Origin of the sequence: Pseudomonas sp. JH-2 (assembly GCF_036231725.1) — a bacterium.
GTDB lineage: Bacteria > Pseudomonadota > Gammaproteobacteria > Pseudomonadales > Pseudomonadaceae > Pseudomonas > Pseudomonas delhiensis.
On sequence record NZ_JAZAQP010000016.1, the window covers coordinates 1 to 57671 of the forward strand.

Annotated in this window: 44 protein-coding genes (1 of these 44 running past the window's edge); 26 read left to right on the top strand and 18 right to left on the bottom strand. The window is 67.2% G+C overall.

What is annotated here, in order from left to right; translation table 11 throughout:
• The 3 genes from VV867_RS13455 to VV867_RS13465 form a co-directional block, all read right to left on the bottom strand.
• On the bottom strand, positions 1–137 hold a 137-nt coding region (locus VV867_RS13455; protein ID WP_328566697.1), incomplete at its 3' end, for an OprD family outer membrane porin.
• A 481-nt stretch (positions 138–618) separates the two neighbouring features.
• Positions 619–1800: an alkane 1-monooxygenase gene (locus VV867_RS13460; RefSeq protein WP_328566644.1), complete on the bottom strand. Its 1182-nt coding sequence runs from the start codon at positions 1798–1800 to the stop codon at positions 619–621.
• Positions 1801–1831: 31 nt separating this feature from the next.
• A complete protein-coding gene (locus VV867_RS13465) occupies positions 1832–2875 on the bottom strand; it encodes a 2Fe-2S iron-sulfur cluster binding domain-containing protein (RefSeq protein WP_328566645.1) in 1044 nt (347 codons plus the stop codon).
• Between the two features lie 161 nt (positions 2876–3036).
• Here VV867_RS13465 and VV867_RS13470 point away from each other — a divergent pair, with 161 nt between their 5' ends.
• Entirely contained in the window at positions 3037–4035 is a 999-nt protein-coding gene (locus VV867_RS13470) for an AraC family transcriptional regulator (protein ID WP_109936647.1), read from the top strand.
• Here VV867_RS13470 and VV867_RS13475 read toward each other — a convergent pair.
• Both VV867_RS13475 and moaA read right to left on the bottom strand, forming a co-directional pair.
• Complete coding sequence (locus VV867_RS13475) at positions 4028–4927, bottom strand: bestrophin family protein (RefSeq protein ID WP_109936648.1); 900 nt, start codon at positions 4925–4927, stop codon at positions 4028–4030. The two genes, VV867_RS13470 and VV867_RS13475, sit on opposite strands and share 8 nt — an antisense overlap.
• A gap of 20 nt (positions 4928–4947) precedes the next feature.
• Positions 4948–5952, bottom strand: coding sequence for a GTP 3',8-cyclase MoaA (gene moaA / locus VV867_RS13480; RefSeq protein WP_109936649.1), 1005 nt, complete (start codon positions 5950–5952; stop codon positions 4948–4950).
• Positions 5953–6425: 473 nt separating this feature from the next.
• On the opposite strand from moaA, the gene VV867_RS13485 reads away from it, so the two are divergent.
• The 4 genes from VV867_RS13485 to VV867_RS13500 all read left to right on the top strand — a co-directional run bounded on the left by VV867_RS13485 (position 6426) and on the right by VV867_RS13500 (position 11715).
• Entirely contained in the window at positions 6426–8750 is a 2325-nt protein-coding gene (locus VV867_RS13485; protein ID WP_109936650.1) for an FdhF/YdeP family oxidoreductase, read from the top strand.
• Between the two features lie 69 nt (positions 8751–8819).
• The gene (locus VV867_RS13490; RefSeq protein ID WP_109936651.1) at positions 8820–10214 is read left to right on the top strand and encodes a cytochrome ubiquinol oxidase subunit I; all 1395 of its coding nucleotides are present in this window, start codon (positions 8820–8822) and stop codon (positions 10212–10214) included.
• A gap of 14 nt (positions 10215–10228) precedes the next feature.
• A complete protein-coding gene (cydB, locus tag VV867_RS13495) occupies positions 10229–11245 on the top strand; it encodes a cytochrome d ubiquinol oxidase subunit II (RefSeq protein WP_109936652.1) in 1017 nt (338 codons plus the stop codon).
• Positions 11246–11379: 134 nt separating this feature from the next.
• Positions 11380–11715, top strand: coding sequence for a histone-like nucleoid-structuring protein, MvaT/MvaU family (locus VV867_RS13500; RefSeq protein ID WP_109936653.1), 336 nt, complete (start codon positions 11380–11382; stop codon positions 11713–11715).
• A gap of 331 nt (positions 11716–12046) precedes the next feature.
• Here VV867_RS13500 and VV867_RS13505 read toward each other — a convergent pair whose 3' ends face one another.
• From VV867_RS13505 to VV867_RS13515, 3 genes are read right to left on the bottom strand one after another with little or no spacing between them, the layout of a single operon-like run.
• Positions 12047–12853, bottom strand: a complete 807-nt coding sequence (locus tag VV867_RS13505; protein ID WP_328566646.1) for a family 1 encapsulin nanocompartment shell protein — start codon at positions 12851–12853, stop codon at positions 12047–12049.
• Positions 12846–13907, bottom strand: a complete 1062-nt coding sequence (locus VV867_RS13510; RefSeq protein ID WP_328566647.1) for a Dyp-type peroxidase — start codon at positions 13905–13907, stop codon at positions 12846–12848. The genes VV867_RS13505 and VV867_RS13510 overlap by 8 nt, the downstream gene beginning before the upstream one ends.
• Entirely contained in the window at positions 13904–15064 is a 1161-nt protein-coding gene (locus tag VV867_RS13515; RefSeq protein ID WP_328566648.1) for an NAD-dependent formate dehydrogenase, read from the bottom strand. The genes VV867_RS13510 and VV867_RS13515 overlap by 4 nt, the downstream gene beginning before the upstream one ends.
• Positions 15065–15551: 487 nt before the next feature.
• On the opposite strand from VV867_RS13515, the gene VV867_RS13520 reads away from it, so the two are divergent.
• Positions 15552–15998: a MerR family transcriptional regulator gene (locus VV867_RS13520; RefSeq protein ID WP_328566649.1), complete on the top strand. Its 447-nt coding sequence runs from the start codon at positions 15552–15554 to the stop codon at positions 15996–15998.
• 30 nt (positions 15999–16028) lie between these two features.
• Here the strand turns inward: VV867_RS13520 and VV867_RS13525 are convergent, their stop codons facing one another.
• Entirely contained in the window at positions 16029–16928 is a 900-nt protein-coding gene (locus VV867_RS13525) for an acetoacetate decarboxylase (ADC) (RefSeq protein ID WP_328566698.1), read from the bottom strand.
• A gap of 326 nt (positions 16929–17254) precedes the next feature.
• Between VV867_RS13525 and VV867_RS13530 the strand changes: the two genes are divergently transcribed.
• Positions 17255–18487: an NADH:flavin oxidoreductase/NADH oxidase family protein gene (locus VV867_RS13530; protein ID WP_328566650.1), complete on the top strand. Its 1233-nt coding sequence runs from the start codon at positions 17255–17257 to the stop codon at positions 18485–18487.
• Between the two features lie 43 nt (positions 18488–18530).
• Here VV867_RS13530 and VV867_RS13535 read toward each other — a convergent pair whose 3' ends face one another.
• Positions 18531–19748: an MFS transporter gene (locus VV867_RS13535; RefSeq protein ID WP_442965023.1), complete on the bottom strand. Its 1218-nt coding sequence runs from the start codon at positions 19746–19748 to the stop codon at positions 18531–18533.
• Between the two features lie 175 nt (positions 19749–19923).
• A complete protein-coding gene (locus tag VV867_RS13540; RefSeq protein ID WP_109935483.1) occupies positions 19924–20829 on the bottom strand; it encodes a LysR family transcriptional regulator in 906 nt (301 codons plus the stop codon).
• 215 nt (positions 20830–21044) lie between these two features.
• Here VV867_RS13540 and VV867_RS13545 point away from each other — a divergent pair, with 215 nt between their 5' ends.
• The 3 genes from VV867_RS13545 (at position 21045) to VV867_RS13555 (ending at position 24250) form a co-directional block, all read left to right on the top strand.
• Positions 21045–22022 carry an alpha/beta hydrolase gene (locus VV867_RS13545; RefSeq protein ID WP_442965025.1) on the top strand — a complete coding sequence of 326 codons (978 nt, stop codon included), beginning with the start codon at positions 21045–21047 and terminating at the stop codon, positions 22020–22022.
• 111 nt (positions 22023–22133) lie between these two features.
• Positions 22134–23183, top strand: a complete 1050-nt coding sequence (locus VV867_RS13550; protein ID WP_328566652.1) for an NAD(P)-dependent alcohol dehydrogenase — start codon at positions 22134–22136, stop codon at positions 23181–23183.
• Between the two features lie 17 nt (positions 23184–23200).
• Complete coding sequence (locus tag VV867_RS13555) at positions 23201–24250, top strand: XdhC family protein (RefSeq protein WP_328566653.1); 1050 nt, start codon at positions 23201–23203, stop codon at positions 24248–24250.
• A gap of 702 nt (positions 24251–24952) precedes the next feature.
• On the opposite strand, the gene VV867_RS13560 is transcribed toward VV867_RS13555, so the two are convergent.
• A complete protein-coding gene (locus VV867_RS13560; RefSeq protein ID WP_089393151.1) occupies positions 24953–25363 on the bottom strand; it encodes a (R)-mandelonitrile lyase in 411 nt (136 codons plus the stop codon).
• 126 nt (positions 25364–25489) lie between these two features.
• On the opposite strand from VV867_RS13560, the gene VV867_RS13565 reads away from it, so the two are divergent.
• The 7 genes from VV867_RS13565 to VV867_RS13595 all read left to right on the top strand — a co-directional run bounded on the left by VV867_RS13565 (position 25490) and on the right by VV867_RS13595 (position 34986).
• The gene (locus VV867_RS13565; protein ID WP_328566654.1) at positions 25490–26380 is read left to right on the top strand and encodes a LysR family transcriptional regulator; all 891 of its coding nucleotides are present in this window, start codon (positions 25490–25492) and stop codon (positions 26378–26380) included.
• Between the two features lie 278 nt (positions 26381–26658).
• The gene (locus VV867_RS13570; protein ID WP_109931985.1) at positions 26659–26955 is read left to right on the top strand and encodes a helix-turn-helix domain-containing protein; all 297 of its coding nucleotides are present in this window, start codon (positions 26659–26661) and stop codon (positions 26953–26955) included.
• Entirely contained in the window at positions 26952–28193 is a 1242-nt protein-coding gene (locus VV867_RS13575; RefSeq protein ID WP_328566655.1) for a type II toxin-antitoxin system HipA family toxin, read from the top strand. Before VV867_RS13570 ends, VV867_RS13575 begins: the two co-directional genes overlap by 4 nt.
• A gap of 1333 nt (positions 28194–29526) precedes the next feature.
• The gene (locus tag VV867_RS13580; protein WP_177412009.1) at positions 29527–30819 is read left to right on the top strand and encodes a tyrosine-type recombinase/integrase; all 1293 of its coding nucleotides are present in this window, start codon (positions 29527–29529) and stop codon (positions 30817–30819) included.
• 155 nt (positions 30820–30974) lie between these two features.
• Positions 30975–31463: a sigma-70 family RNA polymerase sigma factor gene (locus tag VV867_RS13585; RefSeq protein WP_328566656.1), complete on the top strand. Its 489-nt coding sequence runs from the start codon at positions 30975–30977 to the stop codon at positions 31461–31463.
• Positions 31464–31466: 3 nt separating this feature from the next.
• A complete protein-coding gene (locus VV867_RS13590; RefSeq protein ID WP_328566657.1) occupies positions 31467–32408 on the top strand; it encodes a FecR domain-containing protein in 942 nt (313 codons plus the stop codon).
• 118 nt (positions 32409–32526) lie between these two features.
• Positions 32527–34986 (top strand): TonB-dependent siderophore receptor, encoded by a 2460-nt coding sequence (locus VV867_RS13595; protein ID WP_328566658.1) that lies wholly within the window; start codon positions 32527–32529, stop codon positions 34984–34986.
• Between the two features lie 114 nt (positions 34987–35100).
• On the opposite strand, the gene VV867_RS13600 is transcribed toward VV867_RS13595, so the two are convergent.
• The 3 genes from VV867_RS13600 to pvdQ form a co-directional block, all read right to left on the bottom strand.
• Positions 35101–36432, bottom strand: coding sequence for a lysine N(6)-hydroxylase/L-ornithine N(5)-oxygenase family protein (locus VV867_RS13600; protein WP_328566659.1), 1332 nt, complete (start codon positions 36430–36432; stop codon positions 35101–35103).
• Between the two features lie 200 nt (positions 36433–36632).
• Entirely contained in the window at positions 36633–36935 is a 303-nt protein-coding gene (locus tag VV867_RS13605; RefSeq protein WP_328566660.1) for a transcriptional repressor, read from the bottom strand.
• 132 nt (positions 36936–37067) lie between these two features.
• Positions 37068–39350: a bifunctional acylase PvdQ gene (gene pvdQ / locus VV867_RS13610; RefSeq protein ID WP_328566661.1), complete on the bottom strand. Its 2283-nt coding sequence runs from the start codon at positions 39348–39350 to the stop codon at positions 37068–37070.
• Between the two features lie 298 nt (positions 39351–39648).
• Here pvdQ and VV867_RS13615 point away from each other — a divergent pair, with 298 nt between their 5' ends.
• The 4 genes from VV867_RS13615 to VV867_RS13630 all read left to right on the top strand — a co-directional run bounded on the left by VV867_RS13615 (position 39649) and on the right by VV867_RS13630 (position 45370).
• Entirely contained in the window at positions 39649–40662 is a 1014-nt protein-coding gene (locus tag VV867_RS13615; protein WP_328566662.1) for a FecR family protein, read from the top strand.
• A 131-nt stretch (positions 40663–40793) separates the two neighbouring features.
• Complete coding sequence (locus VV867_RS13620) at positions 40794–41963, top strand: efflux RND transporter periplasmic adaptor subunit (protein ID WP_328566663.1); 1170 nt, start codon at positions 40794–40796, stop codon at positions 41961–41963.
• Complete coding sequence (locus tag VV867_RS13625) at positions 41964–43943, top strand: MacB family efflux pump subunit (protein WP_275630237.1); 1980 nt, start codon at positions 41964–41966, stop codon at positions 43941–43943.
• Between the two features lie 11 nt (positions 43944–43954).
• Positions 43955–45370, top strand: a complete 1416-nt coding sequence (locus VV867_RS13630) for an efflux transporter outer membrane subunit (protein WP_328566664.1) — start codon at positions 43955–43957, stop codon at positions 45368–45370.
• A gap of 306 nt (positions 45371–45676) precedes the next feature.
• On the opposite strand, the gene pvdP is transcribed toward VV867_RS13630, so the two are convergent.
• Positions 45677–47305, bottom strand: a complete 1629-nt coding sequence (gene pvdP / locus VV867_RS13635; RefSeq protein WP_328566665.1) for a pyoverdine maturation tyrosinase PvdP — start codon at positions 47303–47305, stop codon at positions 45677–45679.
• 173 nt (positions 47306–47478) lie between these two features.
• Here pvdP and pvdM point away from each other — a divergent pair, with 173 nt between their 5' ends.
• The 3 genes from pvdM to pvdO are packed head-to-tail and all read left to right on the top strand — an operon-like array spanning position 47479 to position 51008.
• On the top strand, positions 47479–48825 hold the full coding sequence (gene pvdM, locus VV867_RS13640) for a pyoverdine-tailoring dipeptidase-like protein PvdM (RefSeq protein ID WP_328566666.1): 1347 nt from the start codon (positions 47479–47481) through the stop codon (positions 48823–48825).
• A 19-nt stretch (positions 48826–48844) separates the two neighbouring features.
• On the top strand, positions 48845–50125 hold the full coding sequence (gene pvdN / locus VV867_RS13645; protein WP_328566667.1) for a pyoverdine-tailoring periplasmic protein PvdN: 1281 nt from the start codon (positions 48845–48847) through the stop codon (positions 50123–50125).
• Between the two features lie 28 nt (positions 50126–50153).
• Entirely contained in the window at positions 50154–51008 is an 855-nt protein-coding gene (pvdO, locus tag VV867_RS13650; protein WP_275630241.1) for a dihydropyoverdine dehydrogenase, read from the top strand.
• A 53-nt stretch (positions 51009–51061) separates the two neighbouring features.
• On the opposite strand, the gene VV867_RS13655 is transcribed toward pvdO, so the two are convergent.
• The gene (locus VV867_RS13655; RefSeq protein ID WP_275630242.1) at positions 51062–51895 is read right to left on the bottom strand and encodes a N(5)-hydroxyornithine transformylase PvdF; all 834 of its coding nucleotides are present in this window, start codon (positions 51893–51895) and stop codon (positions 51062–51064) included.
• A 307-nt stretch (positions 51896–52202) separates the two neighbouring features.
• On the opposite strand from VV867_RS13655, the gene VV867_RS13660 reads away from it, so the two are divergent.
• Both VV867_RS13660 and fhuE read left to right on the top strand, forming a co-directional pair.
• Entirely contained in the window at positions 52203–53861 is a 1659-nt protein-coding gene (locus tag VV867_RS13660; protein WP_275630243.1) for a cyclic peptide export ABC transporter, read from the top strand.
• A 129-nt stretch (positions 53862–53990) separates the two neighbouring features.
• Complete coding sequence (gene fhuE, locus VV867_RS13665; protein ID WP_275630244.1) at positions 53991–56408, top strand: ferric-rhodotorulic acid/ferric-coprogen receptor FhuE; 2418 nt, start codon at positions 53991–53993, stop codon at positions 56406–56408.
• A gap of 385 nt (positions 56409–56793) precedes the next feature.
• Here fhuE and VV867_RS13670 read toward each other — a convergent pair whose 3' ends face one another.
• On the bottom strand, positions 56794–57671 hold the final stretch of the coding sequence (locus VV867_RS13670) for a non-ribosomal peptide synthetase (RefSeq protein WP_328566668.1). Its footprint extends 9586 nt past the window's final position; only the last 878 of its 10464 coding nucleotides appear in the window; its start codon lies off the right edge, out of view — the gene reads right to left on this strand; it ends in the stop codon at positions 56794–56796.

Here is a 57671-nt window from a genome sequence, read left to right on the forward strand (position 1 = left end):
CCGTTGCGGTTGTCGGTGTTGATGTAGAAGTTGCGCAGGCCGAGGCTGGCCTTGCTGTCCTCGATGAATCCGCCGGCGCTGGCCTGCTGGGCGAGGGCCGCCGTGGCGATGGCCAGGGCGAGGGTGGATCGCTTCATGTGAATGCTCCTAATAACGGCTTGAGTGTTGTGCCTGACTCCGAGCAGAAAGTGTTTTATTCCGTTATTTACTTTTTTATATAGCGACACTTGTAAAAAAACGCCATGAATATGGCGTGTATGGAAACAGGTGCGCTTCTTCTTGCTACGTAAGGCGGATGACATGACGCCAAACTGCAGCAAAAGTGTCAAGCGATATTTCACTTTTGTGAGGAGCAAAACGCGAAGTGCATTAGCGGATACTCGAAACTGATCTTGCCAGGTATGAATTTTCCTGGTTGAACAAGCGAAAGGTTATTGCTTTTCGAAAAGAGCCGAAGTCAATGGAAGTTTCAAATATGCATTTCAGAAATGCCCGAACGCCGAGGGGCGGGCGTCAACCGCCCCTCGGCGAAGAGTGGAATGCAAGTTACAGACGAATATTCCGGGAGTGTTCTCTTTCATTTCCAGGCGGAACATCCGAACTTGCCCGTAACTGCCATCAGGAACGGGATGGATAGCTCGAATACTTCACCAGCTCCGCAATACCACTGCGGGCATTGGCGGCGGCGGCCAACTGGCGCTCCTCGGCACTGGCATGTTCGCGGTCCCAGGCCAGCACCTTGGGCGTCATCAGCTTGTGCCAGAGCGGCGGCAGCATGGCGACGATGATGGTCGTCAGGTAGCCGCCGATCATCATGGGCGCGTCGGGGAAGGGTTTCAGGTCCTGGTAGGGGACTTCGCCCTGGGCGTGGTGATGGGAGTGGCGGGTCAGGTTGAACATGGTCCAGGAGCTGATGCGCCTGTTGGTGTTCCAGGAATGCCGCGGCTGCACGGGGGTGGCCGAGTTGCGCACCATGCCGTAGTGCTCCATGTAGTTGACGATCTCCAGCAGGGCCTTGCCCCACAGCCCGCAGGCGATGAAGAAGAGCGCGGCGGGCCACTGGCCGATGGCGTAGGCGGCGGCCACCAGCAGCAGGCTCATCCCGTGGCCGCGCAGGACCGCGTTGCGCCAGCCGAGCAGCCAGTAGCCCTTGCGCGCCAGGCGCTGCTTCTCGATGTGCCAGGCGCTGAGGTTGCCCCTGAGGGTCGAGATCAGCACGTGGGCGTAGACGTTGCGGCCGCGGGGCGCGGTGGCGGGGTCCTCGGTGGTGGAGACGTAGCGGTGGTGGCCGTAGACGTGCTCGATGGCGAAGAGGGTGTCGAAGCTGAACGCCAGCAGCCAGCGGCCGATGAGCATGGAGACCGGGTCCCAGGTGCGGTGCGTCAGCTCGTGGGCGGTGATGGTGCCGATGGTGCCGATCATCAGGCCGGTGAGGATCCACGCCGCGACGTGCTGGCCGATGCCGGTGGCGGCCCGGGCACCGAGCAGGTCGTAGCCCGTCGCCTGGCCCAGGGCGGCGCCGAAGCCGAGGAAGTCGCCGTCGCTGACGCCCCAGAGCGCCGCGAAGACGATGAAGCACAGCAGCGGCAATGCCAGCCACAGCTGGAAGGTGAGGATGCCCGGGTGCCTGAACTCGGGCGTGGTGGTGTCGTCACCGCAGACCAGGTCGCCGATCACGTAGAGAGTCAGCACGGCGACCAGGCCGTAAGTGATCCAGGGGCCGCCGGCGAGCAGGGCGGCGGCCGAGAACAGGCCGACGGCGTGGAAGAGGAAGTACTTGAGGTAGTGCAGCGCGTTCATGGGCGTCTCTCTTGTTATGGGATGGCACTTTTTACTGGATGGCACTTTCCGTGGTTGCGCACGGAGCCTGTTGCAGCGTGAAGCGGTCGGCATGGATGTTCTCGCGGGCGACGCCGTGCCGTTCCAGCAGGGCGCTGGCGCTGTCGATCATCCCCGGCGGCCCGCACAGGTAGGCGTGGCTGCCGGCCTGCAGCAGCACCGGGATCTGCTCGGTGACCAGGCCCCGCGCGCCGTCCCAGGGGGCCTGATGGTCCACTTCGGACAGCACCGGGACGAAATGGAAGGGGCCGGGCCACTGGCGGGCCAGGGCATGGATGTCCTCCAGGGCGTAGAGGTCGTGCGCCTGCCGGGCGCCGAACAGCAGGGTGACCGGGCGCCGCACGCCGCTGGCGAGCGCGTCCTGCAGGATGGCCAGCAGTGGCGCCAGGCCGCTGCCGCCGGCCACCAGCAGCAGCGGGGCCTCGGCCGGGCGCAGCTGGAACTGGCCCAGCGGGCCCTTGAGGCTCGCGCCCTGGCCGAGCAGCGGGCGGCTGTCGACCAGCCCGGTGAGCTGGCCGCCGGGCACCTTGCGGATGAAGAAGCTGACCTTGGCGTCGGCCCGGGGCGGGGAGGCGAAGGAGAAGCTCCGGGCGTGGCCGGGCAGGCAGTCCAGGCTGAGCTCGGCGTACTGCCCGGCCTTGTAGGGCAGGCTCGCTTCGAGCTGGAGGGTCAGGCGGGTTATGTCGTGGGTCAGCCTGTCCTGCGCCACCACCTTGCCGCGGACCTGGCGGGTATCCTGCTGCGCGCCGTCGAACTCGATGCTCACGTCGCCGCGCGGCACGCTCTGGCAGGCCAGGATGTAGCCCTGGTCGAGTTCCTGCGCGGAGAGGATGTAGCCGGTCTCGGTCAGTTCCCTGACCTTGCCCCGTACCAGCCGGCACTTGCAGGTGGCGCAACCGCCGACGCGGCAGCTGTGGGGGAAATCGATGCCCTGGCGCAAGGCGGCCTGCAGCAGGGTCTCGCCAGGCTCGACGCGTATGCTGGCGCCGTTGATCGAGGCGTTCGCCGCACGGTTTCGGCTCAGAAAGGCAAACATGCGTCCTCCGTTCTAATCGTTGTGGGTTGGGACGCTTCGATGCTAGGGGCGGCGGCGGACGGCGGAGAGGTTCCCGATTGACATTCCAGGGGTCATTTGTTGACATCTTCGCGCCCCTGGAACCCTGTGAGGTCGAGCCCTTGTCGGACTTCGTGTTGCCAATGCCCTACCTGCGGCAGATCGCCGAGCAGCTGCGGGCCATGCAGAAGGACCCGCAGGCGTGGTTCGCCCGCAGCGGCCTGAGCGAGCGCCAGCTCGACGAGGCGGGCTTCCAGCTCGGCTTCCCGCAGTTCCAGCAGCTGCTGCGCGACGCCATCGCGCTGACGGCCGAACCGGCGCTGGGGCTGCTGATCGGCGAGCGCCTGGTGGCCAACACCCACGGCATACTGGGCTACGCGGCGATGCAGAGCGGCACGCTGCGCCAGGCCCTGGAGCTGCTGCAGCGCTACCTGGCCCTGCGCACCACGCTGGTCAGCCTGAGCTACGAGTGCGATGAACAGGCCGGGCAGGTGCATGTCCGCTTCCTGCCCGGCTACGCCCTCGGCGACATCGAGCGCACGGTGCTGGAGGCGGTGATGCTGGCGGTCAGCAACATCTTCGAGGCGATGACCCTGGGCAGTTGCCCGCTACGCCAGGTCCGGCTGCCTTTCGCGGTGCAGCCCTACGCCGCGCTGGCCGAGGAGCTGTTCCGCTGCCCGGTGGCCTATGGGCAGCGCTGGGCGGGCTTCAGCCTGGACCTGGCGGCCATCGACCAGCCGCTGAAGCTGGCCGACCCCGCGGCCTTCCGCGAGGCCGAGGCGATATGCCGGCGGGAGCTGGCGAGGCTGGGCGAGACCGCGACCATGGGCGCCCGGGTACGGCGGACGATGCTGGAGAAGCAGAACGGCTTCCCCAGCCTGAAGGTCACCGCGCGCCTGTTCCACATGACCCCGCGCACCCTGCACCGGCACCTGCTGGAAGAGGGCACTTCGTTCAGGCTGATCCTCGAGGACGTGCGCCGCACCCTGGCCATCGAGCACCTGAAGGCCGGCCACCTGAGCATCGAGGAGATCGCCTACACCCTGGGCTACACCGACCTGGCCAACTTCCGCCGCGCCTTCAAGCGCTGGGAGGGCATGCCGCCCTCGGCGTACCGCGCCCGGCTCGGCGCGCTCAACTGAGGACGTAGTCGACCGGCTGCAGGGGCGGCGGCAGGTCCCGGTAGCCCAGGGCGCCGAGGACGTCGCGCTCGATGATGCGGACCATGGCGTCGGTGGGCAGGTCGTTCTCCTCGCGGCCGAAGGGGTCTTCCAGCTCGTTGCTGATGGCGTCCAGGCCGAAGAAGGTGTAGCTGACGATGGTGGTGAAGATGGGCGCCATCCAGCCCAGCGGCTCGGCCATGGCGAAGGGCAGCAGGATGCAGAAGATGTAGATGGTGCGGTGCAGCAGCAGCGTGTAGGGGAAGGGGATCGGCGTCGCCTTGATGCGCTCGCAGATGCCCTGGGCATCGGTGAAGGCGCCCAGGCGCTGCTCCAGGGTCAGGTAGCGCCATTCGCTGATGCGCTTCTCCTCGGCCAGCTGCGAGCAGACGCTGCCGACGTGCTGCAGGATGCCGTCGGTGACGTTGTGCGCGGTGATGGGCGTGTCGCTGGCGAGCCAGGGGCGGGCGGCCTTCAGCTCGTCCTCGTTGCGCAGCCGTGCATTGAGCGCGTGGGCGTAGCCGCAGAGCGCGCGCAGCAGCTTCTCGCGCAGCGCCTGGTCCGTGATGACGACGCTCTCGCGGATGAACGAGCGCATCTCGATGACGATCGAGCCCCAGGTCTTGCGGCCCTCCCACCAGCGGTCGTAGCAGGCGTTGTTGCGGAAGCTCATGAAGATCGACAGCGACAGCCCCAGCAGGGTGAAGGGCGTGGCGTTGACCCGGGCGAAGAACGCCGGGTGGTGTTCCTCCACCAGCACGATCAGCGCCGCCAGGAGGGTGACCATCAGGCTGCGGAAGGCGATGCGCTTGGCGATGGAGCCCTTGAGCGTGAACAGCACGCGCAGCATGTCGGGTTGCGGTTGGACGATCATGGGGGTTCCCGCGGGGGCGGCTAGCCGCCGGTCATGTTCATGAAGCGGAGGATCTGCACCTCGCCGCCGACCTCGAAGTGGTGGCGCTGGGGCTTCAGGCGCATGGCCTGGCGGATCGCCCGGTCCAGCCGCTCGGCGTCGCCGGGGTGGCCGCGCAGCACCTGCTTGAGGTCGGCCGAATGTTCGTTGCCCAGGCACAGCAGCAGGCGGCCCTCGACGGTCAGGCGCACGCGGTTGCAGCTGCCGCAGAAGTTGTGGCTGTGCGGCGAGATGAAGCCGATGCGGATGTCCGGCGCCTCGGCCAGGCGGCAGTAGCGGGACGGGCCCTGGGTGGACTCGGCGGATTCGATGAGGCTGAACTTCTCGCCGATGCGTTCGCGCACCTCGTCGCTGGAGCAATAGGACTCGCCGCGCTGGTGCTCGCTGATGACGCCCAGGGGCATTTCCTCGATGAAGGAAATGTCCAGCTGGCGGTCGATGGCGAAACGCACCAGGTCGACCACCTCGTGGTCGTTGCGGCCCTTGAGCACCACGCAGTTGAGCTTGGTGTGGCGAAAGCCCGCGCGGCGCGCGGCGTCGATGCCGGCGATCACCTGGTCGAGGTCGCCGGTGCGGGTGAGCGCCTTGAAGCGCTGCGCATCCAGGCTGTCGAGGCTGATGTTCAGCCGTGCAAGGCCGGCGTCGTGCAGCGGTTGCGCCAGGCGCTGCAGCTGCGAGCCGTTGCTGGTCATACACAGCTCGCGCAGGCCGGGGAGGGCAGCGATGCGCGCGCACAGCTCGACGATGCCCTGGCGCACCAGGGGCTCGCCGCCGGTGAGGCGGATCTTGCGCGTGCCCAGGGCGACGAAGCGCTCCGCCACGCGGTACAGCTCGTCGAGGGTGAGGATGCGCTGGCGGGGCAGGAACTGCATGTTCTCGGCCATGCAGTACACGCAGCGGAAGTCGCAGCGGTCGGTCACCGACATGCGCAAGTAATCGATCTTGCGATTGAAACCGTCGATGAGTTCGCCAGTGGTGTTGTTCAATTCAGAGTTGCCTCTCGAGTTGATCGCTCATTGCTCTTTGCACGCATGCATTGATGTTTCAATCAATAACCTGGCGATCTTCGGAATGAGGCTAGCCAGCCACTATTGGAGCGTCAAATTGCTTTTGATTACCGGTTGATAAGAACGCTCTATCAAGTGGCTCCATTATTCTGGAAAGCGCTCTGGATCGGGAGCGGGAGGACTGATAGACGGTTCTGATCAGGGCGTAATTTATTTCGATTGGACGCAATGCTTGGTTCTCAATAGCCTGAGATCACAAGGCGAGCCAATGTCTCTCCGGTTTCCAGGCCAAGGCTTTGGAAGATGAACCCGAATGCAACTTCAATTCGCGGCGAAGAAGAAGTTTCGCCCGCAGTAGTTGCTCGTCCGGAGTTCGATATCGGTACGCCCGTAGTGTCGCCTTTTTCTGCCTGAGAACTTTCATTCTCTGCGTGTAATCGAGGAATGCCTGAATGAGCCAAGACGAACACATAAGGAGCTATACCGCGCCGGCCGCCGGCTGGGGCGCGCTCAAGAGCGTGACCAAGAGTTGGCTGGGCAGCGAGAACGCCGTCAAGAACCTGCGGGCGATGCTCAAGACCAACCAGAACAGCGGCTTCGACTGCCCCGGTTGCGCCTGGGGCGAGTCCCCCGAGAACGGCCTGGTGAAGTTCTGCGAGAACGGCGCCAAGGCGGTCAACTGGGAGTCCACCGGGCGCTCCGTCGACCCCGACTTCTTCGCCAAGTACAGCGTCAGCGCGCTGGCCGGGCAGAGCGACTACTGGCTCGAATACCAGGGCCGGCTCACCCACCCCATGCGCTACGACGCGGCCACCGACCACTACGTGGAAACCACCTGGGAGGAGGCCTTCGCCCTGGTCGCCAGGCACCTGAAGGCGCTGAAGTCGCCGGACGAAGCGGAGTTCTACACCTCCGGCCGGGCCAGCAACGAGGCGGCCTTCCTCTACCAGCTGTTCGTCCGCGCCTTCGGCACCAACAACTTCCCCGACTGCTCGAACATGTGCCACGAGGCCAGCGGCCTGGGCATGGCGGAAACCCTCGGGGTGGGCAAGGGCACCGTGGTCTTCGACGACCTGGAGAAGGCCGATGCCATCTTCGTCATCGGCCAGAACCCCGGCACCAACCACCCGCGCATGCTCGAACCGCTGCGCGAGGCCGTGCACCGCGGCGCCCAGGTGATCTGCATCAACCCGCTGAAGGAGCGCGGCCTGGAACGCTTCCAGCACCCGCAGCACCCCCTGGAGATGCTGAGCAACGGCTCGGAGCCGACCAACACCGCCTACTTCCGCCCGGCCCTGGGCGGCGATATGGCGATGTTCCGCGGCATGGCCAAGTTCCTCCTGCAGTGGGAACGCGAGGCCCAAGCCAACGGCGAGCCGCCGGTGTTCGACCATGCCTTCATCCGCGAGCACACCAGCGGCCTGGACGCCTACCTGGCGGCGGTGGACGCCACCCCCTGGGAGCACATCGTCGGCCAATCCGGCCTGAGCATGGCCGAGCTGGAGCTGGCGGCGCGCATGTACCGCCGCGCCGAGCGGGTGATCATGTGCTGGGCCATGGGCCTGACGCAGCACCGCCACTCGGTGCCGACCATCCAGGAGGTGGTCAACCTGCAACTGCTGCGCGGCAACGTCGGCAAGCCCGGCGCCGGCCTGTCGCCGGTGCGTGGCCACAGCAACGTGCAGGGCGACCGCACCATGGGCATCGACGAGAAGCCGCCGACCTGGCTGCTGGACGCCCTGGAGAAACGCTTCAAGTTCAAGGTGCCGCGTGGCCACGGCGACAACGCCGTGCTGGCCATCCAGGCCATGGAAGCCAGGCGCGCCAAGGTGTTCCTGGCCCTGGGCGGCAACTTCGCCCAGGCCACCCCGGACACCCCGCGCACCCACGCCGCGCTGCGCAACTGCGAGCTGACCGTGCACATCGCCACCAAGCTCAACCGTTCGCACCTGGTCACCGGCCGCGACGCGCTGATCCTGCCGTGCCTGGGCCGCACCGAGGTCGACCTGCAGGCCGACGGGCCCCAGGGCGTCACCGTGGAAGACACCTTCAGCATGGTGCACATCTCCCACGGCCAGCTGAAGCCGCGCTCGCCGCACCTGCGCTCGGAGCCGGCGATCATCGCCGGCATCGCCAAGGCCACCCTGGGCAACCAGCCGATCGACTGGGACTGGGCCATCGCCGACTACGGGCACATCCGCGACCTGATCGCCGACGTCATCCCCGGCTTCGCCGACTTCAACGCCCGGCTGCAGCACCCCGGCGGCTTCCACCTGGGCAACGACGCGGCCGAGCGGGTCTGGAAGACCACCAGCGGCAAGGCCCGCTTCACCCCCAGCGAACTGCCGCAGGAGCTGGTCAACCAGGCGGTGCTGGCGCGCGGCGAGCGGCCCGACCTGATCCTCCAGACGCTGCGTTCCCACGACCAGTACAACACCACCCTGTACGGCCTGGACGACCGCTACCGCGGGGTGTTCGGCCTGCGCGAGGTGGTCTTCGCCAACGAGCGGGACATCCGCCGCCTGGGCTTCGCCCCGGGCGACAAGGTCGACCTGGTATCGCTGTGGGAAGACGGCATCGAGCGTCGCGTCAGCGGCTTCCAGCTGGTGGCCTACGACCTGCCGGCGGGGCAGGCGGCGGCCTATTACCCGGAAACCAATCCGCTGGTACCGCTGGAAAGCTATGGCGACCGCACCTTCACGCCGACTTCCAAGTTCATCGCGATCAGGATCGAGAAAGCCCGGGAAGACAGCCTGATCCATTCGACTGTCGCCTGAGACGGACTCCCATACGGCAGGCGATTGGGGCCTGCCGTCACTCAATGAGCGATCAATAAGGGTTTCGCCATGTTGAACATACAGGCGTTGGACCTGGCGCGGATTCAATTCGCGTTCACGGTCTCTTTCCATATCATCTTCCCGGCCATCACCATTGGCCTGGCGAGTTTCCTGGCCGTGCTCGAAGGGCTCTGGCTGAAGTCCGGCAACCCGGTCTACAAGGACCTCTACAAGTTCTGGTCGAAGATATTCGCGGTGAACTTCGGCATGGGCGTGGTCTCCGGCCTGGTCATGGCCTACCAGTTCGGTACCAACTGGGCGCGCTTTTCCGACTACGCCGGCAGCATCACCGGGCCGCTGCTGACCTATGAGGTACTGACGGCGTTCTTCCTGGAGGCCGGCTTCCTCGGCGTGATGCTGTTCGGCTGGGATAGGGTGGGGCGCCGCCTGCACTTCTTCGCCACGGTGATGGTGGCCATCGGCACCATGATCTCGATGTTCTGGATCCTCTCGTCCAACAGCTGGATGCAGACGCCCCAGGGCATCGACATCGTCGACGGGCGCATCGTGCCGCTGGACTGGCTGAAGATCGTCTTCAACCCGTCCTTCCCCTACCGCCTGGTGCACATGGCGCTGGCCGCCTACCTGTCCACCGCCTTCTTCGTCGGCGCCTCGGCCGCCTGGCACCTGCTGCGCGGGCGCGACAACCCGGCCACGCGGACCATGCTGTCGATGGCCATGTGGATGGTCCTGGGCGTGGCGCCGCTGCAGGTGCTGGTGGGCGACGCCCACGGCCTGAACACCCTGGAGCACCAGCCGGCGAAGATCGCCGCCATCGAGGGGCACTGGGAGAACAGGCCGGGCGAGCCGACGCCGCTGATCCTCTTCGGCATCCCGGACATGCAGGCCGAGCGGACCCGCTACAGCCTGGAGGTGCCGTACCTGGGCAGCCTGATCCTGACCCACAGCCTGGACAAGCAGATCCCGGCGCTGAAGAGCTTCGCCCCGCAGGACCGGCCGAACTCCGCGGTGATCTTCTGGAGCTTCCGCCTGATGGCCGGGCTGGGGATGCTGATGATCCTCTGCGCCCTGGCCGCCCTGGTGCTGCGCCGCGGTGGCGCGCTGTACCGCAACCGCGCCTTCCTGAGCCTGGTGCTGGCGATGGGTCCCTCGGGGCTGATCGCGCTGCTGGCCGGCTGGTTCACCACCGAGATGGGCCGCCAGCCCTGGGTGGTCTACGGGATGCTGCGCACCAGCCAGGCGGTGTCCAACCACAACGTCGCGCAGATGAGCCTGACCCTGGCGCTGTTCGTGGTCATCTACTTCTCGGTGTTCACCGTCGGCCTGGGCTACATGATGCGCCTGGTGCGCAAGGGCCCGGGCCTGCACCACGACAACGATCCGCTGGTGAGCGAGCCCGCCGGGCACTCCAGCGTCCGCAGACCTATGTCGGTTGCCGGCTGAGGGGAGGTTGAAACATGGGTATTCAAGGCATCGACCTGTCGGTCATCTGGGGCGTGATCATCGCCTTCGGGCTGATGATGTACGTGATCATGGACGGCTTCGACCTGGGGCTGGGGATTCTCTTCCCGCTGGTGTCCGACTCCAGTGAACGCGACGTGATGATGAACACCGTCGCCCCGGTGTGGGACGGCAACGAGACCTGGGCCGTGCTGGGCGCCGCCGCGCTCTACGGCGCCTTCCCGCTGGCCTATTCGGTGATCCTGGAGGCGCTGTACCTGCCGCTGGTGCTGGTGCTGGCCGGGCTGATCTTCCGTGGCGTGGCCTTCGAGTTCCGCTTCAAGGCCAAGCCGCAGAAGCGCCACATCTGGGACAAGGCGTTCATCGCCGGCTCCTTCCTGGCGACCTTCTTCCAGGGCGTGGCCATCGGCACCTACATCGACGGCATCCCGGTGGTGGACCGGCAGTTCGCCGGCAGCCCGCTGGACTGGCTGTCGCCGTTCCCGCTGTTCTGCGGGGTGGGCCTGGTGCTGGCCTACGCGCTGCTGGGCAGCACCTGGCTGCTGGTGAAGACCGAGGGCATGCTGGAGTCGCGCATGCGCCACTACAGTCGGCCGCTGACCTACCTGCTGGCGGCGGTGATCGTGGTGATCTGCGCCTGGACCGCCTGGCTGCACCCGAACATCGCCCAGCTGTGGTTCTCCGGGCGCCACTGGGTGCTCTTCGCGGTGATCGCTGCCCTGGCGGTGGCGTCGATGTGCCTGATCCAGTCGAACCTGCGCAAGCGCCATTCGCACCTGCCGTTCATCAGCGTGCTGGTACTGATGTTCCTCGGCTACCTCGCCCTGGCGGTGAGCATCTGGCCGAAGATCATCCCGCCGGCCATCGATCTCTGGCAGGCCGCTTCGCCACCGTCCAGCCAGCTGTTCGCCCTGATCGGCGCGCTGTTCATCATCCCGATCATCCTCATGTACACCTTCTGGAGCTACCACGTGTTCCGCGGCAAGGTCACCGCCGCAGACGCCTACCACTAACTCCCTACGAGCCATACGACAGCTGGCGGTGGCCGCGCCCGAGCGCGGCCACCCCCGGCGCGGGGACGCTTTTTTCCGAATTCCAGCGGGCCGCCCATGCCGGCCCGGACAGATACCGATAACGGAGCCTTGCGATGAAAGACGACAAAGATGCCATCCGTGACGACGACGCCCACGAGCAGGATGCCGACCACGCCGACCAGGCGTTCGTGGAATCGCTCCGCGAGCTGATGGGCGAGTACGACAAGAGCCTGGAGGACGTCATCGAGATCCTCGAGACCGACGTCGACTGGATCGCCAACGGCCACCAGGCCAAGGGCGCGAAATACCAGAAGATCCGCGCCCGCAAGGTGTACCGCAACCCGCATACCGGCGAGACGGTGCGGACCAACAACCGCGACCACAAGACGCTGCTGGGCTGGAAGGACGCCTACGGCGAGGACGTGGTGGAGTCCTGGATCCTCAGCTAGCCGGGGAGGGCAACGGCGGATAACGCCGTAGGCGTTATGCGCCCTACGGGTCCCGGAAGGCACGTAGGGCGCATAACCGTTCGCGGTTATCCGCCGCCGGCCGGAACACCGACACCTGAGGATTCGCGCGGCTGGGGGCAATCGCGGACGGAGTCCGCTCCTACGGGTTGCCCAGGCGCCGTACCCTTGTAGGAGCGCGCCTTGCGCGCGAATCGCGGGCAGGGCCCGCTCCTACAGTTGAGGCCGGAGGTGGGCATGGGGTTGTCCATTGGGCTCCCGCGTTCGCGGGAACCCGCAGGAGGACTCCGTCCGCGATCAGCCATCGGCCGGATCATTTCTTGCCGGGCGTCAGCACCACGCTGGCCTCGGTGGTGAGCACGCGGAAGGTGAAGGTCTCCAGGAAGTACAGCTCCACGCTCGTCGCGGTGTGGCTGGCATAGCCGATGGAGATGTCCTGGCCGATATCCAGCTCGAAGTCCCCGCCGCGCGTGCTGAGCACGAACCCGCCTTCCAGGGCGGGGGCCCAGATGATGCCGCCGTCCAGCTGCTGCTCCACGTGGTGGAAGACCGGGTAGCCCTCGTCGCTGCCGCCGCTCGCCGCCGTATAGGCGTCCGCGCCCAGCACCAGGGCGTAGGGGCCGTTGACGCCGGCCAGGCGCAGCTGGCTCAGCGCCTGCGCCACGGCGCCGGGGTAGCCGCGCACGTTGGCCGGCAGCACCACGCCGGCGTTGCTGCTGGCCTCGCGGATGCCCTGGATGCCGGCCGCGGCGTAGCCATCGAAGACCGCGCGGTCCTCGGCGAAGGCGAGCTTGCGGGCGGCCGCCTTCAGCGGGTCCCAGTCCGAATCGTCCGAGCCGCGCTCCACGTCGTCGATGGCCTGGCGGCTCAGCTCGAAGGGCACGCGCAGCTCGACGATCGCCCGGGCATCGCGCTGGGCGGCCTGGATGCCGTCGCCGGGCGCCTGCAGCGAATGCAGGTGGCCGGTGCCCACCGCGGACAGGGCCAGGCCGCCCGGCGGCGGCACGTCGACCACGCGCCGGGCCGCGAGGTGGCGCTTGAGGGTGCGCGTGGCCTCTTCGTCGATCTGGGCCCAGGCCTTGTCGGAGATGGGGGCGAGTTCACGGTGGAGGTTATTCATTGCCTGCTTCCTTTAGTGAGCCAATGCCGAGGGAGCCATCGCGGGGGCCGTCCGGGGGCCCGCCATCCCGTGCGGGGAGGGCGGGGAGGGCAGGCGCGGCATCCGGGGTTACCTGTTCGAGAAAACTGGCCGAAGGCACGAAGAACAGGCTGCCGGTCACCGCGCGGCTGAAGTCCAGCAGCCGGTCGTAGTTGCCCGGGGGCTGGCCGATGAACATGTTCTCGAGCATCCGTTCGATGCGCCGGGGCGAGCGGGCGTAGCCGATGAAGTAGGTGCCGAACTCACCCTTGGCGATGTCGCCGAAGGGCATGTTGTCGCGCAGGATCTCCAGCTGCTCGCCGTCTTCGATGATGGTGGTCAGGGCGTTGTGGGCGTTGCTCGGCTTGACGGCGTCGTCCAGCTCGATGTCGGAGAGCTTGTGCCGGCCGATGATCCGTTCCTGCTCGGCCACCGGCAGCGCGTTCCACTGGGCCAGGTCGTGCAGGTACTTCTGCACGATGACGTAGCTGCCGGCGACGAAGGGCTCGTCCTCGCCGGCGACGAGGGTGGCGTCCGTCGCGGCCTGGCCGCTCGGGTTCTCCGTCCCGTCGACGAAGCCCAGCAGGTCGCGGGCATCGAAATAGCTGAAGCCGTGCACCTCGTCCGCGGTGCGGACGGCGTCGCCGAGCCGGGCCATGATCTGCGTCTCCAGCTCGAAGCACAGGTCCATGCGCTCGGCGCGGATGTGGAAGAGCAGGTCGCCCGGGGTGGACACCGCATGGTGCGCGCCCTGGATTTCGCGGAAGGGGTGCAGGTCGCGCGGCCTGGGCAGGCCGAACAGGCGGTCCCAGGCCGCCGAGCCGAAGCCCAGGTTGCAGGACAGCTGCCCCTGCGGGGCGCGGAAGCCGATGGCCCGCAGCAGGCCCGCCAGGTCGGCGCACAGGGCGCGCACCGCGGTTTCGCCGGCCTGGCCGGGGTCGATCGTCAGCACCAGGAAGATGGCGGCCCGGCTGAGCGGGGCGGTGACCGACTGGGGAACGGCTCTGGACACGCGTGGCTCCTCTTGCAGGCTCATTTCAACTGGTAGGACTGGGCGCCGGTGCCGGCGAGCGTGCCGCCGTCGACGATCAGGTATTCCTCGCGGATGGGCCTGCCGGCGAAGTGGCTCTGGAGGATTTCCAGGGTTCCCGCGGCATAGCGGGCCTGGGCGGAAAGCGAGGTGCCGGACATGTGCGGCGTCATGCCGTTGAACGGCATGCTGCGCCAGGGGTGGTCCGCCGGCGCGGGCTGGGGGAACCAGACGTCGCCGGCATAGCCGGCGAGCTGCCCGGAGGCCAGCGCCCGCACCACGGCGTCGCGCTCCACCAGCTTGCCGCGCGCGCAGTCGATCAGGTAGGAACCGCGCTTCATCCGGGCGAGCATGGCGTCGTCCAGCAACCCCTCGGTGGAAGGGTAGAGCGGCACCTGCAGGTTGACGATGTCGACCGCCGCCACCAGCGAGGCGACGTCGCCGTGGTAGGTCAGCCCCAGCTCCTGCTCGATGGCCGGGGCCAGCCGGTGGCGCTGGGTGTAGTGCAGGTGCAGGTCGAAGGGCTTCAGCCGGCGCAGCACGGCCAGGCCGATGCGCCCCGCGCCTATGGCGCCGAAATGCAGGCCCTCCACGTCGTAGCTGCGGGCCACGCAGTCGGCGATGTTCCAGCCGCCGTCATGGGCGACCTGGTGGGCGGGCAGGTAGTTGCGCACCAGGGACAGCACCATCATCACCACGTGCTCGGCGACGCTGACGCAGTTCGAGCCGGTGACCTCGGCGACGGTGACGTGGGCCGCCGCCGCGGCAGCCAGGTCCACGTGGTCGGAGCCTATGCCGGCGGTGACGGCGAGCTTCAGCCGGCGTGCCTTGGCGATCCGCTCGGCGGTCAGGTAGGCGGGCCAGAACGGCTGGGAAATGACCACCTCGGCGTCGGGCAGGTGGCGCTCGAACACCGAGTCCGGGCCGTCCTTGTCGCTGGTCACGACCAGCTCGTGCCCGGCCTGCTCCAGGTAGGCGCGCAGGCCCAGCTCGCCGGAAACGCAGCCCACCAGTTCACCGGGCGTGAAGCCCAGCGGCGGTTGCGGCGACGGCGCCGTCTGGCCGTTGGCATAGACGCCGATGTGCGGAATGTCGCTGCGGGCGTAGCGGGGAGGGTAGCCGGCCAGTGGATCGGGGTAGAGAACGCACAACACCTTTGCCATGGACGGAACCTCCTCTCATCCGGCGCCTGCGCGCATGCAGGCAGCCACACTTCCCGCAGGCCAACTATCGGCCCGAGGAAGATGGTTCAGTAAAGTTCAACTTCCTTTTGCACGCCAATGTTGCAGACAGGAAAAGACGGTTTTCTCCGAAAGCGTTCAGCCGATGTCAGTTACTGGCGTCCTTCCGTTATTCAGGAACTCTTCCAGTTTCGGCTTCGACATATCATCGAGAGTGTTTTGTGAACGGGAGGTTGATTCAGGAGAGTCAAGGGTTGGATATATACGATCAGCCATGCCCGGCTCTTTGCCAATGGCAGAGGATATTAAGTTCTTCAACTTCGGAAGCATCGATCCGGGACTCTTCGTCCCATGCAAAGCCGAGAGCAGGCGAGTGCGCGAACGGCTCGGGCCGTTTCATCGCCTGGCCGTCCGATCACTGTAGGATTGAAGTAAGCTTCAAGGTCAACGCTTTCCCCGAGGGTGCTGCATGAGAATTGGAGAACTGGCGAAGCTCAGTGGGCTGGCGCCTTCGCGCATTCGCTTCTACGAGGCGAGCGGCCTGATCAACTCGGTCGAGCGCAAGGCCAACGGCTACCGCGACTACGCGCCGGAGACGCTGGTGATCCTGGAGATCATCACCGGCGCCCAGAGCGCGGGCTTCTCGTTGGAGGAGATTCGCCCCTTGCTGCCACTCAACGCCAGTGGCTGGAAGCACGACGAGTTGCTGGAGGGGCTCAAGTGCAAGGTGGGCGAGATCGAGGTGCTGCAGAAGCGCCTGGCGCAGAGCAAGGCGCAGTTGCTCGTGGCCATCGAAAGCATCGAGAACAAGCCCGAAGGGATGCAATGCGCCGACAACACCCAGCGGGTGCTGGACCGTCTGCGCCAGGAAATGGATGTGGCGGCGGAAAAGAAAAGTCAGGCCATGCGGGCCTGACTTCGAGTGTTTGCAGCTGACGCCGCGGCGTCAGTTCTTGCCGACGAGGGTGTTCAGCGGCCTGGGCGCATAGAGCGCGCTCTGGAACTGCGGAACGTATTCGTACTTCATCATCTTTCCGAGCCTCAACGCCTTGATGTAGGCGGAAAGTTCCCCGTCGCCGAGGATCAGCCGCGCCGAATCCCCGTCGCTGCTGGATGCATGGCTGAGCTGGCGAGAAACCGCATAGCCATAGGTCAGCTCACCCTTCGGGTCGGTATTGGTGAAACTGTTGGTGACCCACTCTTCATCCTTCGAGAGGGCGGCCAGTTTGTCGGCCTTGAACACGACATCCACTTTTCCGGTACGGCTATCGACGATGTCGTAGGCCACACTGCGCTCGTCTTCCCTGACATCGATGCCGGTGAGCCACTTCGGCAAGTTGTAACCCACTACGCCGCGGACTCTTGCCAACTCGGTATTCACCGGAAGTTTGAGCACATAGCCCCAATAGTCCCTGGACAGCGACTGGCCGATCAGCGTGATGGGGCCGAGGTTGGACTTGCCGGGCTTGTTGGTGATGATGGAAAGCGCGACTTCGTTATAACTGTCGTTGTCGCAGTAATGGTAGGAATAAGCGGTAAACGCCACCAGGCCCCGCCCGGGCCATACCTGCAGCGGCTGCACCTGTTCCAGTACCCTGGCCGGCATCAGTTCCTTCAATTTCGCCAGGTCCGCCGTATAGACGGCGGTGACCCTGCTGTTCCTGTAGTAGAAGTTCGGCGAGTAGGATTCGAAGCCTATGTCCGCCTTCGTCTTGGCAAGCCCCTTGAACCAACTCAGGTCGACATCCGGCGCCTCGGCGGCGATGACCGAGAGGGGCGGGTTGGAACGGTAGCGGTCATACAGCCCGCCCTTCACCACGGGGACTGCATGGCCCGCGATGTCGATTAGGGTGCTCTCCGGCTGGCTGTTCGTCGCTGTAGCGTCAGCCCAGGCAGAGGCTGTAACGAAAAGTCCGGCTATTGCGGCAACACTTCCGAGTTTCACTGTCGAGGGTCTCCAGGGGTGGGCATGAGGCTTGGGGCATGCTGTCCAGCAGCTTGCGGAAGGCACCCTAACCTTCAACTGAACTTCAAGGTCAAGAGATGGACCTGGGGCTTTTTCCCTGGCGATGCGTGGGGGAGGGGATGGCCATCGAGGCGGTGGAAAAGCCTCTTGACCTTGAAGTTGACTTCAAGGTTACGGTAGCGCAGTCGCCAAACCTGGAGCCCGTGATGACCCCCTTCACTGCGTTGACCCTGCCCAATGGGGCAGTCATTCCCAACCGCCTGGCCAAGGCCGCCATGGAAGAGAACATGGCGGACAGGGACCATGCCCCCTCGGCGGCGCTGATCCGCCTCTATCGCACCTGGGCCGAGGGCGGGGTAGGCCTGATGATCACCGGCAACGTCATGGTCGATCACCGCGCCATGACCGGGCCGGGCGGGGTGGTGCTGGAGTCCGGGCGCTTCGGCGAGCGTTTCGGCGCGTGGGCGCAGGCCGCGCGCTCCCAGGGTGCCCAGGTGTGGATGCAGATCAACCACCCGGGCCGCCAGATGCCTGCGGCCTTGAAGCAGGACACCATCGCCCCCTCGGAGGTGCCCATGGACCTGGGCAACTTCTCCAGGCAGTTCATCCCGCCACGGGCGATGACGGAGAAGGACATCGCCGAAGTCCAGGCACGCTTCGTCAGGACGGCCGTGCTCGCCGAACGCTTCGGCTTCACCGGCGTGCAGGTCCATGCCGCGCACGGCTACCTGCTCAGCCAGTTCCTCTCGCCGATCACCAACAAGCGCACGGACCAGTGGGGTGGTTCGCTGGAGAACCGTGCCCGGCTGCTGCTCGACGTGGTCAGGGAAATCCGCTCGGCCGTGGGCGCCAGCTTCGCCGTGGCGGTGAAGCTCAACTCGGCCGACTTCCAGCGCGGTGGGTTCAGCACGGACGATGCGAAGAAGGTCATCGCGCTGCTCAACCCCCTGGGGGTGGACCTGATCGAGCTGTCCGGCGGCAGCTACGAAGCGCCGGCCATGCACGGCCAGGCCCGCGACGGCCGCACCCTGGCCCGGGAAGCCTATTTCCTGGAGTTCGCCAAGGACATCTCGTCCGTCGCGCGGATGCCGGTCATGGTCACCGGCGGCGTGCGCCGGCTACCGGTGGCGGAGCAGGTGCTGGACAGCGGCATCGACATGGTGGGCATGGGCACAGCGCTGGCCATCGACCCCAATCTGCCGAAGGACTGGCGGGCCGGGCTCGGCAACGCGCCCGTGCTCAGGCCCATCACCTGGAAGAACAAGGTGCTGGCCTCGGTCGGCTACATGGCGATGGTGAAGCACCAGCTGCGCCGCCTGAGCCTCGGCAAGCTGGCCAACCCGGATGTCGCGCCGGCGCTGGCGCTGCTGGAGCAGCAGCTGGATACCCAGGTCCGCAGCTGGCGCTATCGGCGCTGGGTGAGAAGCCTCAGCGCCTGATCCGGGCCCTGGCCGACGCGGCCTCGCGCGCGTCGGCCAGGGCTCAGGCGCCCCGGGGCGCTTGCGCGCGCGAGGTGAGCCAGCCCAGCAGGGCGGCGAGCAGCAGCACCGCCGCACTCGCCACGAAGGTGGCGCGGTAGCCGCTGCCATCGAACAGCAGGCCGCCCAGGGTGGAGCCCAGGGCGATGGACAGCTGGATCACCGCCACCATCAGCCCGCCGCCGGCCTCGGCGCTGCCGGGCAGGGCCCGGGCGATCCAGCTCCACCAGCCGACCGGGGCTGCGGTGGCCAGCAGGCCCCACAGGCCCAGCAGGGCCGCGACGGCGAAGGCCCAGGCGCCGAAGGGGATCAGCGCCAGGGCGATCGCCGCCATCAGCGCTGGCAGGACGATCAGCGGCCCGAACAGGCTCCGCTTCAGCAGCGTGCCGATCAGCAGGGTGCCGATGAAGCCGGCCACGCCGATGACCAGCAGGATCAGCGAGAGCGTGGAAACCTCCACCCGCGTCACCGTTTCGAGGAAGGGCCGCACGTAGGTGAACAGGGCGAACTGCCCCATGAAGAAGGCCCCGCAGGCGCCCATGCCCAGCGCCACGGCGCGGTTGCCCAGCAGCCTGAAGGGGTTGCCGGCGCCCGGCGAGCGCTCCCCGGCCGGCATGGACGGCAGGCTGGCCCACTGCCAGGCGAGGGCCAGCGCCGCCACCGGCACCAGGCAGAAGAAGGCGCCGCGCCAGCCGATGACCGCGCCCAGGTAGCTGCCCAGGGGCGCCGCCACCACGGTGGCCAGGGCGTTGCCGCCATTGAAGATGGCCAGCGCCCGCGGCACCTGCCGGGCGGGCACCAGGCGCATGGCGGTGGCCGCCGACAGCGACCAGAAGCCGCCGATGACCACGCCGATGAGCGCGCGGCCGAACATGTAGGCCGGGTAGTTCGGCGCCAGCGCGACCACGGCGCCGGACAGCGCCATCACCCCGGTCAGCGCCAGCAGCAGCGTCTTGCGGTTGAGGGTGCCGGCCAGCGCGGAGATCGACAGGCTGGTCAGCACCGCGAAGGCGCCGGAGATGGCGATGCCTTGCCCGGCCATGCCTTCGCTGACGCCCAGGTCGGCGGCCATGGGCGTGAGCAGGCTGACGGGCATGAACTCGGAGGCGATCAGCGCGAAGACGCACAGCGACATGGCGAAGACGCCGCTCCAGTAGGCCGGTTGCGTCTGTTGCGGGGTGGCGGCGGTGCCCGTGGGGGCATCGAGGGTGTGGGCTTTCATGGACTTCTTCTGGGGCTGTGGGCGCGCCGGCAATGAAGGATGTGGCCTTCGCCGGCGGCGGGTGACTTTTTCGTGGGTGAATGCTCCCGTAGAAGGGCGACCATGACTAGCTAATCAATGCTTAAAGCGGCTATAAGTCTACCTAATCAATGCTTCGATCCGTTCGCCAAGCGCGCTAGCGCCTTTGCCGGCGCTCCATCCGCAGCGCGTCGAGCACCAGGGAAAAGGCCGGGGAGGGCTGGCGCCGGCTCGGGTAGTAGAGGTGGTAGCCGGAGAAGGCCGGGCACCAGTCCTCCAGCACCCGCTGCAGGCGCCCTTCGGCGAGGTGGGGGGCGAACTCCTCCTCCGGCAGGTAGGCGATGCCCACGCCGGCGAGCGCGGCGTCGGCCACGTGCACGGTGGTGTTGAACACCAGTTGGCTGTCCACGTGCACTTTCAGCTTCTTGCCCCGCCGCTCGAACTCCCAGGCATCCACGCCGCCATAGGTGGGAAAGCGGATGTTGATGCAGCGGTGCCCCACCAGGTCGCTGGGTGTCCTGGGGATGGGGTTGTCGGCGAAGTAGGACGGCGCCGCCACCACGGCCATGCGCAGGTCGGGGCCGATGGGCACGGCGATCATGTCCCGGTCGAGGGTTTCGCCGAAGCGCACGCCCGCGTCGAAGCGGTCGGCGACTATGTCGCGGAAGCCGTAGTTGATGTCGAACTCGAGGCGGACGTCGGGGTATTCCCGCAGCAGCGGCATCAGCCTGGGCAGCAGCGTCGTCTTCAGGACGTGGTCGCCGCAGGTGATGCGCACCGTGCCGCCCGGCTTGTCGCGCAGCTCGGTCAGGGCGTCCAGCTCGGACTCGATTTCGTCGAAGCGGTGGCCGATCGCCTGCAGCAGGCGCTCGCCGGCGGCGGTCAGCGAGACGCTGCGGGTGGTGCGCGTCAGCAGGCGGATCTCCAGCCGCGCCTCCAGCCCGGAGACGACCTGGCTGACGGCGGACTGGGTCACCCCCAGGTGCGCCGCCGCCCGGGTGAAGCTGCCTTCCCGGGCCACCACCACGAAGGCCATGAGGTCGTTGAAGTTGTGCCTGGCCATGCCGCGCTCCGCTGAATCAACTGATTAGCTCAGTTTATAACCGCATTAAGCATTCATTACCTAATCAATGGCTCGCGCTTGCGCGAGAATGCCCCCATCCCCTCGCCAGAGGGGTTCTTCAACCAGGGGCGCGCGCCGCCCGCCAACCGAATAGAGAGGGTCCGGTGAAAAGACTCATCGTGTTGCTTGGACTGCTGCTCGCTTCGTTCACCGCCATGGGGGCCGATATGTCCAAGGGTGCAGACAACTTCTACAAGAGCGACAAGGTGACGGTGCAGCCGGTCGTCTTCAGGAACCAGTACCAGCTGAACGTGGCGGGCAACCTCTTCCTGCCCAAGGGCCTGGGGGAGGGCGCCAGGGCCCCCGCCATCGTCGTCGGCCACCCCATGGGCGCGGTGAAGGAGCAGAGCGCCAACCTGTACGCGCAGAAGCTGGCCGAGCAGGGCTTCGTGACCCTGTCCCTGGACCTGTCCTTCTGGGGCGGCAGCGAGGGCCAGCCACGCAATGCCGTGCTGCCCGACCTGTACGCCGAGGACTTCAGCGCCGCGGTGGACTTCCTGGGCACCCGGCCCTTCGTCGACCGCGAGTGGATCGGCGCGCTGGGCATCTGCGGCAGCGGCAGCTTCGTCATCAGCGCGGCGAAGATCGACCCGCGCATGAAGGCGATCGCCACCGTCAGCATGTACGACATGGGCGCGGCCAACCGCAACGGGCTCAAGCACGGGCAGACGCTGGAGCAGCGCAAGCAGGTGATAGCCGCGGCGGCGCAGCAGCGCTACGTGGAGTTCAGCGGCGGCAAGACGCTGTACACCAGCGGGACCGTGCACGAACTCAGCCCCGACACGCCCGCCATCCAGCGCGAGTTCTACGACTTCTACCGCACCCCGCGCGGCGAGTTCACCCCGGCGGGCGCCTCGCCGGAGCTGACCACCCACCCGACCTTGAGCAGCAACGCCAAGTTCATGAACGTCTACCCGTTCAACGACATCGAGACCATCTCGCCGCGCCCCATGCTGTTCATCACCGGGGCAGAGGCGCACTCCCGGGAGTTCAGCGAAGAGGCCTACCGCCTGGCCGGCGAACCCAAGGAACTGTACATCGTCCCCGGCGCGGGCCACGTCGACCTCTACGACCGCGTGGAGCTGATCCCCTTCGACAAGCTGGGCCGCTTCTTCCGCGACAACCTGAAGTAGCCGCCGGGAGGAGGCCTTGGAGGATCAGGCAAGAAAACCAGCGGAATGGTCTACAGCTTCGATCGGCTCCACCGGGAAAATGAACCTCACGCAATGCAGGAGGATTCTTCAATGCAAGTCAGAGCCTATGGCGCCCGCGCGGGCAACCTGCCCCTGGAGCCGCTGAGCATCACCCGGCGCCTGCCCGGCGCCCACGACGTCCGGATCGACATCGCCTTCTGCGGCATCTGCCACTCGGACCTGCACCAGGTACGTTCCGAGTGGGAAGGGACGCATTATCCCTGCGTGCCCGGCCACGAGATCGTCGGCCGGGTGGCGGCGGTCGGCGCGCAGGTCACCGCTTTCAGGCCCGGCGACCTGGTCGGCGTGGGCTGCATCGTCGACAGCTGCAAGCACTGCGAGGACTGCGACGCCGGCCTGGAGAACTACTGCGACGGCATGGTCGGCACCTACAACTTCCCGACGCCGGACGCCCCCGGCTGGACCCAGGGGGGCTACTCCCAGGCGATAGTCGTGCATGAGCGCTACGTGCTGCGCATCCGCCATCCCGAGGCGCAACTGGCGGCGGTCGCGCCGCTGCTGTGCGCGGGCATCACCACTTACTCGCCGCTGCGCCACTGGGGCGCCGGGCCGGGCAAGAAGGTCGGCGTGGTCGGCATCGGCGGCCTGGGGCACATGGGGATCAAGCTGGCCCATGCCATGGGTGCCCACGTCGTGGCCTTCACCACCTCGCAGGGCAAACGCGAGGCGGCGCTGCAGCTCGGTGCGGACGAGGTCGTGGTATCGCGCGACGCGGAGGCGATGGCGGCCCACGCCAAGAGCTTCGACTTCATCCTCAACACGGTGGCGGCGCCCCATGACCTGGACGCCTTCCTGGTGCTGCTCAAGCGCGACGGCGCCATGACGCTGGTCGGCGCGCCGGCCTCGCCGCATACCTCACCCAACGTCTTCAACCTGATCATGAAGCGCCGCACGCTCGCCGGCTCGATGATCGGCGGCATCCCGCAGACCCAGGAGATGCTCGACTTCTGCGCCGAGCACGGCATCGTCGCGGACATCGAGCTGGTGCGCGTCGAGCAGGTCAACGAAGCCTACGAGCGCATGCTCCGCGGCGAGGTCAAGTACCGCTTCGTGATCGACAACGCCACCCTGGACGGCTGACTTTTCCCGGAGGCCCCATGGAAAGCATCGATCTGCTGGTCCTGCGTACCGCCCGCGACTGGCTTGCCGCCGGCGAACGGGTGCTGCTGGTGACGGTGGCGCGCACCTGGGGCTCGTCGCCGCGGCCGGTGGGCTCGATGATGGCGCTGCGCAACGACGGCCGGGTGGCCGGCAGCGTTTCCGGCGGCTGCATCGAAGACGACCTGATCCATCGCTATACCACCGCTTATGGTGGCGACGGCCTGCCGGAAGCCTTGCCGGCCCTCGTGCAGTACGGCATCAGCGCCGATGAAGCCCATCGCTTCGGCTTGCCTTGCGGCGGCACGCTGGAGCTGGTGCTCGAGTTCATGCCGTCCCTGTCGGCGCTGGAGCGGTTGCTCGCACGGCTCGACGCGGGCAGCCTGGCGCGGCGCATCCTGAACCTGAATAGCGGGCAGGTGACCGTCGAAGGCACCACGACGCCGGAGCAGTTCCTCTTCAACGGCAGGCGCATGGTCAACACCCTGGGGCCCGGCTACCGCATGCTGCTGATCGGGGCGGGCGCGCTGGCCGAGTACGTCGCCACCATGGCGCTGTTCAACGGCTTCAAGGTCACCATCTGCGACCCCAGGGTCCAGTACCTGGACGCCTGGAGCGTGGAGGGGGTGGAGCGGGCCAGGGGCATGCCCGATGACGTGGTCAGGGCGTTCTCGCCCGACCTGCGCACCTGCATCATCGCGCTCAGCCACGACCCCAGGCTCGACGACCTGGCCTTGCTGGAGGCCCTGCAGAGCCCGGCCTTCTACATCGGCGCCATCGGCTCGCGGCGCAACAGCCAGAGCCGGAGAGAGCGGCTGATCGAGCATTTCGGCGAGACGGAGGCGTCGCTGCGCCGCTTGCGCGGGCCGATCGGTATCTACATCGGCAGCAAGACGCCGCCCGAAATAGCGGTCAGCGTCATGGCCGAGGTCCTCGCCGCCAAGAACGACGTGTCGTTGCCCGACGAGCTTTCCGTGTCCCGGGCGAAGCACGCCAGGGATCCGCTGCGGTGTGAACGGATAACGCAGCATCAGCCGGCAAACTCGTAGGGCGAATAACCGTTCGCGGTTATCCGCCGCTGGCCCGGGTACCGATGCCTGACGATTGGCGCGGCCGGAGGCCAATCGCGGACGGAGTCCGCTCCTACGTCCGTGCTTCCTGGAACCGTAGGAGCGGACTCTGTCCGCGATCATGGCGGATAACGCCGTAGGCGTTATGCGCCCTACGGGGAGCCCGGGAGCTTCGTGGTTTCGCCTCGCGCCGAACGGTCCCCTCTCCCGCTTGCGGGGGAGGGTTAGGGAGGGGGTGCGGCGTCAGGGTTGGCAGAGGTGCGTGAGCGAAGTCCGTCCCCTCTCCCCAGCCCTCTCCCTGAAGGGAGAGGGGGCTGTCCCGAGCTGTCGGATAACGCAGCATCAGCCGGCAAGCTCGTAGGGCGAATAACCGTTCGCGGTTATCCGCCGCTGGCCGTGCTACCGGGGCGTCCGGCGTAGCCGGTGAATCCAATCGCGGACAAAGTCCGCTCCTACGACCGTGCTTCCTGGAACCGTAGGAGCGGACTCTGTCCGCGATTCGGCGGATAACGCCGTAGGCGTTATGCGCCCTACGGGTTTCCAGTGAAACAACCGAGCGCATCGGAACGCCCCTTCAGAAGGCCGAGCGAAACCGGCGCTCAGGAGGTCATGCGACATGGATGTCGCTAGAGCCCCAATGGGCTGCAGGTACGTACCCTAGTGAACAGCATTACACCAGGCTCAGGCCGCGCCAGGCCCGGCGAAGTACTGCTCGTCGCTGACGTGCTCCATCCACTCGACGTTCTTGCCGTCCAGGGCCTCCTGGATGGCGATGTGGGTCATCGCCGTGGTCGCCGAAGCGCCGTGCCAATGGCGGTGGCCGGGCGGGCACCAGATGACGTCGCCGGCGCGGATCTCGACGATGGGTTCGCCTTCGCATTGCGTCCAGCCGCAGCCTGCCGTCACCACCAGCGTCTGGCCCAGCGGGTGGCTGTGCCAGGCTGTGCGGGCGCCGGGCTCGAAGGTGACGCTCGCGCAGGAAACCCGGGAGGGTGCCGGCGGGGCGTTCAGGGGGTCGATGCGAACGGTCCCGGTGAACCATTCCGCCGGGCCTTTGATGGAGGGCTGGGAGCCTGCGCGCTTGAGTTGCATGTGAATCACCATGGCTGAAAGAGGAGGGCACTGGCAGGGAATGCCAGGAAGGCTTTCAGTCTGGAACGAAGTCGATTAGCTTTGTAGATGGCAAATCCAGGATGCTTTGGTGCACTAAATTCACCTATGGCTCGCGATAACCTCAACGACCTGCAAGCCTTCGTCCTGGTGGCGAGGGAACGCAGCTTCACGAAAGCGGCCGCCCAGCTCGGCATGTCCCGCTCGGCGCTGAGCCACGCCATCCTCGGGCTGGAGGAGCGCCTGGGCGTGCGCCTGCTCACCCGCACGACCCGCAGCGTATCGCCGACCGAGGCGGGCAGCCGGCTGCTGGAGACCGTGGCGGCGCGCCTGGACGAGATCGAGCAGGAACTGAACTCGCTCGGCGCATGGCGCGAGAAGCCGGCGGGAAAGGTACGCATCACCGCGCATGACCACGCGATCGCGACCGTGCTCTGGCCACGGCTCCTGCCATTGCTCGAGCAGTACCCCGACATCGAGGTGGAGCTGTGCACCGACTACGCCCTGGTCGACATCGCGGCACAGGGCTTCGATGCCGGCGTGCGGGTAGGCGACCTGGTCGACAAGGACATGATCGCCGTCCGCCTCACCCCCGAACTGCGCATGGCGGTCGCCGGCTCGCCGGCGTACCTGCAGGCCTCCGGCACCCCGGGCACGCCGCAGGACCTGGCCCGGCACCGCTGCATCAACCTCCGGCTGCCCACCCATGGGGGCCTGTACGCCTGGGATTTCGAGAAGGACGGGCAGAGCGTCAAGGTCCGGGTACGTGGGCAGGCGGTGTTCAACAACACCTACCACATGCTGCAGGCCGCGATCGATGGCGTCGGCCTGGCCTACGTGCCCCATGACCTTCTTGCGCCTCACATCGAGGCGAAGCGGTTGGTCCCGGTCCTGGAGGACTGGTGCCCGGTGTTTCCCGGCTACCACCTGTACTACGCCAGTCGACGGCATGTTTCGCCGGCGCTGGGCCTGGTGATCCAGGCGCTCAGGCGGGACTGAGGGTACAAGGCGGAAAAGGATTTGGTTGGCTGGGCCTGGCGGCCAAGTCCTCGGCTTGCCGGCTGGAAGCGGTGAAGCCAGGAAAGCGAGGAGGGGAGCCAACGGTGGCACCGCAGCTTCATGTGGGGCGGCTTAGGTGCAGCCTTGCGAACCCCTGAAGGTGCAACAAAGCATGGCGTGACTCTGGAGTACAAATTTTTAACTATCCATATATGAACCAATATTACGGATTAATGCCTATAATAATTCATATATGACCCGTTAAATGAGAGGCTGCCGTGGCCCTGACCCATTCCCTGCTTGCCCCCGGCGAGCTAGCCCAGAAAATCGGTGCCAACGCTCGGGAGGCACGACTGGCACAGAACCTCTCCCGCAAGTCCCTGGCGTTGAGGGCAGGTGTTTCCGAGTCCACCATCAAGCGGTTCGAGTCCAGCGGGCAGATCACCCTCGACGCCCTGGTGCTCATCGCCACTGCGCTTGGCGCTACCCGTCAATTCGCGGAACTGTTCAAGCATGAGCGTCCAGTATCGCTCGAAGAAATCAAACAGGCAGGACGCACTCGGGGGCGCCAATGAAGCCGATCAACACCGTGGAGATACTGCTGGCTGGCGAACCTGTCGGGGAACTGGTCGCCAGCCGACAGGGCATCTACTTCGCCTATCACCCCAAGTGGGTGACACAAGGCTTCAACCTGTCCCCCCTGAACATGGACTTCACCACCCAACCACAGAAAGCTGCGGACCCAGTCCTTTTCGCTGGTCTACCAGGCGCATTGGCCGACTCCCTCCCGGACGGCTGGGGCATGCTGCTCATGGACCGTTTTTTCCTTGCCAGGCATGGCAAGGACCGAAGGGACATTTCCCCTCTAGATCGACTAGCTTATATGGCCGACAGGGGCATGGGCGCATTGGAGTATCGCCCAGTCATCGAGCGCACCACCGACGAAGACAATATTGACCTGGCCCAGCTCTACCAGGAGTCCCAGGCTGTCTACGAAGGAGAAACCTCGGCCACTCTCGATACTCTGCGCTTGGCAGGTGGCTCCCCTGCAGGAGCCCGCCCCAAGGTGGTCGTTGCACTATCCCAGGACGGAAGGCGGTGCAGTACGTCTTTCAAGCACCTTCCGGCCGGCTACCAGCACTGGCTGGTGAAATTCAGGACACCAACCGAGCATCGTGATACCGGAGCGATCGAGTTCGCCTACTCGCGGCTGGCAGAACGTGCCGGGGTGAAGATGGCCGCGAGCAATCTGCTCACAGTCCAGTCATCGACCGGAACCGAGCGCTTCTTTTCTGCCCATCGCTTCGACCGGAACGGCGATAGCAAAATCCACATGATGACCGCTAGCGGTATTCTCTATGCCGATTACCGTGCGCCATCGCTGGATTATTCGGATTTACTCAGAGCCACCAACGCCATCACCAACCATGCGGCAGAGGTCGAGCGCATGGCGAGGCTAATGGTATTCAACGCCCTGACCCACAACCATGACGACCACGCCAAGAACTTCGCGTTCCTGCACGACCAGGGGCGGTGGACACTGGCCCCAGCTTATGACCTGACCTATGCCCCGGTCCGTGGTTATGCGGATGAGCACACAACCTCTTTCAACGGTGCCGGCCTGGCCACTCGCAAGCAGCTGAAGCAGGTTTGCGCTCCCTTCAGCTACCTGAAGCCGGACCTCTACATCGAGCAGACTCTCGACGCCCTTTCCGGGTGGCAGCCCTTATGCCGTGAACTCGAGATCGACCCAGAGCAACAGAGGGTGATTCAGCGGGCCTTCGATGAGATCCGCAAACGCCTCGGCCGATAGCGAGAAGCCTTTGCTGGCACGTACTCGCAAGACCAGATTGAGCATGCCAGACAGGTTATCCCAAGTGTCTGAGCAAGAGCCGGCAGAGGGGAGGGGCGATAACGATGTCCCATAGCATCTCTGCAGCGTCTTCCTGGGAAAGCTTTTGGTCTCGCCGACCGTAAGCCGCCATTCCCTGTGGCGTCAGGTAGAGCGCCTGGTCGTCAGCGTCGACTGATAAAGACTCATTGTACGAATTGCTCTCCATCGACTGGCCTTGGAGATAGTGAATGCCTGATCCGAAGCCGCTTCCGATGAACACGGTCGCCCGGACCACGTCCTTGCCATCTTTGTAGATGGTGGCAAAGAAGCGGTTTGCATCGACGCGTCGAAAAATAGAGCCGAGGGAGGTGAGAAGCGATTTTGTCCAGAAACCTCGACGGTCACAACTCAACTTCGAGCAGCAGTGGTAAAGCTGTGTCTGCGTTCGATATCCTGGCAGATACTTAATTTAACATAATATATCTTATGCGAAGTCATGGATAAGCGCAGGTGCAGATGGCCCCTGCAGAATTCACCAGGGAAAACCGCTTGTTTGCCGGCTTCGATACCGTCCCCCCTGATCGACCAACTGTTGCTTCGTCTACGCTCAATCACCATTGTTGCTGCTTGCCCGTTGCCCGTTGCCCGTTGCCCGTTTCTCTTTCTGCCTTCCTGTCGAACCGGCTTCGTATTGTCGATCCATCGTGGCCTTCGGTTTCTCGCTCACAAGCTCAGTGCTCATGCTCAGTGCTCGATCATTCCAGATTCCCCGAGCGAATCCGCCGGCATCCGTTCAAGCCCTGGTCCAACACCAACGCAGCGCGACGCTACGTGAAATCTGCAAGCCTCGTGGCCATTCCCCCGTCACGCTTTTCACGCAGGCACATCAGCCGTTCGTGCAGTTCGCCTGTCACAGCGACACGCAACCGACCTCAGGCTGCATTGGCGCTGATCCGCGTTCTATGGGTTGGCGGGATTCATCGACGCAGCCCCAACCCGAGCCAGAGCTGCAACCAGTCATCCAGGCCCGGTTGATCGCGGCGAGACATTCAGAGCGCCTGTCCCAACCGGCCTCCAGCGGCCATGGGCGTTGCAATGGCTGCCTTGCCGCGACATGTGAAAATCGCCTCACAGCCCCTCGACCTGTAGGGATCAAGCTGTCTAGAATGCAGGTTGCAGGTTTTCCTGCCTGTCGCTTCCCGCCCCGCCGGGGCTATTCGTTAGCGCGCAAGTAATATCCGATAACAGCCAGACCTGGATATTGCACGCTACCCCGGTGCGACCACCGTTTTCCCCATTCCCAGCCTTGACGATGCCGCAATCGCCACAACCGCTCTTCGAGACCTTCGCCCGTTTCCATGAGCTGAACTTCATGCAGCTGAGCGAAGAATTGCCCGTGGTGCGCGGCTACCTGCAGGCGTTCGATGAAGACGTGCGGGCCATCGAGGGCTACTTCGCCGTGCGTGGCTTCCTCAAGTCCTATGGCGGCAACGAGGCCACCTATACCTCCTATCGCACCCACGTCGAGCGCCTGCTGCTATGGGCCCTGCTGGTGGCCGGCAAGCCGCTGCTCGACCTGCGCCGCCGCGACGCCGAGGCCTTCATGGAGTTCTGCCTCAACCCGCCCGCCGACTGGGTCGGCCCGGTCATCAAGTCGCGTTTCATGCGCATGGGCGGCCGCAAGAAGCTGGAGTCCGACAGCCATGTGCCGAACCCCGCCTGGCGCCCCTTCAGCACCACCCTGGCCAAGCGCGAGCGCAAGCTCGCCAGCGAGGCCATGAGCCCCCTGCCCTTGCGCCCGTACCGCATGTCCCAGGGTTCGGTGGCGCAGGTCTTCGCCGTGTGCGGCAGCTTCTTCCAGCACGCCATGGACGAGGGCTTGACCGAGGTGAACCCGTTCCGCGCGGTGAAGCAGAAGTCCATCTACAAGCAGCGCAACACCCTGAACGTGGCCTCGCGCTCGCTGACGCAACTGCAGTGGAGCTACGTCATCGAGACGGCCGAGTTGATGGCTGCCGAGGACGCCAGCCACGAGCGCACGCTGTTCATCGTGGCCACGCTGTTCGCCATGTACCTGCGCATCTCCGACCTGATCGGCCGCGACAACTGGACGCCGGGCATGGGCGACTTCCGCCGCGATAGCACCGGCAACTGGTGGTTCCACGTGGTCGGCAAGGGCAACAAGGCCGCCCGCATCAGCGTGCGCGACGACTACATCCACGGTTACCTGGCCCGCTACCGCCGCCACCTGGGCCTGCCTCCCCTGCCCTCGCCCCAGGAACGGACGCCGCTGATCGGCACGCTCAAGGGCCGCGCCGGGCTATCCGACCGCCATGTGCGGCTGCTCCTGCAGGCGCTGTTCGACCGCGCGCTGCAGCGCATGGCGGCCGAGGGCTGGAGCGACGACGAGGTGGACCAGCTGCGCTCGGTCTCGCTGCACTGGCTGCGCCACACCTCGGCCACCTTCGATGCACCGCTGCGCGACATGAAGGACCTGCAGGCCGACCTGCGCCACAACAGCCTGAGCACGACGCAGAACACCTATTACAACTCGCTGGACGAACAGCGCGCGCATTCGGTGAAGGGACTGAAGCTCAAGCCCTAGCACAATGGCAGCCTTGCCGGACGTCCGACGAAAACCAAAGGCCGGCTACGCCGCCCTGCGCCATATCCGCAAGGGCATACGCTGCCGCTATGCTTGTGCAATGGACGGGAGAAATAGAGAATGCGATTCATTCACATCAAATGCATTCGCCTACCATGTCTTCCTCCCTGCAGAGGCTCTATACAGAACACCACGGATGGCTCAGGCAATGGCTGCGGCAACGCCTGGGCAATGCCCATGATGCGGCGGACCTGGCGCAGGACACGTTCATGCGCGTGCTCGCCTCGCGCGATTGCGAAACCATCCGTGAGCCGCGCAGCTACCTGAGCGCCATTGCCCGCGCGCTGATGATCGACGGCTTTCGCCGCCGCGCCATCGAACAGGCCTACCTGGAAAGCCTGGCTGCGCGGGCGGAACCACTGGACATCTCGCCGGAGATGCGGCTGTCGATCCTCGAGACGCTGACTGCCATCGACGCCGTGCTCGATGGCCTGGGCGAGCGCACCCGGCGGATCTTCCTGGCGGTGCAGCTCGAAGGGCTCAGCTACCCCGCCGTCGGCGAACGCCTGGGCGTTTCGGTAACCACGGTGAAGAAGCACATGATCCGGGCCATGACCCATTGTCTGCTGCTCTGCGAGGATTGATGCATGGCCCTGGACATGAAGGTACTGGAGGCCGCTGCGACCTGGTTCGTGCAATTCGCCGCCAGCCCGCCGGGAGACGCCGAGCGCCAGGCCTGGCGCCAGTGGCTGGAGTCCGACCCGGCCCACCGCCTGGCCTGGGAGCGCATAGAGCGCCTGCAAGGCCAATGGAATTCGTTACCCCCGGACATCTCCCTGAATACCCTGGCCGGAGCCCGCTCCCGCCGCCGTGCGGTACTCAAGACACTCGCATTGCTGATAGGCGCCGGCGGCATGGGCTGGCTGGCAAGGGAACATGTGCCCTACCCGGCCCTGCTGGCCGGGGAACGCACCGGCATTGGCGAACGCCGCCAGTTGCGGCTGACCGACGGCACCCGGGTGGTTCTGAACACCGATACCGCACTGGACGTGGCCTACGGGGAACATCTACGCCAGCTGTACCTGCGCCAGGGCGAGATTCTGGTGGAAACCACGCCCGACCCGACCGGCCGCCCCTTCCTCGTGCATACCCCGCAGGGCAGCATCCGCGCGCTGGGCACACGCTTCACGGTACGTTGCCAGGCGCGGAACACCCGCGTGTGCGTGCTCGAACACGCCGTGGAGCTGCGCCCGCTGGATGCGCCACAACATCCGTTACGCCTGGCCGCCGGACAACAGGCCAGCTTCGACGATACCCGGGTATCCACGCCCACGCCCCTACGCGACGGCGACGGTACCTGGGCGCAGGGCATACTCACGGTGGTGGATTGGCCCCTGGGCGAGTTCATCGCCGAGTTGGACCGCTACCGCCACGGCGTACTGCGTTGCGCCAATGAAGTCGCCGGCCTGCGCCTGTCCGGCGCGTACCGCCTCGATCAGATCGACATCATCCTGCAGAACCTGGGGAAATCCCTACCGGTACGGGTGCGCTATCTGACGCGCTACTGGGTCACTGTAGAAGCTACCTAAGGCGTGAATGAGAAAAATTTCTCGCCAAGGGGTTGCCGATTTTCATTCTCGTTCGGCCAACAACTGAAGCAGCCGTCCGTGCTGCCGCTGCGTACCTGCCAACGAAAAGGAAAATCGAATGTCGCACTTCCCTCTGCACGCCCTCGGGCCCTTGCCCCGAGCCATGCGCCTGGCGCTGCTCAGCCTTGGCGTGGGCTGCGTGCCGGTTCTCGGCATGCTGCCGGGCACCGCCCTGGCGCAAAGCCAGGCCATGCTGTTCCATATCCCGCCCGGCGACCTGGGCCAGGTCCTGAGCCTGTTCGCCACCACAGCCAACATCACCCTGTCGTTCAGCGCCGAGCAGACCCGTAACCACAACAGTGCCGGGCTGCAAGGCAGCTACAGCGTCGAGGCGGGTCTGTCCCGGCTACTGGCGGGTACCGGCTTGAAGGCCCAGCGCGAGGCCAACGGCGGCTATATCCTGGTTCACGATGAAGCCCCGCTGGAGATGGGCTCGACCACCGTGCTCAGCAATCAGTTGGGGACCATCACCGAAGGCAGCGGCTCCTATACGCCCGGCACCATCGCTTCCGCCACGCGCCTGGTACTGACGCCGCGCGAGACACCGCAGACGGTGAACGTGATGACCCGCCAGCAGATGGACGACTTCGCCCTCAACAGCATCGACGACGTCATGAAGCGTACCCCCGGCGTCACTGTGCAGAAGCTCGACAGCGAGCGCAGTGCCTACTGGGCGCGTGGCTCGCAGATCACCAACTTCCAGTACGACGGCATCCCCTCCTACCTGGATACCGCCTACGCCGACGGCAAGACCCTCAGCGACATGGCCATCTACGACCGCATCGAAGTGATCAAGGGGGCCACCGGCCTGCTCACCGGCAGCGGCCAGCCCGGTGCTGCCCTGAGCCTGATCCGCAAGCGCCCGACCCACAGCTTCGCCGGTCACCTGTCCCTGGGCGCCGGCTCCTGGGACAACTACCGCGGCGAGCTGGACGTCGGCGGCCCGCTGACCGACGAAGGCAACATCCGCGGACGCTTCGTCACGGCCTACCAGGACAAGAACGCCTACATGGACCGCTACGAGCAGAAGAACTCCACCTATTACGGCATCCTGGAGGCCGACCTGACGCCGAGCACCCTGTTCAGCATCGGCATGGATTACCAGGACACAACGCCCACAGCCTCCAGCTGGGCCGGGGTGCCGCTGTTCTATTCCGACGGTTCCAAGACCGACTTCCCGCGCTCGTTCAACCCCGGCACCAACTGGAGCTCCTGGGAGCAGTACAACCGCACGGTCTTCGCCACCCTCGAGCACACGCTGGAGAACGACTGGACCCTCAAGCTGCACCTGAACCACCAGGAAAGCGGCTACCATGCCCCACTGGGCTCCGCCGGCGGCGGCTACCCGGACCCGGTCACCGGTGAAGACGGCATCCTCTTCCATGGCAAGTACACCGGCGATACTCGCCGCGATTCGGTGGACATGTACGCCTCCGGCCCGTTCGAACTGTTCGGCCGGGAACATGACGCGGTGTTCGGCTACAACGCCACGCGCTCGGTAACCAAGGGCAACGGCTACTGGGACTACCCTACGCCCTATGACCCCGGCATCCCCGACATCTTCACCTGGAACGGCAAGTTCCCCGAGCCGGACTGGGGCTCCAAGGCCAACCTGAAGAACTACTCGCAGCTGCACCAGTCCGGCTACTACGGCACCGTGCGCCTGAAGCCGACCGACGACCTGGCGCTGATCGCCGGCGCCCGCGTGGCCGACTACCACGACAGCGCCGAGCAGATCTCCGACAGCCAGTACGGCTACTCCGTCACCCCGCAGAGCACCCGCAAGAGCGGCGTCGTGGTGCCCTACCTCGGCGTGGTGTACGACCTGAACGACAGCTACTCGGTGTATGCCAGCTACACGGATATCTTCCAGCCACAGCAACTGCGTGACATCAACGACAAGCCGCTGGCCCCGGAAGAAGGCAAGAGCTACGAGCTGGGCGTGAAGGGTGAGTTCTACGAAGGTCGGCTCAACGCCAGCCTCGCGGTGTTCGAGTCGCAGCAGGACAACCTCGCGGTCGAAACCAGCAATGCCACGCCCTCCGGCGGCATCGCCTACGACAGCGTCAACGGCACCAGGACCCGCGGCTTCGAGCTGGACGTCGCCGGCGAGATACTGCCGGGCTGGCAACTGCAGGGTGGCTATACCCATGCGGTCACCCGCGACAAGGACGGCAGCCGTATCCGCACCCTGAACCCGGACCAGCTGTTCCGCCTGTACACCACCTACCAGCTGCCGGGTGAGCTGAACCAGTTCACCGTCGGCGGCGGCGCCAGCTACCAGAGCAAGTTCTGGACGAACGTCAGCGACCAGAACTACGAAACGGTGAAATACACCCAGGGCAGCTACTGGCTGGTGGACCTGATGACCCGCTACCAGGTCACCGAGCACCTGTCCGCCACGGTCAACGTCAACAACCTGTTCGACAAGAAGTACTTCAGCAACCTGGGTTTCTACAACACCGGCTACTACGGGGAACCGCGCAACCTGATGTTCACCACGCGCTACGACTTCTGAGGCTGATCTCCGGGCCGCCAGTGCAGGCGGCCCGGCATTCGTTGTCTAGTCCATGTGCAGTTGCCGCGATCCATCCGCCGTAAGACGATGTCCACCCAGCAGATAGATCCAGCCTCAGGCCGTCTCGGCGGCCTGCGCGGAGACCGTGCGCCCGGTCGGTTGCGGCTGCAGGTGCTGGAACAGCGAGGCGGAAATCTCCTCCGCCCGCGCCGGCAGGACCGACAGCAGGGTGTCGCTGAGGCCATGGCTGGCCTGGCTGAAGCCCTGCAGGTAGATGGGGGCGCGCAGTTGCGCGTCAGTCTGCAGGCGGTAGTCGCGGCCGACGCGGAAGTCGCCCAGGTGCGCCTGCAGCGGCGCCAGCAGTTCGCGGTGCGAATTGCGCTCGTAGCCGGTGGCCAGGATCACCGCGTCGTACTGCTTCTGCTCCACCTCGCCGGTGGCGCTGTCGCGCAGGCTCAGGTGCACGCCGGCGGCGTCGGCGCGCACGCCTTCGACGTGACGGCGACAGAGGAAGCCGTGGCGGGCCTGCCCGGAAACCTTCTGGCGATAGAAGATGGCGTAGATGCGCTCGATCAGGTCGAGGTCGACCACCGAGTAGTTGGTGTTGTGGTACTCGGCGATCAACTTCTCGCGCTCGCTCTCCGGCTCCTGGAACACCAGGTCGGTGTAGTCGGGCGCGAAGATCTCGTTGACGAAGGGGCTGTCGTCGGCCGGCTTGAGCACGGCGGCGCGCAGGATCATGTCGACCTGCACCGAAGGGTAGCTGTCGTTGAGGTCGATGAAGGCCTCGGCGGCGCTCTGCCCGCCGCCGACCACGGCGATGCGCATCGGCTCGTGGCGCACGCAGGGCTGCTCGGCCATGCGCTCCAGGTAGCGCGCATGGTGGAACACCCGCGGATCGCCGCGCAGGCTGGCGAAGGCCTGCGGAATGCGCGGCGTGCCGCCGGTGCTGAGGACGATGGAGCGCGCCAGGCGGAAGTTCTCGTGGCCCTCGGCGTCGCGCGAGACCACCTTGAGCAGGTCGATGCCATGGGCGCCGGCGACCGGCTCCACGCGCTGCACTTCCTCGCCGTAGCGGGCCTGCTCGGCGAACTGCCGGGCGACCCAGCGCAGGTAGTCGTTGAACTCCATGCGGCACGGGTAGAAGGTGCCCAGGTTGATGAAGTCCGCCAGGCGCCCCTGGTGGTGCAGGTAGTTGACGAAGCTATAGGGGCTGGTGGGGTTGCGCAGGCTCACCAGGTCCTTGAGGAAGGAGATCTGCAGTTCGCTCTGCGCCACCAGGGTGTTGCCGTGCCAGCGGTAGTCGCCCTGCTTGTCGAGGAACAGCGCGTGGTAGTCGAGGCCCTCGCGTTGCGCCTGCTCCTGCAGCGCGATCGCCAGCGCCAGGTTGGAAGGCCCGAAACCGATGCCGAGAACGTCGTAGGTGGGGGTGATCATCTGGGTCATGCTGCCAATATCCTTAGCCCGTTTGCCAGGAGGCGCGGCGGGTGTCCGCCGGCCAATTGGGGGCGCCGCATCGGCGCCTTGTTTCAGAAAGACGAGGTCGCTTTACGGAAATTTAGAATGCGTCCCATTAGTGTTTTCTGTAGGAGTTCCCAGCCGCGAGGAAGCGCACCGCCCCTTCCCCGCCGGCCGCGCGGGGCGCATCACTGCAGACGGCGAGCCTCGCCCTCTTCGTCCAGCGCCATCGAGAACGAGGGCGCCAGGCGATAGCGGCGCTGCGCATCACGCACCAGCACGCCGCTGCGCCCCAGGCTGCGCAAGGTGCTCTGAACGCACGCCTGGGTGATGGAGTTGGTCGGTTCGCGCAGCCGCTGGTACAGCTCTTCCACCGTGTAGGCGTCCTGCTCGTGGAAGGCGCTCAGCACCACCAGCCGCGGCAGGCTGGTGCGCAGGCCGGCATGGGCCAGAATCCGCCGCGCGGGCTCGCTGGCTCTGGATTGGATCATTGGCTTCTCCTTGTCCCCCTGGGCCGGGCGCAGCCAGTGCTGCGGGTGCGCCGCCCTCCTCTTGCATGGTCGAATCCGCTGCGCAGGTGCCAGAAGCTCGCTGGAAATCATGGCAAACGCCTCCTCTTGTCGTTATTGCGCCAGGCGCACCACCTTGAGGGCGGGGTCCGCGTCGATCTGCGCCTCGGTGAAGGGCAGCGGCGACCAGGCCTGGCGCGAGAACAGCCGGGTCTGGTCGGCGTGGTGCGGCGAACGCGGCTCGCTGGCCTGGGAGAAGGCCAGCAGCCCCTTGGCCTGCGGGCCCTCGGCGGTGAAGCTGACCAGCTGGATGTAGCTGCTGCCGCTCACCACCTCCAGGTGGTCGCCGTGGGGCACGCTCTGCATGGCGTTGTAGATGCCCAGGTGGCCGTCGCCACCGGGGATCGGGATGGGCGGCTGGGCCGCGCTGCTGACCTGCAGCTCGCCCCAGCGCTTGCCCGCCCCCTGCTTGTTCACTTCCTCGCTGGCGGCCAGCAGCGCTTCGCGCACCTGTTTCACCACTTCAGGCTTGTCCAGGGCGATGCCGCTGGGCGTCTGCATTGGCCGCGCGGGGTCGAACGGCACCTTCCAGGCGCCCTCCAGCGCGTCGAAGCGGGCCATGAAGCGCTGGAAGTAGAGCAGGCCCGGGCCGGCATCGAGATTGGCGCTGCGGTCCCACTTGGCGAGGCTGCCACAGGCCGGCGACAGCGCGGCGTCCTGCAACCGGCGGCACAGCTCCAGCAGGTCGGGCAGCACCAGGTCGGCGGCGTAGACGTGGTTGCCGGTGACCAGGCGCTGCAGCAGGGGCTCGTCGATGCGGCCCTTGCCCTGCAGGGCCTGCAGCGCGAAGCGGGCACGCAGGCCGAGCGGCTGGTCCTGGCGGCTGGCCAGTGGCGAGAAGCCTTCCAGCGGCGCCGCCGGGTTGGTCATCCAGGCGCTGTCGTTGGAATTCTGCACGAAGTCGCGGCGCACCAGCGCCGGCAACTGCGTGGCCGGCTGGATGCCGGGTTGCGCCGCGGCGGGGTCGCGGCTCCAGCCGCAGCGCCCGAGGTTGCCCTGCAGCGCCGGCAGGCCCTCGGCCACCAGCGCGGGAATGGCGCAGGCCTGCAGCTGCCCCGGGGTCAGGTTGGGCACCACGGACTGGTTCAGGTAGAGCACGTCGCCGTGCTCGTCGGCGGCCAGGGTGTTCACCCAGGGAATGCCCTGCAGGGACTCCACGCGGTGGCGCAGGTCCGCCACGTCGCGCGCCTGGTTGATCGAGTACCACTGCTGCAGCACCCGGGTGTTGTCCAGGTTGGCGTCGCGCAGGGCATAGGCTTCGCCGGCGCTCCAGTCGAGCTTGCCGGGCCAGACCAGCACCGGGCCGTAGACCGATTCGTAGAGCGTGTGCTCGACCGTCTGCAACTGGCCGTCGGCGCCGCGCACCTGCACCTTAACCACGCGCTTCTCCAGCGGCTGCCAGCGCCCGTCCAGGCGGTAGTGCAGCGGGTTCTGCGGGTCCAGCTCCAGGCGGTAGAGGGTGAAGTGGCTGGAGGTATCCACCGTGTGGGTCCAGGCCAGGTGCCGGTTGAAACCGATGTTCACCATCGGCAGCCCGGGCAGCGCAGCGCCCATGACGTCCAGCTTGCCGGGGATGCTCAGGTGCAGCTGGTAGAAGCGCATGGCGCCCTGCCAGGGGAAATGCGGGTTGGCCAGCAACAGGGCGTGGCCGCTGGCCGAGCGCTCCGCACCGACGGCGACGGCGTTGCTGCCGCGCTCCAGGCGGAAGCGCTCGCGGCGCTGCTCGGCCAGGCGGAAGCCTTCCGCGCCGGTCAGGGCCGCATTGGCAGCCCCCGGCGGCGCCGCGGCCACCACGGCCTGGGCGAACTGGCCGACGCCGCCCTCCACCAGCAGGCGGCGGGTCAGGCGCACCAGGTCGGCGCTGTCGATCGGCTTCAGCCAGGGCTGGCCCAGGCAACTGGCGGTGTCGGCGCTGGCCTCGCGCAGGAAGCGGTTGAACCCCGCCGCGTAGCCTTCCAGCAACTGCGTCACTTCCGTGGACTGGACCTTGCGGAAGGCCTCCACGGACTCCGGGCGGTTGAGCCAGGTGAAGAAGACGTCCGAGGCGAGGTTGCCGACCTGCGCCGAGGACTCGCCCTCGGCGCCGAAGTAGCGCGAGCGCTCGCCACGGGCGGTGACGATCTCGTCGGCCAGCAGGCAGGCGTTGTCGCGGGCGTAGGCATAGCCGATGCCGAAGCCCAGGCCACGTTCGTCCGTGGCGCGGATGTGCGGCACGCCGTAGGCGGTCCAGCGGATGTCGGCGGCCAGGGCGGCCGGGCGGGCGCTGTCGGCCTGGGCCTGGGGCAGCAGGCCGAGCAAGGCGCCGGCGAGGCCGGCCAGGAGGATACGCTTGGGCATCGATTCTTCTCTGTACGAGCGCGCCGCGGCCCGGTGGGATGCGGATGGCGCAGGACGACTGGGAACCATGGCGTTCGGGGCATGGATGTTCCGCCCCGGACGCCGGCATTCAGGGGAACGAAGCGCACCCGGGAAACTTTACCGGCGCCCTCCGTGCGCGCCCCGCCGGGCCGGATTCGGGTGGCTGGCGCCCGGGCGCGGCTTTCCGTAGGATGCGAGCTCTCCTATAATTGCGCCCATCCTTCCTACGCCATCGCGGCGCCGGACACAGGCGCGGCAAGGTTCAACCGGCCCCTTCATGACTACCCCCCCTTCCCCTTCGAGCGATCCCGTGGCGCAAGCCGCCGCGCACTGGTGCATGCGCCTGCACGAGCCGGACTGCAGCGACGCCGAGCGCGCGGAGTTCCAGCAGTGGCTGGAAAGCGACCCGCGCCATGCGGCCAAGTACGCCGAAGTGGAGAATATCTGGACGCTCAGCGCGCACCTGCTGGAAGCCCGCCCCACCCCGCGCACCAGCGGCCGCCGGCCACCGCTGCCCCGCCCGCCGGCGCAGGCGGTGCGCCGCCGGCGCTCCTGGCGCAAGCAGCTGCGCGCCGCGGCCCTCGCCCTGCTGGTACTGCCGGCAGCCGGCTACCTGGGCTGGCTGCAGGGCTGGGTGCCGGACAGCTACCACCGCTACCAGGCCGACGCCACCTTGCGCAAAGTGGTCCTGCCCGATGGCAGCGAGGTCGAACTGAACCTCAATACCCACCTGACCTATGCCAACTTCCGCGACGTGCGCCAGGTGGTGCTGGACCAGGGCGAGGCCTACTTCCACGTCAGCCACGACGCCAGCCACCCCTTCGTGGTGCGCGCCGCCAAGGGCACCATCACCGTTACCGGCACGCGCTTCGACGTGTGGAAGTACCAGGACCAGGTCACCGTGACCGTCACCGAAGGCTCGGTGCGGGTGCGCAGCGGGAAGGACGGCAACGACAGCAGCCTCACCCCCGGCATGCAGGCCAGCTACCGCGCCGGCATGCTGCAGCCGCTGGTGGCCAGCGCCGACCCTGCCCAGGTGCTGGCCTGGCGCGACGGCCGCCTGGTGCTCGACGACCTGTCGCTGGCCGCCGCCCTGCCGCTGATCAACCGCTACCTGGACGCCCCGCTGGTGCTGGCCGACCAGGCGGTCGCCAACCTGCGCATCGGCGGCACCTACCGCACGCGCAACCTGCAGGAGCTGGTCAATGCCCTGCCCCGGGTGCTGCCGGTCGAGCTGCAGCGCCAGGACAACGGCAGCATCCGCATCAGCAGCCGCTATGCGCAGTTGTAACAGCGTGCGGATAAAGTTCCGCCACCCCTATCGGCGCTAAATTTCCCCGGGCATCATTCGTCTTCCCGAAAGTGCATGCCTGGCCGCAACCCTGCGGCGGCAGGCCTCCCAAGCCCTGGCCGGAACCCTGAATGAAACGCCCCCGCCGTACTGGTCGCGCGCTGCTGGTCGCAGCCTTCCTCACCTCCCTGCTCGCCGTCGCCGCCTGGCAGTTCCTCCCCGGCACCGACGACCTGGTCACCGCCCCCGTCGCCCGCGGCGACATCGAAAGCAGCGTCACCGCGCTGGGCACCCTGCAGCCGCGGCGCTACGTGGACGTTGGCGCCCAGGCCTCGGGGCAGATCCTCAAGCTGCACGTGGAACCCGGCGACGAGGTCAAGGAAGGCCAGCTGCTGGTGGAGATAGACCCCTCCACCCAGCAGGCGCGGGTCGACGCCGGCCGCTACTCCATCGAAGTGCTCAAGGCGCAGCTGGCCGAGCAGCGCGCCCAGCACCTGCTGGCGCGCCAGCAGTACCAGCGCCAGCAGCGCCTGGCTGCCGCCAGCGCCACCCGCGAGGAAGACGTGCAGACCGCCTACGCGCAGGTGCAGGCGACCCAGGCGCGCATAGACATGTACCAGGCGCAGATCCACCAGGCCAAGGCCACCCTGCGCAGCGACGAGGCCGAGCTGGGCTACACGCGCATCTATGCGCCCATGTCCGGCACCGTGGTGGCGGTGGACGCCCGCGAGGGCCAGACGCTCAACGCCCAGCAGCAGACGCCGCTGATCCTGCGCATCGCCAAGCTGTCGCCAATGACCGTCTGGGCCCAGGTTTCCGAGGCCGACATCGGCCGCGTCAAGCCGGGCATGCCGGCCTACTTCACCACCCTCGCCGGCGAGCAACGGCGCTGGAGCGGCACGGTGCGGCAGATCCTCCCGGTGCCGCCCAAGCCGCTGGACCCGAACAACCAGGAAAGCACCAGCAGCGGCTCCGCCAGCGGTTCCAGCGGCAGCGGCCGGGTGGTGCTGTACACGGTGCTGGTGGACGTGGACAACAGCGACCACCAGTTGATGGCGGAAATGACCGCCCAGGTGTTCTTCGTCGCCGCCACCGCCCAGGGCACCCTCACCGCGCCCGTGGCCGCGCTGCATGAAGACGGTCAGGGCGGCCGCCGCGTCTGGGTGGTGGGGCGCAACGGCAAGCCGGAGAGCCGCAAGGTCGAGACCGGCATCAGCGACCGCCTGCACGTCCAGGTGCTGTCCGGCCTGCAGGAAGGCGAACGCCTGCTGATGGCCGCCCCGGACAATGGCGAGGGCTGAATGAACGAAACCCTCCAGGACGTCCCGCTGATCGAACTACGCGACGTACGCAAGCGCTACGGCGGCAACGGCAGCCCCGAGGTCGAGGTGCTGCGCGGCATCTCCCTGAGCATCCACCCCGGTGAGTTCGTCGCCATCGTCGGCGCCTCCGGCTCCGGCAAGTCGACGCTGATGAACATCCTCGGCTGCCTCGACCGCCCCAGCAGCGGCCGCTACCTGTTCGCCGGGCGCGACGTCGCCGAGCTGGACAGCGACGAGCAGGCCTGGCTGCGCCGCGAGGCCTTCGGCTTCGTGTTCCAGGGCTACCACCTGATTCCCTCGGCCTCGGCCCAGGAAAACGTCGAGATGCCGGCCATCTACGCCGGCACCCCAGCCCTGCAACGCCATGGCCGCGCGCGCCAGCTGCTGGAGCGCCTGGGCCTGGGCGAACGCACCGGCAACCGCCCGCAGCAGCTTTCCGGCGGCCAGCAGCAGCGGGTGTCCATCGCCCGCGCATTGATGAACGGCGGCCACATCATCCTCGCCGACGAACCCACCGGCGCCCTCGACAGCCACAGCGGCGCCGAGGTCATGGCGCTGCTGGACGAGCTGGCCGCCCTGGGCCACGTGGTGATCCTGATCACCCACGACCGCGACGTCGCCGCCCGCGCCAAGCGCGTCATCGAGGTGCTCGACGGCGAGATCGTCAGCGACAGCGCCAATGGCGCGCCGGCGCACCCGGCCACCCCCGGCTTGCGCGCCGAGGAACTGCGCGAGCGCCTGCTGCAGGGCAGCGCCGAACCCGCCGGGGCCTGGCGCGCCGAGCTGCTGGAGGCGATCCGCGCGGCCTGGCGGGTGATGTGGCTGAACCGCTTCCGCACCGCCCTCACCCTGCTGGGCATCGTCATCGGCGTGGCCTCGGTGGTGGTGATGCTCGCCGTGGGCGAAGGCAGCAAGCGCCAGGTGATGGCGCAGATGGGCGCCTTCGGCTCCAACATCATCTACCTCAGCGGCTACTCGCCGAACCCGCGCACGCCCATGGGCGTCGTCAGCCTGGACGACGTCGCGGCCATCGCCACCCTGCCCCAGGTGAAGAAGGCCATGCCGGTGAACGGCGGCGAGCTGGTGGTGCGCCACGGCAGCCTCGACTACCACGCCTATGTCGGCGGCAACAACACCGACTTCCCGGCGATCCTCAACTGGCCGGTGAGCGAAGGCAGCTACTTCACCGAGCGCGACGAGGCCAACGCCGCCACGGTCGCGGTGATCGGCGCCAAGGTGCGCGAGAAGCTGTTCGGCCCCGCCAGCCCGATCGGCCGCTACATCCTCATCGAGAACGTGCCCTTCCAGGTGGTGGGCGTGCTGCAGGCCAAGGGCTCCAGCTCCGGCGACCAGGACGCCGACAACCGCATCGCCGTCCCCTACTCCGCCGCCAGCATCCGCCTGTTCGGCACGCGCAACCCGGAGTACGTGATCATCGCCGCCGCCGACGCGCGCCGCGTGCACGAGACGGAAAAGGCCATCGACCGCCTGATGCAGCGCCTGCACCGTGGCCAGCGCGACTACGAGCTGACCAACAACGCCGCGCTGATCCAGGCCGAGGCGCATACCCAGAACACCCTGTCGCTGATGCTCGGCTCCATCGCCGCCATCTCCCTGCTGGTGGGCGGCATCGGGGTGATGAACGTGATGCTGATGACCGTGCGCGAGCGTACCCGCGAGATCGGCATCCGCATGGCCACCGGCGCGCGGCAGAGCGACATCCTGCGCCAGTTCCTCACCGAGGCCACGCTGCTCTCGGTGGTCGGCGGCCTGGCCGGCGTCGGCATCGCCCTGGGCATCGGCGGCGCGCTGCTGCTGGCCAAGGTGGCGGTGGCCTTCTCCCCGGCGGCCATCCTCGGCGCCTTCGCCTGCGCCCTGGCCACCGGCCTGGTGTTCGGCTTCATGCCGGCGCGCAAGGCCGCCCGCCTCGACCCGGTGGCCGCCCTGGCCAGCCAATGACGGATTTCCCGATGAAAGCCCTGAGCCTACTGCCCGCCTGCCTGCTGCTGGGCGCCTGCGCCGGCGCCCCGCAACCCCTCGACAGCGGCATAACCACCCCACCCGCCTGGCAGTATGGCGCTGGCGATACCCGCCGCGGCGAGCTGCAGCTCTGGTGGACGCGCTTCGGCGCCCACGAGCTGGACGGCCTGGTCGCCCGCGCCCTGGCCAACAGCCAGGACCTGGCCGCGGCCATCGCCCGCGTCGACCAGGCCCGCGCCAGCGCGGTGATCGCCGGCGCGCCGCTGCTGCCGGAGGTCAACGCGCAACTGGGCGCCGGGCGCGAGAAGCTGCTGCACGGCGCCGGCTACAGCGGCATCGACGCCAGCGAGGACAACGAGGCGGTGGACACCTTCACCGCCAGCCTCAGCGCCAGCTACGAGGTGGACTTCTGGGGCGGCCGCCGCGCCGCCTACCGCAGCGCGCTGCAGAGCCTCAAGGCCAGTGAGTACGACCGCGCCACCGTGGAGCTGACGCTGGTGGCCGGGGTCGCCGACGCCTACCTGCAGGTGCTGGCCCTGCGCGAGCAGCAGCGCATCGCCCGGCTCAACCTGGAGAACGCCGAGCAGGTCCTGCGCCTGGTGCGCAGCCGCCGCGAAGCCGGTTCCGCCACCGAGCTGGAAGTCGCCCAGCAGAGCGGCCTGGTCGCCGCCCAGCAGCGCCAGCTGCCACTGCTGCAGCAGCAGGAGCGCGATGCCCAGGTCACCCTGGCCACCCTGCTCGGCGAACCGCTGCCGGCCCTTAAACTGGGTGGCCAGCCGTTCGACAGCGTGCTCTGGCCACAGATTGGCACCGGGCTGCCCAGCGAGCTGCTCACCCGCCGCCCGGACATCGCCCGCGCCGAGGCGCAGCTGGCGGCGGCCCAGGCCGACGTGCAGGTGGCGCGCGCCGCCATGCTGCCCAGCCTGACGCTGACGGCCAACCTGTCCTCCGGCGCCAACCACGCCTCCGACCTGCTGCGCACCTCCTACTACGACCTGGGCGCCAACCTGCTCGCGCCCATCTTCAACCACGGCCGCCTGGGCGCCGAGCGCGACCGCCGCCTGGCGCTGCAGCGCGAGCTGCTGGAGAACTACCGCAAGGCCATCCTCGGCGCCTTCGCCGACACCGAGCGCTCGCTCAACGGCATCGACGGCATCGACCGCCAGCTGCACTGGCAGCAGCAGGAACTGGAACAGGCGCAGCGCGCCTTCGAGCTTTCCGACAGCCGCTACCAGGCCGGCGCGGAAACCCTGCTCACGGTGCTGGACACCCAGCGCACCCTCTTCCAGGCGCAGGACGCCGCGGTGCAACTGCGCCTGGCGCGCCTGCAAGCAGCGGTGGGGCTGTTCAAGGCTCTGGGGGGCGGCTGGGACGCCGCCGCGCCCCTGGCGCGCAACGACCCCTGATCCGGCCTTCGAATCGCGGACGGAGTCCTCCTACGACCATGCTCGACCGTAGGGCGAATAACCGTTCGCGGTTATCCGCCGTTAGCCCAAACACCGATGCCCGACGACGATGGCGGATAACGCCGTAGGCGTTATGCGCCCTACGGGTTGCAAGGGGGCGGCGTAGGATGGGTTGAGCAAAACCCATGCAGTGGCGGTGATGGGTTTCGCTTCGCTCAACACCATCCTACGGGTGTTTCCCTTGCAACCCCGTAGGAGCGGACTCTGTCCGCGATTTGGATTCACCGGCCACGCCGGACGCCCCGCTCAGCGCTGCGCCAGCTTCAGGTTGCGCGCATACCATGGCCGCCGCGGCGTGCGTTCTAGCCAGCCCTTGCGCTCCTCCTCCCCGGTGAAGATGACGCGCAGCGCCAGCTTCATGGTCTCCACGTCGAGGATCACGTCGCTGCTGCTCGCCTGCAGGTCGGAGAGACCGCAGCCGTGGGTGGCCGGGCCCAGCCAGGGGTCGTCGATCTCCACCCAGCGGCCACGGGCGAACCAGGGGGTGCCCTGGACCTCGGCGCGGCGCACCTCGCCGGGGTGGAAGCGCTCGTGGGCGCGGAACCAGTCGTCGATGCGGTCGTCGATCCAGCCGTGGAAGGACCAGAACACCGGGTTCACGTGGGACGAGAAGGGGTCGCCGAGGAAGTCGTTCTCGCGCAGGAACCAGCGCGGCGCGAAGTCGGCGTAGTTGCGGTCGGTCATCAGCGGCGCGCCGTTGGACGGGTCGCGCGTCACGCTGGCCCAGCGCATGTGCAGCCAGTCGTGCATGCCCAGTTCCAGCTCCGAGCCGAACTGGCCCAGGGTCAGCTTCGCCAGGTAGGCCGGGTCCTGGTACTGCGACTCCCAGACCTGGAAGTTGCCGTGGTAGGCGTCGGCGCTCTTCAGGCCGTGCAGCCACTGGCTGTATTCGTCATCGTCGGGCGCCACCCAGGCCGGCGGCACCGAGCAGCCGTCGGCGTTCTCGAAGTAGCGGATGAAGCCGGCGCGGTCGTATTCCAGGGGCACGGCTGGCGGCGGCAGGCGCGTCCAGGACGGCAGGTCCTGCAGCGAACGGGCCTTGGCCAGCATGCGGCGGTGCATGAACAGGAAGTCGACGCCGGAGGCGTTGCGGTCCTTGTGCCGGCCGCGCGCGTCGCGCTCGGCGTCCAGCGGCCCGGGCTGCCAGCCCACGCCGCGCAGGGCGTTGCGCTGGGCCTCGTCGAGGTGGTGCCACTTGTCCCGCGAGGCGTGCCAGAGCTGGTGGAACAGGCGGTGCTGCGGCGACACCAGCCAGGCCAGCAGCGCCTCGTTGAGCGGCAGGCGCTCGCGGGCCAGGGGAAAGGGACGCTTGCGGGCGACGAAGCGACAGTCCTGCTGCGGCAGGGCCAGGTCGCGGTCCGGGCGCTGGAGGCGGCCGCTGAGGGTGCCGTCGCCGGCGTTGGCGAAGTTGTCCCACACCTCGTCGAACACGGCGCTGCATTCGTGGCTGGGCGTCGCGCCCTCGCCCAACAGGCGCCAGCGAATGTTCGCCGAGCTGGCGCCGACCAGGTCGCCCAGCACCCGGTAGCGCGGCGGTTCCGTGCCGCGCAGGCGCTCGGGGGTATCCAGCCAGCCGATCAGCCCGCGCCCGCGGGGGCCGCAGTCAAGGATCAGCTGCAGGCCTTCGGCGGGCAGGCCCGGCAGCCCGAGCCCGGCATCGAGCAGGCGCAGGTCCCAGATGCCGCGCAGGCGGTCGGCCAGGCGCTGCTCGGCGCCGGCGGTGGTTTCCAGGCTGGCCTCGCCCGGCGTCTCCGGCTCCCGCGCGTCCAGCTCGCGGCGCTGCAGTTCGCGATAGCCGAAATAGGCCGCCGTCGGCAACGCCGCCGCCCCCGTCACTGCCAGGGCCGCCATGAAACCGCGTCGAGAAACCGTCATCGTCCGTCCTGTGTCCGTCGCCAAGCAAGCTGTACCGAGGCTAGAACGGTCGGCCAGGCGACAAATTTAGCGCCGCGGCCACGCTAAATTTCCGCCCGCACGCCTCGTCCTCCCCCACAGGCGATGCCCTGCCCCGGGCCCGCCACCCGACTCCGACGCTGACTGGGACGGCAATGACTAGCACCCACACGAAAAAGATCCTCTGGCTCACCCTGCCCCTGCTCGCCCTGGCCCTCGCCGCGGGCGTCGCGGCCTGGCTGCTGCTGGCCCGCGCCGAGCCCTACCCGCGCGATGTGATGGCCCATGCCCAGGCGCTGCACGAGCGCATCCTGTCCTTCGACAGCCGCGTGACCGTGCCCCTGGACTTCGGCACCGAAGGCAACGAGGCCGACCGCGACGGCCCCTCGCAGCTGGACCTGGTCAAGGCCGCGCGCGGCCGCCTGTCCGGCGCGGCCCTGGCGATCTTCGGCTGGCCGGAGATGTGGAGCGGCCCCGACGCCCCACACAAGCCGACGCCGGGCTTCGTCGACGAGGCGCGGCACCAGCAGGAGATTCGCTACAAGATTCTCACCGGCATGGTCCGCGACTTCCCCGAGCGGGTGGGCATCGCCTACACGCCCGAGGACTTCCGCCGCCTGGCCATGGAGGGCAAGTTCGCCATCGTCATGAGCATGCTCAACGCCTACCCGCTGGGCGACGACCTGTCCCAGCTGGACCTGTGGGCGGCCCGCGGCGTGCGCATGTTCGGCTTCAACTACGTGGGCAACAACAGCTGGTCCGACTCCTCCCGGCCACTGCCCTTCTTCAACGATTCGGCCGACGCCCTCGGCGGCCTCTCGCCCCTGGGCAAGCAGGCGGTGCAGCGGCTCAACGACCTGGGGGTGGTCATCGACGTCTCGCAGATGTCGACCAGGGCCCTGGAGCAGGTCGCCGCCTTGAGCCGCGCCCCCATCGTCGCCTCGCACTCGGCGCCGCGCGCCCTGGTGGACATCCGCCGCAACCTCAGCGACCACGAGATGCAGCTGATCAAGGACAGCGGCGGGGTCATCCAGGTGGTCGGTTTCCCGGCCTACCTGCGCCCGCTGAGCAAGCCCACCCTGGAGAAGCTCGACGCCCTGCGCGCGCGCTTCGACCTGCCGCCGCTGGCCGGCCTGGACTACGCCCTGATGCCCGGCGACCCGGTGATCGCCATCTGGCCGGAGAAGAAGTTCGGCGAGTACGCCAGCAGCCTCTACGGCATCCTCGACGAGGAGCCCAAGGCCGGCCTGGCGGATTTCGTCAACGCCATCGACTACACGGTGAAGAAGGTCGGCATCGACCACGTCGGCATCAGCTCCGACTTCAACGACGGCGGCGGCCTGGACGGCTGGAAGGACGAGAGCGAGATCCGCAACGTCACCGCCGAGCTGATCACCCGCGGCTACTCCGACGCCGACATCGCCAAACTCTGGGGCGGCAACTTCCTGCGCGTATGGGGCGAGGTGCAGAAACGCGCCAAGCCGCCCGTCGCCAGCCGCTGACCCACGCCAAGGACATTCCATGAACGACCGCCGTACCTTCCTCAAGCAGGCCGGGCTACTCGCCGCCAGCCTGCCCCTGCTGCAGGCTTCCGACCTGGCCCTGGCTGCTACCGAAACGGCCGGCAACGACAAGTGGCAGGCCCTGCGCCGGCAATTCGGCCTCGCTCCGGACTACCTGCACTTCGCCAGCTTCCTGCTGGCCTCGCACCCGCGCCCGGTGCAGCAGGCCATAGACGCGCTGCGCGCGCGCTTCAACGCCAACCCCGGCGAGGCGGTGGACTGGGACCGCGAGGAGGTCTGGAAATACGAGGACGAGGTGCGCGCCCAAGCCGGCCGCTACTTCGGCGTCAAGCCGGCGCAGGTGGCCCTCACCGGCAGCACCACCGACGGCCTCGCGGCCATCTACGGCGGCCTGCTGGTGGTGCCGGGCAAGGAAATCCTCACCACCGTCCACGAGCACTATTCCACCTACACCACCCTGGAATACCGCCAGCAGCGCATGGGCACCCAGGTGCGCAAGGTTCCCCTGTTCAAGGACCCGCACCGGGCCTCGGCCGACGAGATCCTCGCCAGCATCCGCAGCAACATCCGTCCTGAGACGCGGGTGCTGGGCATGACCTGGGTACAGTCGGGCAGCGGCGTGAAGCTGCCGGTGCGCGAGATCGGCCAACTGGTGGCCGAGGTCAACCGCAATCGCGACGCCGCCGAGCGGATCATCTACGTGGTCGACGGCGTGCACGGCTTCGGCGTGGAGGACGCGACCTTCGCCGACTTCGGCTGCGACTACTTCATCGCCGGCACCCACAAGTGGCTGTTCGGCCCGCGCGGCACCGGCGTCATCATCGCCCGCGAGGAACAGTTGCAGGACCACCTGGTGCCGAGCATTCCCACCTTCACCCGCGCCGACAGCTTCGGCACCTTGATGACCCCCGGCGGCTACCACGCCTTCGAGCACCGCCTGGCCCTGGGCAAGGCCTTCGAGCTGCACCTGCAGCTGGGCAAGGCCGACGTCCAGGCGCGCATCCACCAGCTCAACGGCTACCTCAAGCAGCGTCTGGCGGAGCACGCGAAAGTGCGCCTGGTCACGCCGGCCAGCCCCGAACTCTCCGCCGGCTTCACCTTCTTCCGCGTCGACGGCCGCGACTGCGACGCCGTGGCCCGGCACCTGATGGCGCACAAGGTGATCGGCGACGCCGTGGACCGCGACGTCGGCCCGGTGGTGCGCCTGGCGCCCAGCCTGCTCAACGACGAGGCGCAGATCGACCGGGTGATGGACATCCTCGCCCCGCAGCTCGCCTGACCCGACTTCCCACTTCACGAGAACCGCCATGCACGCATTACCGCCCCTGGCCCTGGCCGCCCTGCTCCTGGCCGCCCCCGCCGCCTTCGCCACCGAAGCTCACAAGCCGGGCGCCGTGTTCAAGGATTGCAAGGACTGCCCCGAGATGGTGGTGCTGCCCGCCGGCAGCTTCACCATGGGCACCCCGGAGGACGAGACCGGTCGCCAGCCGGACGAAGGCCCGCTGCACACCGTGACCTTCGCCCGGCCCTTCGCCATCAGCCGCTACCAGGTCACCGCCGCCGAACTGGACGCCTACCTGAAGGCCACCGGGGTGCGCCTGGCCAACGGCGACACCCGCCCCGGCCGCGAATGCATCGCCGGCAAGCCGCGCTACAAGCAGGGCCCGCGCCAGCCGGCGGTGTGCGTCGATTATGAGGACGTGAATCGCTACGCCGCCTGGCTGTCGAAGAAGACCGGCCAGCATTACCGGATGATCAGCGAAGCCGAACGCGAATATGCCGCCCGCGCCGGCAGCGCCGGGCCCTTCCCGTTCCCCTTCGACGAGGGCAAGGAGTACAGCATCGCCAAGCATGCCAATACCTACGGCGCCGCGGATGGCTACAACTTCACCTCGCCGGCGGGCAGCTTCCCGCCCAACGCCTTCGGCGTGTACGACATGCACGGCAACGTCTACGAGTGGGTCGCCGATTGCTGGCACGACAACTACAACGGCGCCCCCAGCGACGGCAGCGCCTGGATCGACAGCGACTGCAAGCTGGTGCAGATCCGCGGCAACGACTGGGGCGAGGCGCCGATCTTCTCCCGCTCGGGCAACCGCAACAATGCCTACAAGAGCGACCGCGGCGACTGGATAGGCTTCCGCGTCGCCCGCGAGCTCTAAACGACAGGGCCGGCACGACTATCGCCGTGCCGGCCCCGGCAATCCCTCGCCCGTCAGTTACCCTGCTTTTCCGCCAGCAGCGCCAGCCCTTCGTGCAGGGCCGGGAACAGGCTGTTGTTGAAGTTGTTCCAGCGCAGCTCGAGGATGTTGTCCTCGGGGGATATCTGCGTCTTCAGCACGTCATGGAAGACTTCGCCGGAGTCGATGCCGTTGTCCACGTAGTGGAACGAGGCCCCGGTCCAGTACAGCGGCTCCACCGCGACCTTTTCCAGGGTCGTCCAGTTCACCACCTTCTCGCCACGCGCGCCGTGCAACGCATCGAGGGTCGCGTAGGCGCCACGGCGCTCGTAGGGCGAGTCCTCGCGGGTAACGCCGGGGTGGATGTTCATGATCCGCCGGGCGAAAGGCGCGCCCGGGCGCACCAGCTCGTCGAGGATCACCAGCAGCCCGTCCAGCACCGCGACATCGGTCCCCAGCTCCACCAGGGTGTCATGCAGGCGCCGTTCGAAGTCCTGTTTGCCGGCGATGTGCTCGGGCGTGCCGCGCGGGTGCCGGCGATAGGTCGAGGGCACGCTGAGCAGCAGGTCGTTCAGGCGCTTGCCCTGGACCTCGAGATCGGCCGGGTAGAACCACTGCCGGCCCGGCTGGTAGGCGAAGCCGTAGTCGCGGATCTTCTCCTGGTCGCGCGGCGACTGCGGATCGTCGTCGTAGATCACGCCGACCAGCTCGTAGTGGTCGCCCAGCGACGTCTGGTTCAGCGATTCGACGAGAAACTCCAGCACCGACTTCATGTAGCGCTCTTCCCCCTTGTAGGGGACGTACTGGCCGGCCTTGTCCGCGGCTGCATTACGCAGCGACCAGATATAGGCGAGTTTGCGTTTCTTCATGGTGGTTTCTTTCCTGGGCATGGCTCGGCTTGGCGCGCGCGGGCGCGCGCCGTGGATACGGCGGGCCGGGGCATCGAGCCCCGCCACCCGCTCTTCACTAAGGGCAACGAACGACCCCGGGGCGAATTTATCCGGGCGCCGCGGCCTCCTCCGCCGGCCCCGGCCCGGCGCGCCCTGCGCAGCGGCGCACAGTCCGCTAAATCGGACGGCCCGCGCTTCGTCTTTGCACTAAATCGGGCGGGCCGTTCATCGTCTCTCTAGTTCGACGCGCCATGCCATTGACCTTCCGCAGGCATCCGAGAAGCCCATGCCCCGCACAGCCGAAAGCCTCACCCATGAAACCCTGACACTCCTCAAGCCCTTCTGGCCCCAGCTGCTGCTCTCCGTGCTGCTGGGAATCGCCGGCGGCCTCAGCATCACGGCGCTGCTGGCCACCATCAATACCGCGATGAACATCGAGGGCGGCCCGAACCTGCGCATCGCGCTGGTGTTCGCGCTGTTCTGCGTGACGACCCTGGCCTGCTCCACGCTCTCCAAGCTGCTGACCAACTACATAGGCCAGCGCGTGGTCGCCACCCTGCGCCGCGACCTCGCCGCGCGGATCCTCTGCGCGCCCATCGAGCAGCTGGAGCGCTACCGCGCCCACCGCCTGATACCGGTACTGCTCAAGGACGTCAGCTCGCTGAGCATCTTCGCCCTGAGCGTGGCGCCCATGCTGATCGCGCTCAGCGTGACCCTCGGCTGCCTGGGCTACCTGGCCCTGCTGTCCTGGCAGATCCTCGCGGTCACGGTGCTCACGGTGGTCGTCGGCAGCGGCGCGCAGTACCTGGCGCACCACTTCGGCACCCACAGCCTGCAGGCGGCCCGCGACGGCGAGGACGACCTGCAGAAGCACTACCAGGCGATCTCCGCCGGGGCCAAGGAGCTGCGCATCCAGCGCGAGCGCCGCCTGGACCTGCTGGACCGGCAGATCCACGACAGCACCGAACGCATCTGCAAGGCCAACATCCGCGCCGCCGCGATCTTCATCAGCGCGGAAAGCTTCGGCTCCATGCTGTTCTTCGCGGTCATCGGCATGGCCATCGCCTTCCTGGCCATCTGGCCCGCCACGGAAAAGACCGTGCTCGGCGGCTTCGTGCTGGTGATGCTCTACATGAAGGCGCCGCTGGAGCAGCTGGTCACCAGCATTCCCGGCCTCAGCCAGGCCAAGGTCGCGCTCATGCGCATCAACGAGCTGTCGCGCCGCTTCTCGACCGCCGAGCCACAACTGCTGGCCAGGGCGGGCGGCGCCCCGGCGAACCTGGCCCCGAAGCTGATCGAGCTGCACCAGGTGCGCTACGACTACCCGCAGGCCAGCGCCGGCCAGTCCTTCCACCTGGGCCCCGTCGACCTGAGCATCCGCCAGGGAGAGATCGTCTTCATCGTCGGCGAGAACGGCTGCGGCAAGACCACGCTGATCAAGCTGCTGCTGGGGCTGTACAACCCGCACCAGGGCGAGATACGCCTGAACGGCCAGGCCATCGGCGACGGCGAGCGGGACGACTACCGGCAGCTGTTCGCCACCGTGTTCACCGACTACTACCTGTTCGACGAACTGCTCAGGGGCCGCACGGAGATTCCGGAGCAGGCGATCAGGTACCTGGAGCGCCTGGACATCGCCCACAAGGTGGGGATCCGCGACGGCAGCTTCACCACCACCGACCTGTCCACCGGGCAGCGCAAGCGCCTGGCGCTGATCAACGCCTGGCTCGACGACCGCCCGGTGCTGGTGTTCGACGAATGGGCGGCCGACCAGGACCCGGCCTTCCGGCGGGTGTTCTACACCGAGCTGCTCCCCGAACTCAAACAGCAGGGCAAGACCATCATCGTGATCTCCCACGACGATCGCTATTTCCACACCGCCGACCAGCTGGTCCGCCTGGCGGCGGGAAAAGTCATCCATGAACGGGAGGCAGCCGAAGTGTAAGTTCCGACCTTTGCCGACCAGGCCCACGACCCGAAACGACAGGGAATGCTCCGGGCCATTCGCCTTTTCACCTCTGCCAAAACACTAGAAGAGCAATTATCCATGCCAGCACATTACGCTTTATCACCCTTGAGCAAGGCCGTCCTGATCCGGCGCTACCTCGGCAGCAGGCTCGCACCGCACTCCCTGGCCGTGGCCATGAGCCTGCCGCTGGCCGGCTACGTCCAGGCCCAGGAAGTCAACTTCGACATTCCCGCGCAGTCCCTGGGCAGCGCGCTGCAGACCTTCGGCAAACAGGCCAACCTGCAGGTGCTCTACCGCCCCGAGGACGTCAGCGGCAAGCGAAGCAACGCGCTCAGGGGTAAGCGCGAACCGTCCCAGGCGCTCTCCGAGCTGCTGCAGGGCACCGGGGCCGCCCAGCACATCGAGGGGGACACGGCCACTGTCAGCTTCGGGGGTGACAACGGCAGCCTGGAAATGGGCGCCACCACCATCGTCAGCAACCGCCTGGCCACCACCACCGAAGGCACCGGCTCCTACACCACCGGCGCCACCGCCGCCGCCACCGGCCTGCCGCTGTCGACGCGCGAGACGCCGCAGTCGGTCAGCGTCATCACCCGCCAGCGGATGGACGACCAGAACATGACCACCCTCGGCGACGTGCTGGCCAACGCGCCGGGCATCTCCGCGCCGCAACTGGATAGCGAGCGCACCGTCTTCGCCTCGCGCGGCTTCTTCATCAACGACCTCCAGTACGACGGCATTTCCAGCTACTACAAGAGCAACTACGCCGCGGGCGAGTCCGAGCTGGACGCCATCATCTACGACCGTATCGAGATCGTCCGCGGCGCCACCGGCCTGCTCACCGGCGCCGGCGAGCCCTCGGCCTCGGTCAACCTGGTGCGCAAGCGCGCCGACAGCAAGGAATTCCGCGGCGAGGCCCAGGTCAGCGCCGGCTCCTGGGACAACTACCGCAGCACCCTGGACCTGTCCGGCCCGCTGACGCCCACCGGCAACGTGCGCGGCCGCCTGGTGGGCGCCTACCAGGACAAGAAGAACTTCTTCGACCGCTATTCCCGCGAGGGCCACGTGATCTACGGCGTGGTCGACGTGGACCTGACCGACGCCACCACCCTGAGCCTGGGCGCCAGCTACCAGAAGTCCGACGCCGACGGCCTGACCTACGGCGGCGTGCCGCTGTGGAACAGCGACGGCTCGAAGACCCACTACAGCCGTTCGTTCAGCATCGCGCCGAAGTGGAACACCGAGGAAGTCGAGGTCAAGAACTTCTTCGCCAACCTCGAGCACCGCTTCGATAACGACTGGCAGGCGCAGTTCCGGGTGATGCACAACCGCAACGAGGTGGACAACGCACGCATCTTCAACTGGGGCTTTCCCGACCCCGAGACCGGCCTGATCGACGCCGAACCCTCGCAGTCCCGCTTCCCCGGCGAGCGCAAGCAGCAGAGCACCGACCTGCGCCTGTCCGGCCCCTTCGAGCTGTTCGGGCGCACCCACGAGGCCGTGGTCGGCGCCACCTACTTCGACCACAAGTACTCCTTCGACTGGATCGGCAACAAGACGCCCTGGCAATCCCCGGTCAGCGTGTACGACTTCGGCCACGTGGCGGAGCCGGAGTGGGATTACGAGAACCGCGAACTCTCCGAGCGCAACCACACCAAGCAGAAGGCCGGCTACGCCGCCCTGCGCCTGTCCCTGGCCGACCCGCTGAAGCTTATCCTCGGCGGGCGCTTCACCCAGTACGACCGCGAGGGCGCCGGCTGGGCTTCCTCGGGCGAGTACGACTACAGCGACCACAAGTTCATCCCCTATGCCGGCCTGGTCTACGACCTGAACCAGACCTACTCGCTGTACGCCAGCTACACCAGCATCTTCAACTTCCAGGACTACCGCGACCGCAACGGCGCCTGGCTCGACCCGGTCACCGGCGACGCCTACGAGGCCGGCATCAAGGGCGAATTCCTCGACGGCAGGCTGAACGCCTCGCTGGCCGCCTTCCGGATCGTCCAGGACAACCTCGGCCAGCAGGACGTCGGCTACTCCGTGCCCGGCAACCCCGACAGCCCGGCCTACTACGCCACCGACGGCGCCACCTCCAAGGGCGTGGAGTTCGAGCTGTCCGGCGCGCTCACCGAGAACTGGAACGCCTTCTTCTTCGCCACCCACTACAGTGCCAAGGACTCCGACGACAACGACGTGAACACCCAGCTGCCGCGCACCATGGCACGCCTGTTCACCACCTACCGCCTGCCGGGGCAATGGAAGCAGCTGACGGTGGGCGGCGGTGCCAACTGGCAGAGCCGCATCTACTACGACGGCGTGGGTCCCCAGGGCCAGCGCCAGGAGCAGTCCGACTACCTGGTCGCCAACCTGATGGCCCGCTACGACATCACGCCCCAGGTCTCGGCGCAGCTGAACGTCAACAACCTGTTCGACGAGAAGTACCAGACCGCGGTGAACTGGTACGGCCAGGGCATCTGGGGCGCCCCCAGGAACCTGATGGGCACCCTCAGCTACAAGTTCTAAGCGTCACGCGGCAAAAACGACGGGGGCCTGGCCCCCGTCGTCATTTCCACTCCCCTCCCCGACTAACCGTAGGGCGCATAACGCCTACGGCGTTATCCGCCATGATCACGCACAGAGTCCTACGACCGTGCCTCACAGGAATTGTAGGAGCGGGCCCTGCCCGCGAATCGCGCGCAGGGCGCGCTCCTACAGGGGAATGGCATGGGTGGGGCCGCGTAGGAGCGGAGCCGGACGCCCCGGTGGCACGGGTGGCGGCGGATAACCGCGAACGGTTATCCGCCCTACGAACCTGCCAACTGGCGCTGCGTTACCTGCGCGCCCAATGAAAACGCCCCCGGCGCAGCGTTGCTGCGTCGGGGGCGTGATTCGCCAGGCTGAGGCGGGCTCAGGCGGTTTCGCCCTCCAGTTCGCCCAGCCGCGTCGAGGGAACCGTCGCCACCAGCCAGGCGAGCAGCCGTTGCAGCTCGCTGCCCAGCGACTCGACCACCGCCGCCTGGAAGCGATCGAGGCGGTAGTCGAAGTGGAACCCCCAGACCTCGTCCAGTTCGACGTAGAGCGTCAGCGGCGTGCTGGTCTGCTCATGGTGCCGCATGCCGAGGAACTGCAGCGCCTGGCTGCCCTCCTCCGCCTGGGACAGCTCTCCCGGATAGTTCTCGAACACGATGACCGTATCGAAGAGTTCCGAGCCATGCCATTGCTGCAGCTCGGCCAGCGACGCATAGCCATGCTCGCGCATGCGCAGGTTGAACGCCTGGATCTCCTGCAGCCACTGGGCGATGCTCAGTTCCGCCGCAAGCTCGGCCACCAGCGGCACGTCGTTGATGTACAGCCCCAGCTGCCGCTCGATGCCGGGCAGCTCCGCCGGCCGCCCGGACAGCGTCACCCCGCAGGCCACCGTCGTCCGCTGCAGCCGGCGCCCCAGCAACAGCAGCCAGGCGGCCTGCACCAGGGTATTGACCGTGACCCGCTGCTGCCGGGCGAACTCGCCCAGGGCCGCGCTGCGTTCGGGCGTGAGGGCGAAGAACAGGTGTCCGTGCCCGCAGGCCCCCTCGCTCGCCGCCGGCGCCAGCAGGCTGGGCGCGTCCAGGCGCGCCAGCGCCTGCTGCCAGAAGCGCCGGTCGCCCTCGTGGTCCACACCCTGCAGCCAGGCCAGGTAGTCGCGGAAGCTCCCCGCCACGGGTGCCGGGGCGCCAGCCAGGTAGGCCCACAGGATGTCCTCATACAGGCGCGAGGCGCTCCAGCCGTCCAGCAGGATGTGGTGGC

Coding starts and splice junctions, on each gene's coding strand:
- VV867_RS13460 (WP_328566644.1), bottom strand. CDS start 1,800: ATGAACGCGCTGCACTACCTCAAGTACTTCCTCTTCCACGCCGTCGGC.
- VV867_RS13465 (WP_328566645.1), bottom strand. CDS start 2,875: ATGTTTGCCTTTCTGAGCCGAAACCGTGCGGCGAACGCCTCGATCAAC.
- VV867_RS13470 (WP_109936647.1), top strand. CDS start 3,037: ATGCCCTACCTGCGGCAGATCGCCGAGCAGCTGCGGGCCATGCAGAAG.
- VV867_RS13475 (WP_109936648.1), bottom strand. CDS start 4,927: ATGATCGTCCAACCGCAACCCGACATGCTGCGCGTGCTGTTCACGCTC.
- VV867_RS13485 (WP_109936650.1), top strand. CDS start 6,426: ATGAGCCAAGACGAACACATAAGGAGCTATACCGCGCCGGCCGCCGGC.
- VV867_RS13490 (WP_109936651.1), top strand. CDS start 8,820: ATGTTGAACATACAGGCGTTGGACCTGGCGCGGATTCAATTCGCGTTC.
- cydB (WP_109936652.1), top strand. CDS start 10,229: ATGGGTATTCAAGGCATCGACCTGTCGGTCATCTGGGGCGTGATCATC.
- VV867_RS13500 (WP_109936653.1), top strand. CDS start 11,380: ATGAAAGACGACAAAGATGCCATCCGTGACGACGACGCCCACGAGCAG.
- VV867_RS13505 (WP_328566646.1), bottom strand. CDS start 12,853: ATGAATAACCTCCACCGTGAACTCGCCCCCATCTCCGACAAGGCCTGG.
- VV867_RS13510 (WP_328566647.1), bottom strand. CDS start 13,907: ATGAGCCTGCAAGAGGAGCCACGCGTGTCCAGAGCCGTTCCCCAGTCG.
- VV867_RS13515 (WP_328566648.1), bottom strand. CDS start 15,064: ATGGCAAAGGTGTTGTGCGTTCTCTACCCCGATCCACTGGCCGGCTAC.
- VV867_RS13520 (WP_328566649.1), top strand. CDS start 15,552: ATGAGAATTGGAGAACTGGCGAAGCTCAGTGGGCTGGCGCCTTCGCGC.
- VV867_RS13530 (WP_328566650.1), top strand. CDS start 17,255: ATGACCCCCTTCACTGCGTTGACCCTGCCCAATGGGGCAGTCATTCCC.
- VV867_RS13535 (WP_442965023.1), bottom strand. CDS start 19,748: ATGAAAGCCCACACCCTCGATGCCCCCACGGGCACCGCCGCCACCCCG.
- VV867_RS13540 (WP_109935483.1), bottom strand. CDS start 20,829: ATGGCCAGGCACAACTTCAACGACCTCATGGCCTTCGTGGTGGTGGCC.
- VV867_RS13545 (WP_442965025.1), top strand. CDS start 21,045: ATGGGGGCCGATATGTCCAAGGGTGCAGACAACTTCTACAAGAGCGAC.
- VV867_RS13550 (WP_328566652.1), top strand. CDS start 22,134: ATGCAAGTCAGAGCCTATGGCGCCCGCGCGGGCAACCTGCCCCTGGAG.
- VV867_RS13555 (WP_328566653.1), top strand. CDS start 23,201: ATGGAAAGCATCGATCTGCTGGTCCTGCGTACCGCCCGCGACTGGCTT.
- VV867_RS13560 (WP_089393151.1), bottom strand. CDS start 25,363: ATGCAACTCAAGCGCGCAGGCTCCCAGCCCTCCATCAAAGGCCCGGCG.
- VV867_RS13565 (WP_328566654.1), top strand. CDS start 25,490: ATGGCTCGCGATAACCTCAACGACCTGCAAGCCTTCGTCCTGGTGGCG.
- VV867_RS13575 (WP_328566655.1), top strand. CDS start 26,952: ATGAAGCCGATCAACACCGTGGAGATACTGCTGGCTGGCGAACCTGTC.
- VV867_RS13580 (WP_177412009.1), top strand. CDS start 29,527: ATGCCGCAATCGCCACAACCGCTCTTCGAGACCTTCGCCCGTTTCCAT.
- VV867_RS13585 (WP_328566656.1), top strand. CDS start 30,975: ATGTCTTCCTCCCTGCAGAGGCTCTATACAGAACACCACGGATGGCTC.
- VV867_RS13590 (WP_328566657.1), top strand. CDS start 31,467: ATGGCCCTGGACATGAAGGTACTGGAGGCCGCTGCGACCTGGTTCGTG.
- VV867_RS13595 (WP_328566658.1), top strand. CDS start 32,527: ATGTCGCACTTCCCTCTGCACGCCCTCGGGCCCTTGCCCCGAGCCATG.
- VV867_RS13600 (WP_328566659.1), bottom strand. CDS start 36,432: ATGACCCAGATGATCACCCCCACCTACGACGTTCTCGGCATCGGTTTC.
- VV867_RS13605 (WP_328566660.1), bottom strand. CDS start 36,935: ATGATCCAATCCAGAGCCAGCGAGCCCGCGCGGCGGATTCTGGCCCAT.
- pvdQ (WP_328566661.1), bottom strand. CDS start 39,350: ATGCCCAAGCGTATCCTCCTGGCCGGCCTCGCCGGCGCCTTGCTCGGC.
- VV867_RS13615 (WP_328566662.1), top strand. CDS start 39,649: ATGACTACCCCCCCTTCCCCTTCGAGCGATCCCGTGGCGCAAGCCGCC.
- VV867_RS13620 (WP_328566663.1), top strand. CDS start 40,794: ATGAAACGCCCCCGCCGTACTGGTCGCGCGCTGCTGGTCGCAGCCTTC.
- VV867_RS13625 (WP_275630237.1), top strand. CDS start 41,964: ATGAACGAAACCCTCCAGGACGTCCCGCTGATCGAACTACGCGACGTA.
- VV867_RS13630 (WP_328566664.1), top strand. CDS start 43,955: ATGAAAGCCCTGAGCCTACTGCCCGCCTGCCTGCTGCTGGGCGCCTGC.
- pvdP (WP_328566665.1), bottom strand. CDS start 47,305: ATGACGGTTTCTCGACGCGGTTTCATGGCGGCCCTGGCAGTGACGGGG.
- pvdM (WP_328566666.1), top strand. CDS start 47,479: ATGACTAGCACCCACACGAAAAAGATCCTCTGGCTCACCCTGCCCCTG.
- pvdN (WP_328566667.1), top strand. CDS start 48,845: ATGAACGACCGCCGTACCTTCCTCAAGCAGGCCGGGCTACTCGCCGCC.
- pvdO (WP_275630241.1), top strand. CDS start 50,154: ATGCACGCATTACCGCCCCTGGCCCTGGCCGCCCTGCTCCTGGCCGCC.
- VV867_RS13655 (WP_275630242.1), bottom strand. CDS start 51,895: ATGAAGAAACGCAAACTCGCCTATATCTGGTCGCTGCGTAATGCAGCC.
- VV867_RS13660 (WP_275630243.1), top strand. CDS start 52,203: ATGCCCCGCACAGCCGAAAGCCTCACCCATGAAACCCTGACACTCCTC.